This window comes from Paenibacillus sp. SRL342 (assembly GCF_984798905.1).
Genome location: NZ_OZ481790.1, coordinates 3,746,964 through 3,804,634, shown reverse-complemented (window position 1 = coordinate 3,804,634; position 57,671 = coordinate 3,746,964). Strand labels below are relative to the sequence as shown.

Annotated in this window: 39 protein-coding genes and 2 pseudogenes (2 of these 41 cut by a window edge); 11 read left to right on the top strand and 30 right to left on the bottom strand. The window is 44.8% G+C overall.

The features are described 5' to 3' along the window. From AC4E8D_RS16630 to AC4E8D_RS16615, 4 genes and pseudogenes are all read right to left on the bottom strand, one after another. Positions 1-680, bottom strand: partial view of an SDR family NAD(P)-dependent oxidoreductase gene (locus AC4E8D_RS16630; RefSeq protein ID WP_313771463.1) — the 5' portion only. Its footprint begins 94 nt before the window's first position; only the first 680 of its 774 coding nucleotides appear in the window; its start codon is at positions 678-680; the stop codon falls past the left edge of the window. Between the two features lie 530 nt (positions 681-1,210). Continuing rightward, a pseudogene (locus AC4E8D_RS16625) lies at positions 1,211-1,327 on the bottom strand (alpha/beta hydrolase); the annotation flags it as partial. Positions 1,328-1,966: 639 nt separating this feature from the next. Further along, positions 1,967-4,807: an alpha-L-rhamnosidase gene (locus AC4E8D_RS16620; protein ID WP_221821356.1), complete on the bottom strand. Its 2,841-nt coding sequence runs from the start codon at positions 4,805-4,807 to the stop codon at positions 1,967-1,969. Positions 4,808-4,859: 52 nt separating this feature from the next. Further along, entirely contained in the window at positions 4,860-6,506 is a 1,647-nt protein-coding gene (locus AC4E8D_RS16615) for a type 2 periplasmic-binding domain-containing protein (protein WP_221821355.1), read from the bottom strand. 192 nt (positions 6,507-6,698) lie between these two features. On the opposite strand from AC4E8D_RS16615, the gene AC4E8D_RS16610 reads away from it, so the two are divergent. Then, positions 6,699-8,381 (top strand): sensor histidine kinase, encoded by a 1,683-nt coding sequence (locus tag AC4E8D_RS16610; protein ID WP_047843168.1) that lies wholly within the window; start codon positions 6,699-6,701, stop codon positions 8,379-8,381. Between the two features lie 60 nt (positions 8,382-8,441). Next, entirely contained in the window at positions 8,442-9,092 is a 651-nt protein-coding gene (locus AC4E8D_RS16605) for a TetR/AcrR family transcriptional regulator (protein WP_313771462.1), read from the top strand. A gap of 190 nt (positions 9,093-9,282) precedes the next feature. On the opposite strand, the gene AC4E8D_RS16600 is transcribed toward AC4E8D_RS16605, so the two are convergent. Then, complete coding sequence (locus tag AC4E8D_RS16600; protein ID WP_221821750.1) at positions 9,283-11,565, bottom strand: beta-glucosidase; 2,283 nt, start codon at positions 11,563-11,565, stop codon at positions 9,283-9,285. A gap of 341 nt (positions 11,566-11,906) precedes the next feature. On the opposite strand from AC4E8D_RS16600, the gene AC4E8D_RS16595 reads away from it, so the two are divergent. Together AC4E8D_RS16595 and AC4E8D_RS16590 are read left to right on the top strand one after the other, a co-directional pair. Then, complete coding sequence (locus AC4E8D_RS16595; protein ID WP_047843166.1) at positions 11,907-13,508, top strand: response regulator transcription factor; 1,602 nt, start codon at positions 11,907-11,909, stop codon at positions 13,506-13,508. 323 nt (positions 13,509-13,831) lie between these two features. Continuing rightward, positions 13,832-14,215, top strand: coding sequence for a hypothetical protein (locus AC4E8D_RS16590; protein WP_047843165.1), 384 nt, complete (start codon positions 13,832-13,834; stop codon positions 14,213-14,215). Positions 14,216-14,285: 70 nt separating this feature from the next. On the opposite strand, the gene AC4E8D_RS16585 is transcribed toward AC4E8D_RS16590, so the two are convergent. From AC4E8D_RS16585 to AC4E8D_RS16565, 5 genes are all read right to left on the bottom strand, one after another. Continuing rightward, positions 14,286-16,025: an ABC-F family ATP-binding cassette domain-containing protein gene (locus tag AC4E8D_RS16585; RefSeq protein WP_449004719.1), complete on the bottom strand. Its 1,740-nt coding sequence runs from the start codon at positions 16,023-16,025 to the stop codon at positions 14,286-14,288. A gap of 143 nt (positions 16,026-16,168) precedes the next feature. Further along, positions 16,169-17,551, bottom strand: a complete 1,383-nt coding sequence (locus tag AC4E8D_RS16580) for an erythromycin esterase family protein (RefSeq protein WP_221821345.1) — start codon at positions 17,549-17,551, stop codon at positions 16,169-16,171. A 250-nt stretch (positions 17,552-17,801) separates the two neighbouring features. Then, positions 17,802-18,833 (bottom strand): alpha/beta fold hydrolase, encoded by a 1,032-nt coding sequence (locus tag AC4E8D_RS16575; protein ID WP_221821343.1) that lies wholly within the window; start codon positions 18,831-18,833, stop codon positions 17,802-17,804. A 180-nt stretch (positions 18,834-19,013) separates the two neighbouring features. Further along, complete coding sequence (locus AC4E8D_RS16570) at positions 19,014-19,658, bottom strand: response regulator transcription factor (protein ID WP_221821341.1); 645 nt, start codon at positions 19,656-19,658, stop codon at positions 19,014-19,016. Continuing rightward, the gene (locus AC4E8D_RS16565; RefSeq protein WP_221821339.1) at positions 19,645-20,817 is read right to left on the bottom strand and encodes a sensor histidine kinase; all 1,173 of its coding nucleotides are present in this window, start codon (positions 20,815-20,817) and stop codon (positions 19,645-19,647) included. Before AC4E8D_RS16565 ends, AC4E8D_RS16570 begins: the two co-directional genes overlap by 14 nt. A gap of 701 nt (positions 20,818-21,518) precedes the next feature. Between AC4E8D_RS16565 and AC4E8D_RS16560 the strand changes: the two genes are divergently transcribed. Next, positions 21,519-21,929: a VOC family protein gene (locus AC4E8D_RS16560; RefSeq protein ID WP_221821337.1), complete on the top strand. Its 411-nt coding sequence runs from the start codon at positions 21,519-21,521 to the stop codon at positions 21,927-21,929. Positions 21,930-22,277: 348 nt separating this feature from the next. After that, positions 22,278-24,041 (top strand): methyl-accepting chemotaxis protein, encoded by a 1,764-nt coding sequence (locus AC4E8D_RS16555; RefSeq protein WP_490204963.1) that lies wholly within the window; start codon positions 22,278-22,280, stop codon positions 24,039-24,041. 143 nt (positions 24,042-24,184) lie between these two features. Here the strand turns inward: AC4E8D_RS16555 and AC4E8D_RS16550 are convergent, their stop codons facing one another. The 3 genes from AC4E8D_RS16550 to AC4E8D_RS16540 form a co-directional block, all read right to left on the bottom strand. Then, positions 24,185-24,904, bottom strand: a complete 720-nt coding sequence (locus AC4E8D_RS16550; protein ID WP_221821333.1) for a CPBP family intramembrane glutamic endopeptidase — start codon at positions 24,902-24,904, stop codon at positions 24,185-24,187. A gap of 1 nt (position 24,905) precedes the next feature. After that, positions 24,906-25,454, bottom strand: coding sequence for a PadR family transcriptional regulator (locus AC4E8D_RS16545; protein ID WP_221821331.1), 549 nt, complete (start codon positions 25,452-25,454; stop codon positions 24,906-24,908). A 175-nt stretch (positions 25,455-25,629) separates the two neighbouring features. Beyond that, positions 25,630-26,031 (bottom strand): hypothetical protein, encoded by a 402-nt coding sequence (locus AC4E8D_RS16540; protein WP_221821329.1) that lies wholly within the window; start codon positions 26,029-26,031, stop codon positions 25,630-25,632. Between the two features lie 245 nt (positions 26,032-26,276). Between AC4E8D_RS16540 and AC4E8D_RS16535 the strand changes: the two genes are divergently transcribed. Next, complete coding sequence (locus AC4E8D_RS16535) at positions 26,277-28,037, top strand: methyl-accepting chemotaxis protein (RefSeq protein WP_221821327.1); 1,761 nt, start codon at positions 26,277-26,279, stop codon at positions 28,035-28,037. 125 nt (positions 28,038-28,162) lie between these two features. On the opposite strand, the gene AC4E8D_RS16530 is transcribed toward AC4E8D_RS16535, so the two are convergent. From AC4E8D_RS16530 to AC4E8D_RS16490, 9 genes are all read right to left on the bottom strand, one after another. Further along, complete coding sequence (locus tag AC4E8D_RS16530; RefSeq protein ID WP_336758054.1) at positions 28,163-29,050, bottom strand: aldo/keto reductase; 888 nt, start codon at positions 29,048-29,050, stop codon at positions 28,163-28,165. A 375-nt stretch (positions 29,051-29,425) separates the two neighbouring features. After that, the gene (locus tag AC4E8D_RS16525) at positions 29,426-31,093 is read right to left on the bottom strand and encodes a glycoside hydrolase family 13 protein (protein WP_490204962.1); all 1,668 of its coding nucleotides are present in this window, start codon (positions 31,091-31,093) and stop codon (positions 29,426-29,428) included. Between the two features lie 52 nt (positions 31,094-31,145). Beyond that, positions 31,146-32,774, bottom strand: a complete 1,629-nt coding sequence (locus AC4E8D_RS16520) for a glycoside hydrolase family 13 protein (protein ID WP_490204961.1) — start codon at positions 32,772-32,774, stop codon at positions 31,146-31,148. A gap of 22 nt (positions 32,775-32,796) precedes the next feature. Then, on the bottom strand, positions 32,797-33,690 hold the full coding sequence (locus tag AC4E8D_RS16515) for a carbohydrate ABC transporter permease (protein WP_490204960.1): 894 nt from the start codon (positions 33,688-33,690) through the stop codon (positions 32,797-32,799). Between the two features lie 13 nt (positions 33,691-33,703). Continuing rightward, entirely contained in the window at positions 33,704-34,618 is a 915-nt protein-coding gene (locus tag AC4E8D_RS16510) for an ABC transporter permease (RefSeq protein WP_490204959.1), read from the bottom strand. 61 nt (positions 34,619-34,679) lie between these two features. Further along, positions 34,680-36,416, bottom strand: a complete 1,737-nt coding sequence (locus AC4E8D_RS16505) for a type 2 periplasmic-binding domain-containing protein (RefSeq protein ID WP_490204958.1) — start codon at positions 36,414-36,416, stop codon at positions 34,680-34,682. 251 nt (positions 36,417-36,667) lie between these two features. Further along, the gene (locus AC4E8D_RS16500) at positions 36,668-38,074 is read right to left on the bottom strand and encodes a response regulator transcription factor (RefSeq protein WP_490204957.1); all 1,407 of its coding nucleotides are present in this window, start codon (positions 38,072-38,074) and stop codon (positions 36,668-36,670) included. Next, a complete protein-coding gene (locus tag AC4E8D_RS16495; protein ID WP_221821314.1) occupies positions 38,071-39,783 on the bottom strand; it encodes a sensor histidine kinase in 1,713 nt (570 codons plus the stop codon). The genes AC4E8D_RS16500 and AC4E8D_RS16495 overlap by 4 nt, the downstream gene beginning before the upstream one ends. 274 nt (positions 39,784-40,057) lie before the next feature. Then, positions 40,058-46,441 carry a rhamnogalacturonan lyase family protein gene (locus tag AC4E8D_RS16490; RefSeq protein ID WP_221821312.1) on the bottom strand — a complete coding sequence of 2,128 codons (6,384 nt, stop codon included), beginning with the start codon at positions 46,439-46,441 and terminating at the stop codon, positions 40,058-40,060. A 208-nt stretch (positions 46,442-46,649) separates the two neighbouring features. On the opposite strand from AC4E8D_RS16490, the gene AC4E8D_RS16485 reads away from it, so the two are divergent. Continuing rightward, entirely contained in the window at positions 46,650-47,522 is an 873-nt protein-coding gene (locus tag AC4E8D_RS16485) for an AraC family transcriptional regulator (RefSeq protein ID WP_221821310.1), read from the top strand. A 128-nt stretch (positions 47,523-47,650) separates the two neighbouring features. Here AC4E8D_RS16485 and AC4E8D_RS16480 read toward each other — a convergent pair whose 3' ends face one another. Then, the gene (locus AC4E8D_RS16480; RefSeq protein ID WP_074095227.1) at positions 47,651-48,388 is read right to left on the bottom strand and encodes an SDR family NAD(P)-dependent oxidoreductase; all 738 of its coding nucleotides are present in this window, start codon (positions 48,386-48,388) and stop codon (positions 47,651-47,653) included. Between the two features lie 176 nt (positions 48,389-48,564). On the opposite strand from AC4E8D_RS16480, the gene AC4E8D_RS16475 reads away from it, so the two are divergent. Beyond that, the gene (locus AC4E8D_RS16475) at positions 48,565-49,179 is read left to right on the top strand and encodes a TetR/AcrR family transcriptional regulator (protein WP_221821308.1); all 615 of its coding nucleotides are present in this window, start codon (positions 48,565-48,567) and stop codon (positions 49,177-49,179) included. Between the two features lie 46 nt (positions 49,180-49,225). Here AC4E8D_RS16475 and AC4E8D_RS16470 read toward each other — a convergent pair whose 3' ends face one another. Then, positions 49,226-49,675 carry a PucR family transcriptional regulator gene (locus AC4E8D_RS16470; RefSeq protein ID WP_339303933.1) on the bottom strand — a complete coding sequence of 150 codons (450 nt, stop codon included), beginning with the start codon at positions 49,673-49,675 and terminating at the stop codon, positions 49,226-49,228. A 99-nt stretch (positions 49,676-49,774) separates the two neighbouring features. Here AC4E8D_RS16470 and AC4E8D_RS16465 point away from each other — a divergent pair. Further along, a pseudogene (locus AC4E8D_RS16465) lies at positions 49,775-49,909 on the top strand (L-serine ammonia-lyase, iron-sulfur-dependent, subunit alpha); the annotation flags it as partial. A gap of 110 nt (positions 49,910-50,019) precedes the next feature. On the opposite strand, the gene AC4E8D_RS16460 reads toward AC4E8D_RS16465, so the two are convergent. Further along, positions 50,020-50,754, bottom strand: a complete 735-nt coding sequence (locus tag AC4E8D_RS16460; RefSeq protein ID WP_339303931.1) for a hypothetical protein — start codon at positions 50,752-50,754, stop codon at positions 50,020-50,022. 80 nt (positions 50,755-50,834) lie between these two features. Then, positions 50,835-51,134, bottom strand: coding sequence for an immunity 53 family protein (locus AC4E8D_RS16455; RefSeq protein ID WP_339296837.1), 300 nt, complete (start codon positions 51,132-51,134; stop codon positions 50,835-50,837). Positions 51,135-51,310: 176 nt separating this feature from the next. On the opposite strand from AC4E8D_RS16455, the gene AC4E8D_RS16450 reads away from it, so the two are divergent. Beyond that, a complete protein-coding gene (locus AC4E8D_RS16450; RefSeq protein WP_339303929.1) occupies positions 51,311-51,667 on the top strand; it encodes a DUF3221 domain-containing protein in 357 nt (118 codons plus the stop codon). A 270-nt stretch (positions 51,668-51,937) separates the two neighbouring features. Here AC4E8D_RS16450 and AC4E8D_RS16445 read toward each other — a convergent pair whose 3' ends face one another. From AC4E8D_RS16445 to AC4E8D_RS16430, 4 genes are all read right to left on the bottom strand, one after another. Continuing rightward, positions 51,938-53,554 carry a glycoside hydrolase family 43 protein gene (locus AC4E8D_RS16445; protein ID WP_490204956.1) on the bottom strand — a complete coding sequence of 539 codons (1,617 nt, stop codon included), beginning with the start codon at positions 53,552-53,554 and terminating at the stop codon, positions 51,938-51,940. A gap of 61 nt (positions 53,555-53,615) precedes the next feature. Further along, positions 53,616-55,592: a YjhG/YagF family D-xylonate dehydratase gene (locus AC4E8D_RS16440; protein WP_490204955.1), complete on the bottom strand. Its 1,977-nt coding sequence runs from the start codon at positions 55,590-55,592 to the stop codon at positions 53,616-53,618. A 16-nt stretch (positions 55,593-55,608) separates the two neighbouring features. Continuing rightward, positions 55,609-57,075, bottom strand: coding sequence for an alpha-ketoglutaric semialdehyde dehydrogenase GucD (gene gucD, locus AC4E8D_RS16435; protein ID WP_490204954.1), 1,467 nt, complete (start codon positions 57,073-57,075; stop codon positions 55,609-55,611). 21 nt (positions 57,076-57,096) lie between these two features. Continuing rightward, a protein-coding gene (locus AC4E8D_RS16430) for a fumarylacetoacetate hydrolase family protein (RefSeq protein WP_339303921.1) crosses the window boundary here: on the bottom strand, positions 57,097-57,671 show its 3' portion. The gene runs 301 nt beyond the window's last position; 575 of the gene's 876 nt are visible here — the last part of the coding sequence; its start codon lies off the right edge, out of view; the stop codon is at positions 57,097-57,099.

The following is a 57,671-nucleotide window of genomic DNA, read 5'->3' as shown; positions in this document are numbered from 1 at the left end:
TCTGGCTCCGCAAAACGCCCAATTCTCATATTTGGGAATTCTTCGGGCATATAATCGCTTTCTTGTAACATTTGCGGAACAGCTGCGGTCAGCGAAGTGGCTACACCCCCAGGGCAGATAGCATTTACCCGAATGCCCTTTCTGACGTACTCAATCGCTGCTGCTTTTGTCAATCCGGCAACACCGTGTTTACTCGCTGTATAAGCGGCCAGACTGTGCTCAGCTCGAAGCGCCGTGGTTGATGCTGTATTTATCACATGACCGTAACCTTGTTGAACCATCACGTTGAGAGCGTGCTTCATCCCCAGGAAGATCCCCTTCAAGTTGACGTCAATGATACGGGAGAAATCGTTCAGGGATGTTTCATGGAAAGGCTGGAACTTCTGAATGATTCCTGCATTGTTGAACGCGACATCGATTTTACCAAATGTTTCAATTGCTTTTTGAATATAGTTTTCTACATCCTCTTCCTTGGATACATCAGCTTGAACAAAGATGCCCTCGCCATCCTGCTCCTTCACAAGCGCAAGTGTCTCTTCCCCTGTTGTTACATTGTAATCCACCAGAACGAGCTTGGCTCCTCTCGATGCCATCAACACTGCACTAGCTCGGCCAATACCGCTACCAGCGCCTGTGATGGTAATCACTTTGCCTGCAAACGAATCGGAGTTGGTATTCACAGCTTTGCTCGCTTTAGGAGCCTCTGCAGATTCGAAGGTTACGTTAGCAAGATCCGCTTTCAGTGCGGACAAAATGTCTTCTGGCAGATCGACCTGTGGAACGGCTGCGAGTTGATCCAGCGTAAAATGGGAAGCCATTTTGAATGATGGCTCGTTAATGAATTCAGGTAGATGTTTGGTAAGCAATGTTGTTGCTTCATCATTATTCAATAGTTCCGAAATTTTAATGTTTTCATTGTAAGTTGTCATAGTTGTTTCCTCCAAATTTCATTTTGATAGTTTTACTATTATATTGATATAAATACTATCATTTTGTGTCTTTTTTTGCAATTCGTCATTTTAATAGATTAGGAACGAGCCCGAAAATGGCTAAAGGACTTATTCTGTTTATGCTGTGTTTCCTCCAGTGTTATGTCACCGAAATAGTCTTTAGCCCATCGTTAAGCTGCTTCTGCTCTTCCTCGGTTAACAGGTTCCACGCCTGGAACGGGCGCAGGAAAAATATCACTCATCTCCTCCAGAATACAAGGATAACCAAGAATCATTGCATTAGGCCGAGTGGAACCCATCGTCCCCAAAGCTGCAGCAAGATGGCCCCCTGCGGAGAAGCCGCATACCGCTACTTTTTGAGGATCCAGTCCGCACTGTTGGCCCGCTTGAGTGTCAACGCTTCCTCCGTATCATTCAATGGTTTTGGAAATACAGCATGCTGATTGAGTGAATTTCACAGGATAAAGACTTGATAACCTTCAGCCAAAAATGCCGTAGCAAACGGGTTCAGCTTCTCGATCAGAACAAGCTCTATATCCTCCACCTGGAAGCACAAGTACCGCTGGCCGCTTTTTGGTATTTGCCAGCTCGGGTGAAGAATCCAACAGGTAGAGTGGATTGACATGGCCAAAAGGATACTTCTATTGTAGATTTCAAGTGAGACGATCGACTATAACGCGATACAAAGATCGTGTAGCGTAATTCAAGCCCATTGCTAGTCAAAGACAAAGAAAAAACCGCGAAATCGCGGTTAAGTAGGGCTATCCTCTCGTATTATGATTATTGGCCTTCCGTGTGATATCAAATGCATCCGGGTCAGCGAACTGATTCTCATCCCGGTTGACTGAGGAACAAAGAGCATGTCGCCCTTACGGATGTGCTTGCCACCGAATTCGACATCCTCGGTAGCCCAGCGAATATTACTCACCTCAGCAGGCCATCGGTTTGAGATGATTTGCATTTAAAGAAACGTCATCGTGTTTCGTTTTCGTCGTATCTACGAGCAATGATTTATTCTATACGATTTGAATGGTCTCCAGCTTGAGATCGAGCTGGTCAAGTTCTTCCTCTGGCGTACTGAACGAAGGATAGGTGGATAGATCACGCAAGCTTGCTTCCCCCATCGGGCCAATTGTCCCCGGGTCCAGCGAAGCCAGCACCGGTGAAAGCTCGTGCAGCATACTCCGGCTATGCTCGTTACGAAGCAGTACATTCAGAGGTGTACGGGTGCTTAACGTTTGTTTGTATGGCACGGATGGTACATAAATAAAATCATACGTGCCACTCACCACTTCGATGATCACTTCATCTTCAACCTGAACGACAATCAGGCCTGTATCCGAAAGTGTAATTCCGTTCATCATCACCTGATCAACCACGGCGCGTGGCAGCTTGATCGTTGCTGTTGCATTAAATGGAACAGAGAAGCTTAAATACAGCTTACCTGCTTCATCAAACCTCCATTCACTGCAATAAGTTCCTGCAGCGGTGTCAATGCGACCTTTAGTCCACTGGATTCTGAAATCAGGCATCGGTGCCAGCAGTGCATGGCGGAAGCCAGGTCGATCCTCTACTGGATTGATCCCCGCCATATGACGATACATCCATTCAACAACGGCACCATAGGCATAGTGATTAAGCGAGTTCATACCATTTTCACTGATTGTACCATCTGGCAAAATGGAGTTCCAACGCTCCCAGATTGTTGTTGCTCCCATATTGACCGCATACAGCCAGCTTGGGTAATCATCATTGAGCAGAAGCGTATAGGCGATATCATTGCTTCCATATGCTGATAGAACCCGGTTCAAATACGGCGTACCTACAAAGCCAGTTCTCAAGTGGTTCTGATCCTTGCGTACACGCAAGCGAATAGCTTCTGCAATCCGTGCTTTATGTTGCTCAGGAACGAGATCCATATACAACGCTATAGCGTATGCGGTCTGTGTATCTACTGCCAGACGTCCATTCGCAGTAAAGTATTCCTTCACAATTGCAGCTCTAACCTCTTGCGCCAACTGGTCATAGGATGCGGCAAGATCATGATGTCCAAGTACTTTGGCAGCCTTGGCTACGATATCTGAAGAATAGGCATAGTAGGCTGAGGCAATAAAGTAATTATCTGTTCCCCCCATTGGAGAGTTCGGATCATCCCCATCTAGCGCAAGCCAGTCACCAAAGTGAAAACCTATCGCCCATAAACGTGTACTACCGGATTCGTCATCCGAACGCTTGATGTAATCTACCCATGTCTTCATGCTGTCAAACTGCTGCTCCAGAATGGATGGGTCCCCGGAATGCAGATACGTGTTCCACGGAATAATGGTTGCCGCATCTCCCCAGGCGCTGGACCCTCCGCCCTGCACACGTCCAACCGGAATGACCATCGGAACCATACCGTTCCGATCCTCTTGTTCCATCCACAGATCATATCCATACTTGTTAAAAAAGGCATACGTATCCATATTGTAATTTGCTGTACCGGAGAATACCTGTGCATCCCCTGTCCAGCCCATGCGCTCATCGCGCTGTGGACAATCGGTAGGGGTATCTAGGAAGTTTCCCTTTTGCCCCCAGAGTGCATTTTCGAACAAACGATTCACGCCAGCATGACTGGTTTCTAAATACCCGGTACGTTCCATATCCGAGTAAACCACACAGCCTGTGAAGTCATTCAGATCCAGTTCGCCTGCCCAGCCTTCAACCTTAACATATCGGAAACCGTAAAATGTGAAATACGGACGCACAATAGCTTCTTCACCGTTTGCTGTATAGATGTACTCCGCCTTAGCCGAGCGAAGGTTCTCCCGGTAGAAATTGCCTTTCTGCAACACTTCGCCATATTGCAAATGGATGACCGTTCCGCTTGGTGCCGTAGTACGGAATTGCAGCCAGCCTACCATATTCTGGCCCATATCAATGACCGTTTCTCCCGCAGGCGTGGTCAAAATTTCGATCGGCTTCAAGGTTTCCTTGATCACGACCGGAAGACTTTTTCTTGCTTGTAAAAGCTCATACCCCATTTCACTTTCCCGAACTGGATAAATCTCAGTCACGTCCAGCGTGGCATCATAGATTTCTCCGTCATAGATGTTACCATCCACCACATTCGAGCGGGTGGCATGCCAGGACAGATCTGAAGGGACAACAACTTCTGTTCCATCCGTATACGTAATCACCAGCTCGGACAGCAATGCAAAATGATCACCATACAAATTGGCAGTGGTATCTCCTTCAAAACCAAACCGTCCCTTATACCAGCCATTCCCCAAACGGACATCTATCGCGTTGGACCCTTCTTGCAGCAGGTCGGTAATATCGTAAGTTTGATACTGAAGCCATTTGTGATAGGCATTATAATGAGGGGCCAAGTACTCATCCCCAGCCTTGACTCCGTTTAGTTCCAATTCGTATACTCCCAAACCACAGATGTACGCCCGTGCTTTGGCGATGGGACCTTTGACTTCGAACGTTTTCTGGAGGACTGGATGAATCGTCGGTTCCAGTTCAGGTGTAATCCACTTTGCTGTCCATGGTTCATCCTGCTTAGCCGTTTCAAACCAGGCCGTTTCACTGGTCGCCTTTTCCCCAAGCTCATTCCATAATCGAACTCTCCAGAAGTAACGCGTCCGTGCAGCCAGTTCCAGATCCGGAGAATACGCGAGCGAATCAATATCCTCTGTTATTCCACTATCAAATACAAGTTCTGTAAAAGATTCATCCAGTGCAATTTCTACCTGTGCGGCGATCTGCGTTGTCGCTGTCGTATCCGTAACGGTATAAGAAAAGGTTGGCTTGGTTACCGCAAAACCGAGCGGATTAGTGATGTGATTTGTTTTCATATGAGTAATGTTCATCGATGAAACCTCCCCTTGTCGATTACCTTTCGGAACGTTTAACCATCCTGCTTTAAGGCCGAGTCTGCGCCAATTGGTACCATTCATTCACTTCTTCCGTGATTTTTCTTCCGCCTGAATCCATCCATTTTTTCACGAACTCATCAAAAATGGTGAGTGGCTCCTCTCCATAAATAATGGAGTTGAAGGTGTCCAGTTCCATTTTTTGCAAATAAGTGTTTCGAGCTTGCATTGTTTTTGTCGGGGGCCCCTGAAACAGATTGACTCGATCAATCTGCCGCTGCCTGGTCTCTACAACATTTGCCTTCATAATGGGATACTGCTTCTCATCCTTAGGGTCAATTCCCATACTGAACAAAATGGCGCGATCATGAGAGCTGAGCCCTTCTCGCTTGCCCATTTTCAGAAGAGCTGCTCTGAATCGGGAAGGGTAACTCGCATATTGTCCCATGAGGGTATATTTGAACGTTATCACTTTCCCCCCGGGAATATCGCGGCTGTCACTATCCACCGAACCATCCGGGTTCAGTACATAATCATATCCATTCTGATAGGCACTCAGATACAACGGATTATTCGTCACCGTAGCCTCATACAGATAGTTCTGATACTTAAAAAAAGCCTGCAAGGCTTCTTCAGAAATGTTTGCGCTGATCATTAAAGCCCCGCTGTAAGAGTTTCCTTTGAATCTCGCTGTGGTTCCGTCCATTCCTGCAGGAATCGGATAAGGCACAAACTCAGCCTTCGGATCCTTTTCATTAAGTTGTTGCAGCGGATAATCTCCAAACCAGCGTGGACCAGCTACCATGCCAACTTTGCCATCAAAGATATTTTTATTGACCTGATTGAAGTCCTGCAGAGCTATGTTATTGCTCACATATCCTTTTTTCTTCCAGTCTTGCAGTTTTGCCAGTGCGGTTTTGATCTGAGGCTGGATACTTCCGTACACGAGATTGCCCTGTACATTCTTGCTCCATATACTTGGAATCGCTCCATACGCACCAAATACCCAGGATATGTCTCCGATAGGCGAGGCCAGATACTGGTCCTTGATTGCAAAATCAATACCGTAGGTATTCTGTACGCCATCACCGTCTGGATCATCATAGGTAAAGGCCTTCATTACACTTTCCAGTTCGTCAAGATTGCTTGGTGCCTTCAGGTTCAGATAATCTAGCCAATCCTTGCGAATCCAAAGTACGGACTGCGAGGCTTGCTCCGTAATGATCGGAATCGCCATCCGTTTCCCGTCAATCTCAAAAGGCTTCCATGCTTCTGGCACTTCAGCCATAGCCGCTTTCCAAGTGGATGATGCATATCGATCAAAGGCTTGTCCAGCGTCCAACAGTTTGCCTGAGATCATAAATCCATTGACTGTGTCCATGACATTGGATGAGAACACGTCAGGTAACGTATTGTCAGCAGAGAGCATTAATCGAAGCTTCATATCATAGTCATCGACAGGAGCACTCCATTGGGTCCGAATATCCACGCCAAGCGTTTCTCTGGCCCAACGGATATGTACATTATCGGTAGCAGTTTCGCCATTTTTGTAGATGGTGGTTGGATCATTCATTTTGACTGTTGTTACGATCACACCTGTTTTTACAGGCATAGGCTCTTGTGCTTTACCACTGCATGCGGCGGTAAACAGAATCAAACAAGCAACAGAAAGAAACAGGTATATTTTGCTACTCATGTGCGAAATGCACTCCTTCATCTAATTCATCTTCATCATATCGTGCCAGTTATACAGTCGAAATAACGCTTTTTCAACATTAGATAATTCATTCTTAACCTTCATCTATATTACATTCCAAATCACTTGTATTTCATCCAATGCCAGCCTACAATAAGGTGAATTTACATCGTTGGCAGGAGGCGTTAAGGGTTGAAAAAGAAATACAGGACCTTTATGAACATAGTGGCCATCACGCTGATTATGCTTGTCGCCGTCCTGGTCATGTATACCTTCTCGGTTCAATCCAGTCTGGATACCGTTCAAAAGGATATTGAAACCAACAATCTCAATCGAGTGCAGTTTGTCGTTAACTCACTCGATCAGAGCATAAATCGGCTGAATATGTTATCCATCTCCATGGAAACGGACAATTCTATTGCACTGCTGCGATCCATTGACGTGATGAGTTCCTTTGAGCAGGTACAGTTGATTCAAAATGTTGCTGTGAGAGTCAATTTGCAAAGTTTGTCCGAGGGATGGAATAACAAAATATCGGTCTACTCGGTTCTGTTGAATCAATGGATCATTTCTTCGGAGTTAGATATGAAGACTCCCTCTGTAGATTCACTGAAATCAGGCTGGAACTATGATGCAGCTACAGCTAAATATTATAAATACAAGGTCAGTCCACAGATCATTATTCGGTTGGAGTTCCCGCGCAGCAATCTGGAGGATATAGTTGAGAACTCACATCAGAGCGAGAATGAGACGTTATTCTATAAACCGGACGAGCAATTGATTACTCGCAAAGAGGCTAATTCCATTACCCCTCTCATCATGAAGGAGCTAACCGGTCATCTACAACCATCCTCCGGTACAGAAACCGTTTCGGTTAACGGAGCCCAGTACATTGTCAATTATGTGTACTCTCATCAGCTCGGTTGGTATTTAATTGATTTTATGCCTCTTGATAAAGCGTTACAGCCTATACGAATGACCCAATTCTGGTTTTACTCTGCCTGTGTCATGCTGTTTATGGCGGGGGTCACGATTATTGTTGTTCTTTTCCGCAAGGTACAGATCCCCATACTTGCTCTGTTAAAAGGTGTTCGTCTTTTGAAGCATGGCGACTTCTCTTATCGTATTCAGCGGCAGAGCGGTAATGAATTTGATTACTTATATGGTCAATTCAACGACATGGCCGGACAGATTGAGGATTTGATTGAAAAGGTATACAAGGAAAAAATCGTAGCTCGTGAAGCGGTGCTGAAACAGCTACAAGCCCAGATTAATCCTCACTTTTTATATAATTGTCTCTTTTTCATTAATAATATGACAAGATTGGGCAATGAGGAAGCGGTTACTGCCATGACCCAGAACTTGGCTGAATATTTCAGGTACACCACACGCCTTGACGAGCCGATGACCTGTTTGGAAAAAGAGTTGGGTATCGTTCGCAATTACCTTGAGATACAGAGCTTACGCATGGACCGTCTCTCTTATCAGATTGAGCTACCGGACGAGCTAAGATCTGTCCCGATTCCCAAACTACTCATTCAGCCTTTGGTGGAAAACAGCATCATCCATGGCATAGAAGCCAAGTGGGATTCCGGTTCCATTCATATCACCGTTGAGCGCACGGAACACGGGCTCTGTATTGTGGTTGACGACGACGGGAAAGGCATGACGGAGGAAGAAATTAATGCACTTAAGGCCAGAATATCCGAGCCGCCTGTGGACACGATGGGATGTGCACTCTGGAATATTGCGGAGCGTCTGCGCATTCAGGACGCTACCCATTCGGGTATCCAGTTTGAACAGAGTCCCCTTGGAGGCATGCGTGTCCGATTAAACTGGTCGCTCGCCAATTGGCAGAATGAATCCTTACGTTGACAGAAAAGAGTCTAGTTTGATAGCATAGTTTGAGTTCATTCCAACAAGGAGGTTTTTACAATAGAACCCCGTCAAAGGCTTCAACAAGAGCGCAGTGACCTCAAAACAAGAAGACGAGCAGCTATAATTGAAGCAGCTAAAATTGCTTTTTTGAATAAAGGCTTCGAGCAAGCGACCATGCAGGATATTGCGGACGAGGCAATACTGGGGGTGGCAACAATCTTCCGCTACTTTCCGCGGAAAGAGCAGCTTATTGTTGCCGTAGCATCAGATATTGTTCAGTCCGAGGTTCTGGTATTCTCCGATATTATCAGAGGTGAAGGCACCTGCTACGACAAGCTTGGCCGCCTTTTCGACTCGCTAGTTTTTTTCCAGCAGGTAGAAAGCCAGCAAAGCTCCAAATTAATAGAAGCGTTTGAGTGTTACGTCGCAATGTCCAAGTCCCCGTTGGAGGATATCGAGATGTATCATTCTAACTATCAACAGATTATTATGCTTTGTGCAGAGCTGGCTGAGCTTGGTCAAAAGGATGGATCTGTTCGTAACGATGCCAATGTGGTTGAAACGATTAACACGATGATTAATGTCTTTGGCAACTTCTCCAAAAAAACAGCGATGCTCAATGGCATTGAAGCCTTCCAAACAAAAGTGGACGAAGCCGAGCAATTTAATATCCTCAAGAACATATTTTTGGATCATCTCAAGTCCTGAATAGCGGTTCCGATTTTAAGATATAACTGATAGCTGTGCTATGAGGACCGCTGTGAGATCAGATGGAGCAGCCCTCTCGATGATGTGTACATCCTGAATACATCTTATAACATCCTTAGATGGAAAACGCCTATAAGTCATGACTTATAGGCGTTTTTGAGCGTTTTATAGTTGAAGCAGAAGTTTGATTTTACTGACGAACAGCCGCATTTAATCCAGCAAGCAACTGGGAAAGAGTTTCCTCCGTGAAAGCCCCTCCCGTAAACGGAATCAACGAACGAAGCGGCATGTATTTCATGGTTGCCTGAATCATTTCGGAGGATATCGCATCGGATTGTGCCTCTTCCGTTCCCTCTGGAACCAGTCCCTGTAATTGACTCATGACAGCCATCGTTTTTGGATTGGCGAGCAGCTCACCCAGCGTTGTATTACGGTCAAAGGTAGGTACTGGCCCGGTTGTTGTGGACTCCACGTTGACCGTCTGTTGCAGGAGAATGGAACGAGAGGATGAGCCAATCAAAATATCATAGGAACCGCTCTCTACATGCCAGTCCTTCAAATCAACATTATAATAGGCAAAGCTGCGTTTATCCAGTGTGAAGGAAACGCTGCCCTCAGCGTCCGGCTCCAGTCCGATTTTGGCAAATCCCTTCAATTCCTTGTCCGGACGACTTACTACGGTTTGCTGATCCCGCACATACAATTGCACAACCTCTTGACCGTAACGAGTGCCTGTGTTTCGAATCGTAACAGTTACCGTAACCCGATCCGTATCCTTGAACTGTGTATCGTTCAGATTCAGACCGGTATATTCAAACTGTGTATAGCTCAATCCGTAACCAAACGGGAACAACGGTTCAATACCCTTACGATCATAGTAACGATAACCAACATATATGCCTTCACGGTATTCCACACGATCTCCGTCCCCGGGGAAAAACAGAGCCGAAGGGTTATGATGCACCGATTGCGGGAACGTTTCCGCCAGCTTACCGCTTGGGTTGGTTTCTCCGAACAACAGATCCGCCATGGCTCCTCCAGTTGCCTGACCGCCCAGATACGCCTCCAGTACTGCCTTCACATCATCAAGCCATGGCATCACAATTGGTGATCCATTGCTTAATACGACAACAAGGTTAGGCTGCTCTGAGGCAACGGCTTTGATTAGCGCCGATTGGTTAGCGGGGATGTCCATGTGAGACCGGTCATATCCTTCCGATTCATAGCGGTCAGGCAGACCAATGAACAGCACAGCGACTTCCGCTGCCTTGGCCGCCTCGACGGCTTCCTCCATCAATAGCGGGTCACTTTCATCTGAAGCAAGCTTGTAGCCCTCAGCATAAGTCACCGATGCATCCGCTTCAGCAAGTAAAACTATCTGTTCATAAGGGTTATCCAGTTGAGTAGGATGGATATGCGAACTGCCGCCGCCCTGATATCTGACCTTCTGAGCTAGCTCTCCGATAACGGCAATGCGGCTATTCTTGCTCAGCGGAAGAATATCGTCCTCGTTTTTCAACAAAACCATTGTTTCTCCTGCTACCTCTCTGGCAATCTGATGATGCTGCTCAGAATCAAAGGTTGCTTCTGGACGTTTATGCTCTGCCGTCTTGAAAATAACAGCTAACAACCTCTCCACGGATTGATCAAGCTTTTCTTCGGATAACTCGCCGCCATTCACCGCCTCCACAATTTTACGTGGTCCTTCTCCGTTGGAAGAAGGCATTTCCAGTCCAAGTCCCGCGGCGATGCTGGCTGCGATCTCATTCACTGCGGACCAGTCTGTCACAACAAAGCCCTCATGTCCCCATTCTTCCTTCAGAATGGTATTCAGCAAATATTCATTCTCCGACGCATACGTTCCATTCACTCTATTGTAAGAAGACATTACTGTCCATGGCTGCGCTTGCTTGACCGCCTTCTCAAACCCGGTAAGATAGATTTCTCTTAACGTCCGCTCGTCGACCACCGCATCGGTAGTCATTCGGCGATGCTCCTGATTGTTCACTGCAAAATGCTTAAGTGAGGTTCCCACACCCTGGCTTTGCACACCTGAAATATGAGATGCTGCCAGTTCACCCGTCAGGTAAGGGTCCTCTGAGAAATATTCGAAGTTGCGCCCGCATAACGGGGAACGCTTGATGTTCGCCCCTGGGCCGAGCAGAATGGCGACATCCTCCGCTTGCGCCTCTTTACCAATTGTTTCTCCGACAAGTTGAACGAGATCCCGGTTCCAGGAGCTGGCCAACCCAACCGCCGATGGAAAACAAGTGGAGGGAACACTTCCATTCAGTCCCAAATGGTCGGCATCACCTGCTTGCTTGCGTAATCCATGAGGACCATCAGTCATCATAATGGATGGAATATCCAAACGTTCTATAGCATGCGTTGTCCAAAAGCTGCTACCTGAGCATAGTGTTGCCTTTTCGTTTAAAGTTAACTGTTTCACGATTTGCTTGATATCACGATTCATCATCCAGACACTCCTTCATCTATCGGCAGGTATCCTTGACATGCAAAACGGTTATGTAAGGTCCCGCATAATATTGTTTTAGTTCTCTTTTTAATAATACTGTCTCGTTGAATGACATGAAATAGCGCTTTCTTAATGTGATATAACGCAATCTGAATACAAAGAAAGCTTTCATGCCTCGCAAGCCATTTGCAGCGGTAATCCGCATAGGTATTTCTGAACATCTGTATCGTTTTCTTAAGATTTGAGGTGAGCCAAGGCGGCATCCATTGAAATGATAGTTCGGCCATCATACAATACAATAAGTGTTGTAACAGCTTGTCTATAGAGGGGGAATTAGCTTGTACGGTTTATTAATAGTGGATGACGAGAAATCGGTTGTTGATAGTCTCGCGCTGACAATTCCCTGGGAAGATTATGGCATCCAGGAAGTGCATAGAGCTTACTCGGCTGCGGAGGCTCTCGATATCGCTTCCAAATACGCTGTTGATATCATGATTACCGATATTCGTATGCCCGAGATGGATGGTTTGGAGCTTATTTTGGAGATTCGGCGATTCTCCAGTAAAATTAGATGTATTATTTTGTCTGGTCACGATGAGTTTGAATATGCCCAAAAAGCAATTCAGTATCAGGCTGCTAATTATCTGCTGAAGCCGATAAATACCGATGAGCTCATCCAAGCTGTAACAAAGGCTATCGCCAATATTGAGCACGAATGGGAACGCATCAGTTCATTTCAGCAAATTCAGCATGCTCTTCACGCCAATATGCCCTTGTTGCGCAATCAGCTGCTCAAGGAACTTCTTCAGAACAAAGCCATGAGCCATCAGATTTTGGCCGGGCGTCTCAGCATGCTGGAGATTCCCTTTGCGTCCTCTGACCCCTTTATTATGATGGTCATTCGGATGGAGGAAGAATTTTCCGGTTATGATCTTCGGTCATTATCCTTGCTCGAATATGCTGTAACCAATATAGCCGAAGAAGTGTTTCAGCATCCGTTCAAGCTGTGGCATTGCATTACAGAGCAGGGATATCTGGTATTTCTGATCAAAAACAGTGATCTACATGCACTCGATTCAGTCGACTCCCACGCGGTCAGACTGCAAAACAATGTGCAAAAATTTTTAAAGGGAGCCATCTCCATTTGTCTGAGTAAAGAGCAATTCTTCCCTGACCACCTCTCCGATCTATATTTAGCCTCCGTGTCAGCCATCAATCGGAATGTGGGCAGCAACAAAAGCTATTTTATTACGCTGGACAAAAAGGATGCGGATTCCCATGAACAGCAAAACCTCATTAATTTGTATGAGCCACCCTTGCTCCCTAACTTGCTGGAATCAGGTAATTGGGATGAGGCCATAAGCAAAATTTCCAGAATTCTTTTCTTGAACGAAGTTGGCAAAGAACTGTCCCACGATCAATTGTTTACAGTACTACTCTACCTGTCTTCCACATTCTCGATTTCACTAAAATCGCAGGACACGACGGTTGAGGAAATGCTTGGGGAGGAGTTCGAATTTTTGCTTCGGAAAAAAAGCCAGTTATCCGGCCAACGCATATATAGCTGGGCAGAGAAAATGATTAATCAGCGACGCAAGCAGGCCTCCAATCAGCTGATGAATGCGCACGAACAAATTACGTCTAAAGTGAGAACATACATTCAGGAGCATTTGGCAGAAGGTATCTCCCTTCAGGTCATTGCCGATTATATCGGCCTGCACCCCGTTTACCTGTCCAAGGTGTACAAAACGGTCACTGGAGAAACGATTGGTGATTATTTGTACAGCTTACGTATGAACAGAGCATCTTACCTGTTATTGAACTCAGACCTCAAAATTGCAGATGTCAGCAAGGCGCTTGGCTTTTTGGCTCCGCCGCATTTTATAAAAATATTCAAAAAGCATTATGGTTGCACACCACAGGACTTTCGCACTCGTTAACGAAATGAATGGAAAAAAAAGGTCTTGGCCTATCGCTCATTTTAAAAGGAGAATGCACCGGGATTGCTCCCAGTGCATTTTTGCAGTTCGTATAAATCTATTATGGCTTCACCGTAGTTTTGTCCAATTTTCCCAAAACATGAAAGAAACTCACTACTCCACATGGCCAAGGATAAACGGTCGCAGCTTGAGCTTGTCTTTATTTTGAATATCCGCCTGACAAGGTCATGACCAAATTAGCAGCCTTTTATAGGCTTTCACCCATTCCCCTGCTCAACTGCCTACATACAATACATTAGACTAATGAACAGGAGTGATGTGATATGACATTTTTACCTCCTTTTGGACCTGGTGGAGGATTTGGCGGACCTGGGGGTCCCGGAGGACCAGGAGGACCCGGCGGATTTCCTGGTCCGCCATCGTTCCCCGGGGGTGGAGGCGGCGGACCACAAGGCGTGCAGGCACCTACCGGACCGCCACCATCATTCATTCCACAGCAACCCGCTTCGTTATATGCGGTAGATCCAAGAGCCATATCCGGCTGTTTGTTTCGCTACACATATATTTGGCCGGATCGTGGTCCCGGCTTCTGGATGTACCCGGTATTTGTCGGTAGAAATTCGGTGGCTGGCTTCCGCTGGAATGGCTTCTTCTGGCTATACACCGGCATTGATCTGCAGCGAATCAGCTCGTTTAGCTGTTTCTAGAAGTAAATCCCCCTGTATGCGGATTAATCCACATACAGGGGGATTTAGATTTATGGAATATTCACCTTGTCTAAAGCAACTTAATCAGCTTTTCTAGCTCATCAACCAAACTTTTTGCAAGTTCAAAATTAGTATCTTTTAAAGCCAATTCAATTTTCATTTCAACAGACTTTTTCTTTTGTTCATTTTCTAGATAGTTTTCATCAAAATGACTCGCATAAATCATCTGTCTGAATTCTTCTATACTCATTTTACTAATCGTTCTGTCCTCAATAATTAAAACATAATCCATACCATTTACAACCGAATAAAAATCATGAGAAATCATGATAATCGCACCTTTGTAGTCTTCAATGGCTTTCTCCAATGCGATTTGTGTATAGATATCCAAATGGCTTGTTGGTTCATCCAGGAGCAATACGTTGGCTTGACTGGCAGAAACTTTAGCCAATTGAAGCATGTTTTTTTCACCGCCAGACAATGATTCAATCTTTTGATCAAGGATTTCTCCATCAAAGCCATAGTTTGGAAGATACGATCTAATTTCATCATACGTTTGAAACCCGGAATCTATGAATTCATTTAGGATGGTATTCGAATCCTTTAACATTTCGCCTTGAACCTGAGATAAATAGGCCACTTTAACATCGGTATCTATTTCAATGGAATCCTGATTATTTTTAAAGATTTCTCGGAGTAAAGTCGTTTTCCCGGTACCGTTAGGACCGATCAGGGCTACTTTATCTGTCGATTTGATCTCAAAGTTCACATTTTCCAAAAGCAACTCGTCAAAGGAAACGCTATAGTTATTGACGTTAACTACAACGGTGTCTTCCATTTCCTTATCGATCCCAAAACGGATATTTGGCTGTTTGATATCGACAAAGGGTTCTTTTATTCGACGTGCTTCCAATCTCTCTTGAAACTTGACTCTGGCTTTTAACGCTCTGCCTCTCGAGGCTTCCGAATTATATGTGGCGATCTCTCTAAGATTGTCGATGATGTGATCGTATCTCTCAATTTCTTCAGCTTCTGCAACCGCGATTTCTTGCAGTTCGATCTTAGACTGAAGCAGTGAGAAGTTATAATCGATATATCGCCCGTCAAACTCCTGGAGCTCTGTGTTTTCTAGGTGTATGATTTTGTTGAAACAATGATTCAACAGATACCGGTTGTGTGTAACGACCAGCAGCATTCCCTTGTGGGAGTTAATCAATTTTTTAAGCGCGTTCAGGTTTTCAAAGTCTAGAAATACATCGGGTTCGTCCATAATCATGAAGTCTGGACGATTCAGCATTTCCTTCATCACTTGAATAAGTTTGAATTCCCCGCCACTTATGGCGGATATACTAAGATCTTTGAGCTTCATGAGGTTGGCAAGGTTTAACTGTTTATTGATGTTTTTTTCGAAATTGTCCCCATCCATCGCTTCGAAGGCATCCAAAGCCAATTGAAGCTTTTCCATCAGGGAATCCATATCCGATGTGGTGGCCATCTCCGCATAAATCGCTGTAATTTCATCTTGTATCTTGATGAATTCTTCTGCGATATATTCAAAAACGGTCATTTCTTTTGTTTTGTCTACTTGCAAAAACTGACTCACATACCCGATTCTGCAATCAGGGTCTATCTCTAACCTGCCCTCGAACAAATATCGTTCCGGATCCATCAGGATATCGATCAGTGTACTCTTTCCACTTCCGCTTGTTCCGATAAAAGCACAATGTTGTGCCTCTTCAAACGTAAATGAAATGTTTTTATATAGTTCCTTTTGTGGAAATGAGAAGGATAAGTTTTCAACTTTTATCATAGTGTTACCTTTCTTTACAACTAAATTGGTGGCTAGTATTGAATATATTGTCGAACACAGACTTTTAGAGTAACACTGTTTACCACCAAGTACAATCGATTTTTAGCCCTTACCCTCACTTCGAAATTTGAGTACGCTCTTTCCTAGTGATTAGAGGGATGGATTTTATGAATAAGTAATATTCCATCATACTGATCGCGAGGTATCATCTTTTCATCTAAAACTCCCCATGCTTTGGCAATTCGAGGTGTGTACATCCATTCCGTTGTTGGACTTAACTCCTTGTCCTTCATGTTGATGAACCGGGCTGGACCCATTTCAATTCCTGCAATATCTTCAAGACTTCCTTTTTTGTGAGGCAGGACTTGCTCTTCCTCTCCATTGTTTTTATATGCGCTTCCCTCATATGCATACAAACCTATAACATAACCAGCTTGCTTGAGTGAGTATGGAAGCATCTCACCCATGGTTGGATATGGATTATTATCATAATCGTATCCGTTATGCTCTGTGATCATTGTGGAATTATTCTTACGTATATGATAATTGTGTCCCCATAAAATAATTTTCTCCTCAGGATAGACTGTTTCTGCAAGCCATTCTACATTATCAGCCATCACGCGATCTCGTTCATAACTTCCCAATTTCAAATGCTTCTCAGGGTCTACTCCTGCTAGCAGATTTACAATATGAGGATGGTAGTTATCCAACATGTCTAACCTATTTTGTAAGACGCGATCTACCAGAGATATCAGATTGAGTTGCTCTTTCTGATTCCTGCTTAATTCAGCTTTGTTGTCTCTTACAAACTTTTGGAGAGTAATATATTTTTCTTTTATTTTCTTCTTTTGAATATTAAAATCGTCTACTTTGTTAACCATGTTAAGCTTTAAATACCAGCGTTCCGTTTGCGCAAATGCTGTTGCTTTATTCTTGTCGACCTTAGCAAACCACGCCTCAACGAATTGAATAAAAGACTCCGACGTGCCTTGTGAATCAAATCCAGTTAATATAAGAGGATGATCCGTGTAGCTTTGTTGTGCAATGTATTCAAATAAAGGTAAGTTCTCTTCAACCTGCCACACGCCATAGACGGAGCTCTTCATCAATTCCTCTGGCGTTGTATTATGTATTTGAGCATATGCAGTAGTAGTATCGGCTAGATTGGATTCAAATGCAATGACATCATATCCTAGTTCTTCATGCAAAAATTTTACGAGTCTTACTTTCATTGAATTGTATTCTGATGTTCCATGCGATGCTTCTCCCAAGCTAACGATTCGTTTATCCGCTAAAATAGACTTTAGAAACATCAAATCAGAGTACTGATCATTTTTTTCTGCGTTAACGGATGTAATCGTATTTGCATTTGAGCGAACGCTCTCTTTCCAAATTAATTCTGAAGATATTGTATTCTTCTTGTCTACTAAAGTTGATCCAGACATATATGCCACCGGACCAATGGACATCACACTGAAACTGCACACCACTGTAGACAATAACACTTTTCTAACCAACTGATTCATTAGGCTGACACTCCTCTGTTTTTATGTATATCAGCCTAACATCTGGAGTTTAAAACCAATGCACGTTGCGTTTAAGATTTGTTTAAAAATGTATCAAATATTATGGGCTTTAGCTCTATAATGCTCTGTAAATGTATACAAAAAAATCGTCAGCATTTCTGCAACGATTCCTAATGTCAGTCTCTATTTGAAAACAGCAGCGGATTACTTTTTATTTACGCACACTTCTCTTTTTAATTTCTAACAAATGTTATGGAGTGAACGTATCTGTCATCCAATTGAAGAATCTTTCCTTTTCTTCATAGTGTGGGTAGTGAGCCGATTCTTTATAAGAAATAAATTCTTTCTTGTTAGCTTTAATTCCGTCAAAAAACTGTTTGGCAGCATGGGACGAAGTCATAAAGTCATAATCTCCCATTACAAAATAAAATGGCAGATCCAGCTTCTTAATTAAGGAAGGCAATGGACGACTCATCACTTCACCAATTAGAATTCCTTGTGAATAAGTCATTCCTTTATGATAACGTATGACATCGAGCATGTTGTATTCACTGCTGAACGCCATTCCAAGAAAACTGTCATCAGGGTTATCCATCAATCTCGCGGCACCTTTGTATCGTGTAACAATGTCTCTCGGTGTAAATGTCTGCCCTTGATTAATGGCTTCAGAAACCTGATTAAGTCTTGCTATGTCATCATCATTACCTGCAAGCTGAGCTTGTTTCATTACATAATTCCAACCGTCTATCTCACTCTGCTTGGTATCTCCTACCTGACCAATTCCGATGTAGGCTTCATATTTCTCCGGTGCTTTATGGGCAGCCAAAGAACCAATGTAAGTACCGAAGGAATGGCCGATCAGGATCACCTTTTCCTTGCCAAGCCGTTCAGATATATAATCCGTGATGGTCAGTATATCATCAACCAGCAAGTCCGTTGATAAATTGGAGTAATCCTCAAAAAAATGATAAGACTTTCCGCTTGCTCTTTGATCATAGTTCACAATGGTAAATCTGGATTCCAATACATCCTGATATTGCTTTGCGTGCGGAATTTCAGACGCGCTCGGCCCACCGTGTACATACAGAATAACCGGATTCTCTACATTTTGACCGCGGATCATGATTTCATGACCTGTTCCATTGATCTCTACTTGTTCCAGTACACTAATACTATTTTCCCCTTTTATTTTCGGAGTCCATGTTGGAAAGTAAAGAACCACCATTGAAAGTATTAAAACAGCAATACCGATCCCAAAAAATATTTTTTTCATTTTTTTCATTCGAATTACCCCTCTCTGCGCTTCAATCTTCCGAAATGATTGTTCCGCTTGTTATAAATTTAGACTTTAAAAGTCATATAGACATAGTGCGATTTAGTCATGAATTGACCTATGACATAAAAAATCGGCAACTCCAATGAGTTGCCGATTTTTTATGAACATCAGTAATATTCTACCTGTTTATTCTTCCATCATTCCTGAATCTTTGGCTTTGCGAGTTGCCTCCCTCCTTCCTTTCACATCCAATTTGGAATAGATGGAAGAAATATAGTTTTTAACGGTCCCTTCACTAAGAAACAAAGCCTCAGCAATATCTTGATTGCGCAAGCCAGATGCCAACTTGTGAAGTACTTCAATTTCACGTGCGCTCAATCCGTACTCGTTGCTCTTTGGAGCAGCAGACGGGGGGATATTTTTTATCAATTTGGCAGCCACTTCCTGAGAAATCAATGTACCTCCTGTATGAACCACACGTATTCCTGCAGCCAGCTCCTTGGGACGGATCGCTTTGAGTAGATAGCCCTCTGCTCCATGACTTAATGCCGTCAAAACATAATCCACTTCCTTATAAGAGGTCAGCATAATGATCTTAATCGCCGGAATCTGCTGCTTAATTCGTGACGTTGCAGCAACGCCATCCATGACGGGCATATTAATATCCATTAGCACGATATCAGGCTGAAATTGTTTACTGCCTTCAATGGCTTCTTCCCCATTTTTGGCTAATCCGACAATCTCAAAATCTTCTTCAAGAGACAGGACAATATGCAGACTTTCCAGAATAAGCTCTTGATCGTCGACAATTAATATTCTAATCTTCTGCATGTAACATCACTCCATTTAATGGAATTTCGCATCTCACCTCGGTGAACGACGTGGCTCCAGATGAGGATGAGAGGGTAAGCTTACCTCCAATTTCCTGAATCCGTTGCTTCATCGTGGTCAAGCCAAAGCCGTATTCCAATTTGTCCAATGGCTTACCATTATTTCGAATAACAATATGTAAGGCTTCCTCAACAAAGGAAAGCTCCAAATTCAGCTTAGACGCTTTTCCGTGTTTTAGCGCATTCGTAAACGATTCCTGAATCATGCGAAGAATAGCTTGTCGCGCTTTAAGAAGCATTGCATGTTCTGTCATAGGCAGATCCAATGTAACATTCGTTCCAGTGTGCTCGGCAAAGCTATCAGCAAGTACGCTAATCTGCTTAAAGAGGCTAGTATCGTCTTCTCCCATTTCGTGAACAACATCTCTCATTTCGTCGAGATTCCTCTCGGCTAACGCTCTCAAGCGAATAAGTCTATCTTTCACCTCAGCAGGCTTATGATCCAATAGAGCAATGGCCGCATCCAGACTCATGATCAGGGAAATAAAGGAATGCCCAAGTGTATCATGGAGTTCCTTGGACATACGACTTCGTTCTTCCATTAACGTTAATTTCTCGACCTGAGCGGCATAATGGCTCAACAACCTGTTCTGATGTTCAACTTCAACCGCCAAGGCATTTTTCTGACGATAAGCATTAGCTATGAAGCTTACCCATATACCAATAAAGCAAAATAACAAGTTGTCGAACCCCATACTCATGCTCAGGTTCAAGGTGTATCCTTGATTGAACAGGAAGACGAATGGTATCAAAAAAACAGAAGGGATAATCCAAAATGTCTTTCTGGTCAATAAGTAGCCCATGGTTAGGCTGGGAAGCAAGTAATCAGGCGAGGAGATGAATTCAGAATGGATAGTCATATTCACATAATATGAGCCGCCAAGAACGACCTCGGTAATACAAAACCACAGATTGTTCAACCGCAGTTGTGGAAACCAAAATAAGATCGGGACAAGGAAGGCCGCCAAAAGCCAGATGATCTCCAATTGAACGTGAGCCGAGTCTCCGGGTACAGTTAGAATTAGAATGGCAAGCAACAAGTAATGATAAAAACGAAGCGAGAATATACTCCAGTCCATGAAAGCAATGATTTTTTTCATTCTAGCTCCTAGATAACGAGAATCATTGAACGATGACTGCTCTGACTCCACGAAAATATTTTTCCACTCCCTACTCATCAAGTTTTATCACTACCTAAGAGTAAATCTTAGATTATTTCGCAAGAAAAATACAGTTCTTTTCCAAGTGGTCATAATTCTTTACGGCTTATCCATCTTGGGCATATGATCCATGAGAGTGTATATACTACAACACTAAATGCAGCTACTATTCCGTATACTAAAAGAGATTTTCTTCTATGTTCATATAGTAGTCTAGCAATGTTCTTAACCCTGCAATGGCAAGGGCAGTGACTACATAAGAAAGGATTATTCCGGCTTACTTTTTTCTCCATCAAGTAAAAAAGAACAAGGAATGTTCACACTAGCTGGCAGAAATGCAAAAATAAGAAAAAAGTATACATTCACATATACAGTAGATAACTCAAAGCTCGATAATATCATTGAAGTAATAATACAAATTACAGTAGCAACCAACTGTGAGATCCCTTCCGGCGTTATCGTTTCTCGTTAGTTCAATCCGATCACTCTTATTCTATGGTTTCTTCATAAAATACTACTGACATACCGTTGTCAGTAGTGTTTTTATATAGTTGGAGTAAGCAATTGTAAAGGAGTAGAAGTAAATGCGAAGTGTTTTTGATCCAAAATGTATTACTTATATATAGGAAGGATGATATCTCGTGAATTTTGCTTCTGTGCGCATCATTACTGATGATGTGGATCGTCTTGTCGGGTTTTATGAGAAAATTACGGGTGTCTCAGCAGAACGCCCTGCACCTGTCTTTGCCGAACTTGTTATGCCATCGTGCACTCTAGCGATCGGCCACTCCCAGACGGTGCAACTATTTGGCGCTGGTTCAGCTGTCGCGGCCAACAATCGTACAATCATTATTGAGTTCCATGTCCACGATGTCGATGCGGAATACGAGCGCTTGAAGCCGTTTGTCGATGAGTGGGTAAAGACACCTACCACAATGCCTTGGGGGAATCGTGCTTTGCTGTTTCGCGATCCTGACGGTAATCTGGTTAATCTCTTCACACCGGTGACCGAGGAAGCAATCCAACGTTTCAGTGGTAGGCATGCTTTCTAACGATCTCAATAAATGCTTCTACTTGAATGTTCTGATTATATCGACCGTTTCTGTAATCAACATCCGTGAGTATATTTGTATATTTAACAGAATGTCTAAGAGAAAAATTAAGGTTCCACTGGCATAAAGCTGGTGGAGCTTTTTTGGTTAATGACAACGTTTCTTGATGCAAAGTAACTTCTACATTCGGTTTGAGTGCACTGGTACCACAAATGATCACATTCTCCTGCGTATATGTATATACAAGTTTAGTGTTGGTCTTCATTTTCCTCTTCAATATTACGATAAATAGTATGGGGTTATATGAATAACCATATTTACTTTATTACATCCAAGGGGGAACCGTACGTGAGACAGACTCGCAAAAAAAAGATGGATTTAAGGTTCAAATTGTATTTGATTATTCTGGTTCCGCTACTGGCCATGGGCGGTCTAATTATGTGGGCCACTATCGACTCCAGTGAAAATGCATCATTAATGACCATGCAGCATAACAATCAGCAGCTGGCTGTGAATACCGCCTCTCAACTTGGTCAGGAATCGGAATTAATTAAGACATTATCTTCTACTGTTTCAGAGGAGAGCAAGGAATATAAAAGTCTTAGGGACGAACTCGTTAAAGTTAGGCTTCAATCGGGAGCCTTGTATGTTTATATGTATAACAAAACTTCGGACGGGTGGATCTACACCGTGGATGGAGCGGATTGGAATGATACAGAGTATAGTCCTTACGGCACTGCAATGGAATTCAATCCCCAGATTCAGGAACGCTTATTACGCGGTGAAGTTGTCACAACAGGCATTGTAGATGATCCAACCTGGGGACAGCTATTGTCCTCCTTTACACCAATCAAGGATTCGCAAGGTACTGTCATTGGCTATCTGGGCGTTGATATTTCTGCTGGAGCAGTGAATCAAGTCTCCGCTACATCTGTGAATAATGCTTATCAGACCATAATCCCGATTTTTGTGGTTGTACTGATTCTTTCTTTGGTCATGATGTTATTCGTAGTAAGAGGCATTCTCAGACAAGTACGCGATATTAAGTCAAGCCTCGAACAGGTTGCTGATGGGAATCTCAAAGTCGTATCCACACATATGACCAATGATCAACTCGGTGACATCAGTGATTTGATTAACATCATGGTTGCCCAATTGACGAACATTCTGATGGGAATACAGCAAGGATCAAATACGTTACAGCATTCATCCAAAGATATTTCGGAAACCGCTCAGACGAACCAGCGTCAGAGCGAAGAACTTTCCAGAGCGATTGAGGAGATTGCCATGGGTTCAATGAAACAGGCTGAAGAGACAGAACACTCCGTCCAGCACTCAGAGAATCTCGGCAAAATAATGGATGAAGTAGGTTCATATGTGAAACAGTTTACTTATACTTCAGAGCAGCTATCTTCTGTCCAAGTACAAGTTACACGTGAACATGAGGTTCTGCTTGAGAAGGGCCGAGAGAATGCCAAGCGTGTTGAGCATCAACAGGATATTTCCAGGTCTCTGACGACTCAATCCGAACTCGCTTCCTCTATAAGCGGTCAAATTCACAACATTTTAAAACAAACTCAAATACTATCCCTGAATGCTTCAATTGAAGCAGCCCGAGCTGGAGAAGCAGGTAAAGGCTTTGCAGTCGTTGCTGGTGAAATGGGACAGCTCGCTCAACAATCCGAACGTTCGATCCAGGAGATTGATGAGATCCTGGGTTCATTTGTTCAAGAAATACATCGGATGGGCAGTCATTTTGATGCGAATATGGTAGCAGTTAGGGAACAGGAGAAACAGATCGCTGATTGCCTCCAGGCATTTAGACAGGTTAGCCGCTTATCGACCGAAGTGCATGAGTTGGCTCAGAGTTTGGACAGCCGGACAATGGATATGCACTCTATTCGTCAGGAGTTGGAACAGAACCTCAGTTATATTGCTTCCGCAACCGAGGAAACTTCAGCCATGGCCGAAGAAGTCACGGCTAGTGCTGTGGAACAGCAACGGTCGGCGAGCGAACTGTCGAACATCTCCGGGGAACTCGCTGGTCTTGCAGGGGACCTCAAATCATATTCCGATCAATTTCAGATCGAAGTCCGTAAATCAGGTCCATAATAAAAAGACGGGTGTAACCAAAGTTATTAACGACAAAATGACAATGGTAATTTATGAGAAACACCTATAGAGGAATAGCCAATGGATTAAGTTAACCGCCTTTTAATGGGCGGTTAACTTTTGGTATGAGCTCCCAAGCCCAGCTACTTCATAAATAAGGCACTAAAAATAAGAACATCCTGCAAGAAATGAATCGTCAGCGCCCAGAAGAATCCTTTCGTTTCTAACATCGATTTGGCTAAAAACCATCCGATAAACGCTGCCATAATTACACCTGCTATCCCGCCTGGATGTCCAAAATAATGAACGGCGCCAAAGATTGCAGCGGCCAGTCCTTGAGCTACATACGAAGACAAACCATATTTACCTACAACGGCAACAAATGAAAACCGAAAGATGATTTCTTCAGAAAAAGCATTCATTAGTGCAAACACAAGGATGAGGACAACACCGGGATACAGCTCCAGTCTTACGCTTTCGCCGTGCACCACTTGGAAGTAGATAACGACAGATGTTACCAACGTAATGATGACCGCAAAATTTAGACCTAAGTGTTTCCATGTCTCTTTTTCTTTCGGCTTAATGCCGATCCACGGTTCGGGCCGAATTTTTCCATCTCGCTTTTTCAGATTTAAATACCTAAGTCCCCCCTTACCTGCCAACACGTATACAATGCCAATCACAATAACAGCTAATAACAACACCGTAATTTGATAACTAATCTCCAGGTTGTATACATCGCTGTCGAAGACCTTTAATGGGAGAAGCGGACTACTTCTAAACCATAACAGGAGAGGTGCGCAGGCAACCACCACGATCGTGATCAATAGGATGGGAATGAGGGTGGATCGTTTTTTATTCATTTTATTCTCCCTTGTTTGGATGACTTAAGGTTTCCAGCGCATGCTGACACCATTCCGTAGTCATCCGAAGATATCTCTCCCCATAGTCCAGGGTTAACAACCAGAGCTGGGCTTGCTTGCTTTTCCCTTTAGGAACACTCGCTTTAATTCCTGCCAACATCGTGATGAGCTGTTCGTTAGCTGTTAATTCCTCTTCAAGAAAAGTGATGAGTTGCGGGATATGACGTTCATCGGAGACAAAAAGCTTCATCAGCAGTTCGTTTCTCATTACGGGTTCTTCAGGTGGCAGAGCCAGCCAGGAATCAAGTTGGTCACATCCTTGCTCTGTAATGCCGTAGACAATTTTACGTCTCCCCGTCTTCGCTTCTTCTATCACCGAAACTGAGCCTTCTAACTGCAATTGTTTGATACTCTTATGAATATGTCCATACGATTCGTTCCAAAAAAGGCCGATGCTCTCCTTCGAAAACTTAACAAGCTCATATGCGCTCATGGGCTTCACACGAAGCAAGCCGAGAATCGCAAAGTGGGTGGTATTGATTCTTTTCATATGCCCTCCCATTCAAAATATATCTTTGAGATATATACAATTAGCATATTACTCCATTAGGATGAAGATTACAATTCATTTTTAGATATCTTTCATTCTGTTCTACAATACAAAAAGGAGTGATTACCGTAAGGTAACACCCCTTCCTATCTATAATAATGCAACATGCCTCAAATCATTTTTGAGTGCTGCTTAAACCTTTTAATTCCATGCCTCTTGTAAAAAACACAATTCCAATTGCAGCAAAGGTTACGTAATTACTTATCTTGGCTATTACTTCTTCATCATCCTCATAATTGATCCAGAACAAAAGAACGAATGGTGATACTATCATTAACACTTTCATAGCTAACATAAATACATAATGAATTCTTTGCTTACGCAAATTGCCTTCTTGTGAGGTTATTCTAAGGCTAACCTTAGAAGAGTCATAGATCGTTATTAATAGTGCGATGATGCTTGAATATGCCGTTATTTTCAAACCAATCTCAATCCATGGAACAAATGCTGCAACGGCGATACCCAGATAAATCCCAGCAGCTAAGTAAAAAAGGTTAATCTTAATCTTTCTGTGCAAAATCCCTCGCTCCTATCATATCACCTGTATATTTTACCATCATTATACAACAAAAAGTATTTGTTTACCTTTGTTTTATGAAACATCGCAGACAAAAGGTCGAGTTCGTTTACAGAGATTTTCATCGCTCAAAGACTTCATTTTAGCTCCTCTTTTTTCGATATATTAGGTACAGATTTAATTTAAATTTTAACTATCAGGTTCTGAGTTAGATCTGTACATTGACATACTTAGGGGGAACTGAAGTGAAAACAAAGATAGGATCCATTCTAAAAATGAGAACGTTAAGGGCTAAGTTAGTTTCTTTGTGCTTGGTTATACTTATCGTGCCCACAATCGTAATAGGGTTCAGTTCTTATACCGTTTCAAAAAATGAAATGAATGAATCCGGTAAGGCCGCACTTGAAAATAGTGTCCGAATGGTCATTGGTATGATTAATCTCCTCAACGAGCAGGTAGAGAATGGAAGTTTAACATTGGAGCAAGCGCAGGAAAAGCTCCGCGTAGAACTGCTCGGTGAAAAGAATGCAGATAATAAGCGGCCTGTAAAAAGTGAATATACTGTAGGGGAAACAGGATATCCATGGGCTGTTGGCAAAGATGCACATTCCGTAATGAATCCTTCAAATGAAGGTCAGGATTTGACAGATGTCGTTACAGAAGATGGCGTATATTTGGGAAAAGAGCTCGTTAATGTTGGAACAGCCGGAGGCGGATTTGTCACCTACAAGTGGGCTCTACCGGATACAGGTGAGGTAGAAACGAAAGTTTCATATGTTGAAATGGACCCGCATTGGGGATGGATCATCGGTTCGGGTGCCTACTTAAGTGAGTTTAACAGTGGTGCCACACAAGTATTGTATCTTGTTCTTATAATTATGGCTGTGGCGGTTGTTCTTGGTTCCATTATCGTTAGCATCATCTCAGGACGCCTAACGAAGCCGATCCTTATGGTCGCTAAGCGATTGAAATCCGTTGCGGACGGTGACCTAACCGTTGAAGAAGTTAAGATGAAGTCCAAAGATGAGATCGGTGAGCTTTCACAGGACTTTAATCATATGATTAAAAACATGAGAACGCTTATTAGTCAAGTCGATCTCTCTACCAAGCAGGTAGCCTCATCTTCCAAAGAGTTGACTCTTGGTGCGGAGCACACCAGTCAGGCAACTGAGAATATCACCATTTCCATCCAAGAATCTGCAGCCGGTGCACAAGAGCAACAAATGATGCTTCAACGGGCAACCAACTCACTCGAGGAAATATCGATCGGGATCCAGCGAATTTCGGAAAGCTCATCAACCATTGCCGATTCTTCTGTTGATGCGATGGAACTCGCGAACATAGGTGGTACAGCCGTAGAGCATACGGCGAAGCAAATGAATCTGATCAACAAGTCGGTTAATGAAACGGATGTAGTTATGAGAATGCTAGATGAACGTAGCCAGCAGATCGGTACGATGCTCATTGCAATTACGGATATTGCGAAGCAGACGAATCTTCTTGCTTTGAACGCTTCGATTGAGGCAGCCCGTGCAGGCGAAGAAGGACGCGGTTTCTCCGTAGTAGCTGCTGAAGTGAGAAAACTTGCTGAACAATCGAACCAGTCATCCGGGCAGATTTCTACGTTGATTCAAGATATGCGTACAGATATCGAACAATCGCTCAAAACGTTGAATCGAGTTAAACAGGACGTTGACTCCGGCATACAGATTGCTAATGAGACGGAACAACAGTTTAACAAAATCGTAGAGTCTACCAACTTTATCGCCCAACAAACGGAGGAACTTGCCAGCGTTACACAGCAGATCACGGCAAGCGTCCAAGAAATCACAGCGGGCCAGGAGCAAGTCTCCAATCTAGCACTTCAAGCTGCAGACAACTCCCAAAATATAGCTGCTTCTTCAGAAGAACAACTGGCTTCCATGGAGCAAATCACGAGTTTATCCACAACCTTGCAGGAAATGTCTCAAAAGTTAGAGCGTTTGACGATTCAATTTAAATATTAATTATGATTCTTCCAGGTCAAAAAAAGCAGCCGACCCCTTATACTTTGGTCGGCTGCTTTCTCCTTTTTAACTCACTTTAATCCACGATTATATTGCCCTCAGCAAGCTACACCAATCAAGCTCGCTTATAATTCCAGATCTGCAGCCCGGGCGTTCGCTTCAACCTGCTCCGGACTTTTGCATCCTGGAATGACGCAGCTAACGGCTGGATGCTTCAGACACCAGGCAAGGGCCCACGAGGCCATGTCGACCCCTTCAGGGACTTCATTCTTCTGGATTTCACTTACCAGCTGCAGTTTCTCATCGATCTCTTGACGCTCGCGTCCCTTTCTGACATTGTCATTGAACACGGCGCCCGGCTTGTACTTACCGCTCAGATAGCCGCTGGCCAGTGGGACTCTTGCAAGCACACCAAGGTCCTGCTCCTGACATGACGGGAATACCCTCTCCTCGGGCTTCTGGTCCAGACGGTTATATACGACCTGTATTGCCTTCGCGTTTAACTCACTAGCCTTGCTCGTCTGATGCAGATTATCGTTGCTGCCAATGGAGATACCAAGATTTCGAATTTTACCGGCCTGTACCTGCTTGTCCAGCATGGTCCACAGCTCGTCGTTATCAAACGCCTCATCTGATCCGGAATGGAACTGATACAAATCGATATAATCTGTTCTTAGGGCTTTCAGGGATTCTTCCAGTTGTACACGGATCTGATCCACACTCCAGGCATTGGTCCAGTGATCATGCCATTGATGACCAAACTTCGATGCGATCACCCAATCCTCACGCCGGTCACGGGACATAAAATCGCCGATAAAGTTTTCCGACATATGGTGAGGTCCGTAACATTCCGCTGTATCAATCAAATTAATACCAAGCTCTTTGGCACGGTAAAGAATATCATCGACTTCCTTCTGAGTATAGTCTTTACCCCAGTCCCCGCCAAACTGCCAGGTGCCCACACCTACGACGGATACATCCAGCTCGGTTTTGCCCAATCTTCTGTACTTCATGCTACTCACCTCGAGGTTTAATATGTTGGTCAATTGACCGAATGGAAAAATAAGTATTCAATTTACGATAACGCTTTCATAATAAAGGATAATTAACAAATTATCAATCTGAGGTATGCTCGTCGGTATACGCAAGAAGAACCCTCTCAAATTTAAAGGTTGACTTAATGTATCCCCTTTAAAGAAAAATGACTTGGCTTCACTCGTTTCACGCTCTCCGCTGGCTGAAGGCATAACAAATAAAGCCCCTTAGAAATTCATTGGATAAGCGGCACTGATTCCAATACCTTTTCTAAGGGGTCCACTTGCTTGATGTCAGAAATTAGAGAGTGAATTCTCTGTTTGCTTCATTGGATACCTGTAGGAACATCAGATTTATACTTTATCGCTTAATCCAACAATAGTTTCAAACGGTCGCAACACCAGCGGCAGCAAGCCATTCTCATAGTTGGTAAGCCAGATCTCTGAGAAGTTGAGGCCAAGCTCATCTTCCTCAAGCTCCACCATGTGTTCAGTAAGATTGATTACTACCAGCACCTGTTGGTCTGCCAGTGTACGTGTATATGCATATACACTCGGATGATCCGGCATATGAAGCTCATAAATACCATAAGTCAACGTATCGTGCTCTTTTCGCAGCTGAATCATTAGTTTATAAAATTGAAGAATGGAACGTTGTTCCTGGAGTTGTTTCTCTACGTTAATATGGATGTAATTGTCATTCACTTTCAGCCATGGCGTACCACTGGTAAACCCTGCCTCTTTGGCCGAGGACCATTGCATCGGCGTTCTGGAGTTATCACGACTCGAAGCCCAGATGATGTTCATGATCTCCTCATGCGACATCCCCTCTTCACGTTTGATCTGATATAAATTCTGGTCGGCGATATCGTTATAGTCCTCTATGGAAGGGAAAGACACATTTGTCATGCCTATCTCTTGCCCCTGGTAGATGAATGGGGTGCCTTGCATGAAAAAGTACATGGCTCCAAGTGCTGTGGCACTTTCATACCAATACTCTTTATCATTTCCCCAAGATGAAACTTTGCGAGGTTGATCATGATTTTCAATAAACAAAGCATTCCAACCGACGCCTTCCAGTGATTTTTGCCACTTGGTCAAGACGTTTTTCAGTTTGGGAACATCCAGTTGCCTGTCTGTGCTGTTTTTCCAAAGGTCCAGATGTTCGAATTGAAAGACCATATTAAATTTCCCTCTGACTTCACAGATCCAATCCAGCAGATCTTCTTGGTCCTCTACCTTTACTCCATTTGCTTCCCCAACAGTCACGACGTCATATCTGGATAATGTGTTCTCTTTCATTTCTTGCAGATAATTCTGGATTCCCTTCACATTCATATGCTTTTCAAAAGAGGAGATGTACTTGACGCCTTCTCTTATTGGCATGTCCAAGAGACCCTCTTCTTTGTGAATATGGCTGATTGCATCCACACGAAAACCATCAATCCCTTTATCCAGCCACCAATTCATCATTTCATATATGGATTTCCGAACCTCCTGATTTGCCCAATTCAAGTCTGGTTGTTTTTTGGAGAATAGATGGAGATAGTACTGTCCGGAGACTTCATCATATTCCCAAACAGAACCGCCAAAGATGCTCTCCCAGTTATTTGGTTCATCTCCATTCTTCCCATCTCTCCAGATGTACCAATCCCGTTTGGGGTTATCCAGCGAAGCTCTGGATTCAATAAACCACGGGTGTTCGTCACTTGTATGATTAATCACCAAGTCCATAATGAGTTTCATGCCGCGGTGATGCACTTCATTCAGTAATTGATCAAAGTCCGCCATCGTGCCGAATTCATCCATAATGGAACAGTAATTGCTGATGTCATACCCATTATCGTCGTTAGGTGACTTATACATCGGACAGATCCATATCAGATCAATACCGAGATCTTGAATATAATCCAGTTTTGAGATGATCCCCTTAATGTCACCAACCCCATCTCCGTTGGAATCCATAAAACTTCTCGGATAGATTTGATAAGCTACTGCCTCTTTCCACCATACTCTTTTCATTGAATACAATCCTTCTTTCTTGAGAACTGAACATTATATAACGTATTATGCTTTAATTATGAATAACGTACATTCTTGCTTCATATGGACGTAATTCGCTCTCCGAGAGTTCACCTGTATAGTTAGCTATCAAAAGCTGATGGGTCCCTGTCAATTGCTCCTGAAGCGGGAGTTCAGTCGTATATCCCTGGAAATTGCATAACACAAGAATTGTAGTACCATTCAGCGTTCGGGTGTATGCAAACACGTCTGGGTTCTCTGGAAAGATCAGCTTATAATCACCATATACGATGACTTCATGATCTTTTCGTAATTGAATTAACTTCCGGTAATAATGGAATATGGATTCAGGGTCATTCAAACTTTCCTCTGCATGGATATACGTATAATTTGGATTTACCTTAATCCAAGGTTCCCCTCGTGTAAAACCAGCGTTATCGGAAGTATCCCATTGCATAGGTGTGCGTGCATTATCACGTCCCTTGGCGTAGATCGACTCCATCACGCTTTGTTCAGGATAACCTTTCCCCATTCTTTCCTTATAAAAGTTGAGCAATTCAATATCCCGATAATCCTCGATCGAATATTGAACATTCGTCATCCCCAGCTCTTCACCTTGATATATGTAAGGCGTACCTTGCATGCCATGAAGAAGGGTCGCCAACATTTTAGCCGATTCAACTCTGAATTCTCCATCATTTCCCCAACGTGACACGATACGTGGCAAATCGTGGTTGTTCCAGAATAGACTGTTCCAGGCATCACCCTTAAGCTCCGTTTGCCACTTGGACAGCACTTTTTTTAATGCCATCACATCCAAAGGTTTAAGATCCCACTTTCCTTTGCCATCTTGTTCATCCAAACTGATGTGTTCAAATTGAAAGACCATTGAAAACTCACTGCCGTCTGGATTGCTGTACAGTTTGGCGATTTCCGGAGTGGCGCCCCATGTTTCTCCAACCGTAAGCAGGTCTTCTGCTTTTTGAAACGTCTCCTTGCTCAGTTCCCTGATGTATTTATGCAGATTAGGTCCGTTTCCCGTAATCTTCAAATCCGGTTCTTTACCGATTAAGTCGATTACATCAAGTCGAAAACCACCCACACCCTTTTCGATCCACCAATTGATCATGTTGTATATTTCCTGCCGGACTTTGGGGTTTTCCCAGTTGAGATCTGGCTGTTTTACGGAAAATAGATGCAAATAATATTGCCCGATCTCAGGCACCCATTCCCAGGCTGAACCACCGAAGGTGGACCCCAAGTCGTTCGGAGGTGTTCCTTCCACGCCATCTCTCCAGACGTAGTAGTCATGGTACGGATTGTCTTTACCTTTTTTGGCTTCTTGGAACCAGGGGTGTTCATCCGAGGTATGGTTCAACACCAAGTCCATAATGATCCGAATGTCACGTTTCTTGGCTTCAAGAATTAACGTTTCCATATCTTCCAAAGACCCAAACATCGGATCGATGTCCTGATAATCTGAAATATCATATCCGTAATCATCTTGAGGGGACTTGCAGACAGGTGATAACCAGATCGCACCAATGCCGAGTTGCTGCAAATAATCCAATCGGGACACAATGCCCTCCAAGTCTCCGATTCCATCACCGTTTCGATCTTGAAAGCTGCGTGGGTATATTTGATATACAACGGTTTCTTTCCACCATTTTTTATTTTCCATGTTCCATTCAACCTTTCTAATGTTATTCTTTGACCGATCCTACAACAATGCCAGTCACAAAGTATTTTTGCAGCAAGGGATAAATCAGTAATAGCGGGATAACAGCAACTACGATTTTGGCTGCGTTCAGGTTTTTGTTCGAAATTTCAGTCAGGTTGCTGAGTTCGCTGGAATTCGTGCCGGCTTGAAGCAAATCGGCAATATTCACATTAAGGGACTGAATATAGGTCATTAGCGGGTAATTGCTGACTTTGGTCATATAGATCAAACCACTGAAGAAGTCATTCCATGTACCCACGATACTGAATAAGGCAACTGTCGCCAGCGCAGGAATGGACACAGGGACATACACTTTGAACAAGACCTGAAGCGGATTCGCCCCATCGATGAATGCTGCCTCTTCAAGCGCTTTAGGTACAGCGGAGAAGAAATTCATCACGAGGATGACACTGAATATGGGGACAGCGCCTGGCAGAACGAGTGCCCATATCGTATTCAGCATGTCCAGGTTTTTGATCAGCAGGTAACTCGGAATCATGCCTCCGCTGAACAACATGGCAAAAATCATGATATTCATATAAATGTTTCTGCCTTTAAAATCTCTTTTTGATTTGGATAGCGGATAAGCCATCAAAATAATCAAAATCATGTTAAGCACAAGGGTGAGCGCGACACGCAAAACAGATATGCCAAAGGAACGCCAGAACTGTGCATCATCAATAATTTTGGTATAAGCCGCTGTTGTAAAATTGACCGGAACGAGACCTACAGCATTCGCGGATACCGCCTCGCTGCTGCTGAATGAAATGGCGACGATATTCCATAACGGAAGAAGGCAGACCAATGCCAGCATGATGACGATGGCATAGATGACAAACCGGCCAATTCGATCTTTGAAGTTTGAAGAATAGGACACAGGTTTGGCCTCCTTAGAATATTTTTCGATCCGTATATTTTTTGGCCAACTGGTTGGCAGACAAGAGCAACACAATGCCGATTACGGACTTGAACAAACCAACAGCTGTACCGAAGCTATACTGTCGTCCAACGAGACCGATCCGATAAACATAGGTATCCAGAATGTCGCCTGACTCGTAGACAACCGGGTTATACAGATTATAGACTTGGTCGAAACCGGCGCTCAAAATGTTGGTCAGACTCATTACGCCCATGAGCAGAATAATAGGTAGCATGCCTGGCAATGTAATATGCCACACTTTTCTCCACCAACTGGCTCCATCCATTCCTGCCGCTTCATACAGACCGGGATCAATCGATGTGATCGCAGCCAGATAAACGATGGAACTGTAACCAAACTCTTTCCATACGTCTGTACCGATAATCAGTGGCTGGAACCAGGTGTTGCTGCCAAGGAAATTAATATTTTCAAGGCCAAAGAACGCCAATATTTGATTCACAATGCCATCCAGACTGAACATGTTGACAACAACGGATGCCAGTACAACCCAGGATAGAAAGTGTGGCAGATAAACAATCGTCTGCACGGATTTTTTAACGTATTTGATACGAATTTCATTTAATAAAACGGAAAAAATGATGGCCATCATCGTTCCAAGAAGAATCTTGCCAATCGCAATCACCAACGTATTGCTGACGACCTGCGCGATATCCGGCAGCTTGAACATATACATAAAATGCTTCAAGCCTACAAATTCAGAGCCGAACATGCCCTTGGCCGGTATATAGTCCTGAAACGCTGTAATGATACCGACCATTGGAACATAGCTGAATACAAGCAAAAACAAAATGCCCGGAATCATCATCATATGGTACATGGCACCTGGGCCGAGCCGCCCTCGCGCTTTCAAATTCCCCTGTTTCATGGATGAACCCCTTTCGTTGAAGAAAGGCTGCGTATCGCAGCCCTTCCACTGTTCATGGATATTATTGTTTCGATGCGATCTCGTCTTCAATTTCCTGAATGACTTGATCACCACCCTGTTTTTTCCAGTTGCTCACGAATGTATCGAAGTAATCGAGCGGTTCTGAACCCGTTATGATTTTGATAAACGATTCCTGTTCCAACTTCGTCAGATTGGCCCACGTCTGTTTCATGCTTGGTGTAGTGCCAGAGAAAGCAGGTGTCATCCATACAAATTTGCTTTCTTGTGTCAGTTTGTCGATTAGTCCCACTCCGTTGATCCGCGAATGATATTTTGACCAAGCAGTCACATCATCCGTATCCATGTCACTCAAATAGGTTTTGATGCTTCCAATGTTGTTCTTCGATTCGGTTGTTCGAACCTCATCCAGGGGAATTTCTCCTTTGATTCCGCGAACCACATCAGAGTAATCATCCAGCAGCGATGTAGCCGAATTGACTTCGATATTAAAAGGTCTCGTGGAACCGTCTACCCCAGTCTCCTGATACTTGGCAGCTTCCGGCATGGTTGTTGCAACATCTTTATCATTGGCCAGTTTATCGTAGAACAGGTTTACAATCTTAACGGCCAGTTCAGGGTGTTCATATCCTTTTCTCACCACGATAAACTGATTGGATGGGTTGGCATGCGCCACGTTGACCTTGCCGTTTGCATCCTCTAACGTATAAGCTGAGAATTTCGCATTTTTATCCATCTGCTTCGCACTAATCAGTCCCCAGTCAGGGATATGCCACGGTCCAAAGGCGATGCCGCTTTGCCCATTGGCGTAGAGTGCAGTAATATCATCAAACGTGCGGGTTCCAAATTGCGGGTCCATGATGCCATTCTTGAACCAATCCGCCATGGTACCCAGCATTTTCTTTGTTTCTTCTGTTGTGGAACCGTACACGATTTTGCCGTCTTCACCATTCATCCAATATTGCGGGTAGGCTCCCTCGGTTGAGGCCACACCCAGCATCGTATAAGCAGAGCCATTATAATCTGTTGTATTCATCGTGTTCACAAATGGAATGCCTACCGGGTTTCCGGATTGGCCAGGATCTCTTTTCAGGAATTCCAGCGCTGTTTGCTCCACTTCATTCAGTGAAATGGCGCCATCTCCGTCTGCATCAAGTTGAATCCCCAGCAGATCCAACCAATCTTGACGGACCCAAACCATCGTTGGTGCGGAATCCAGGGAAGTCGCCGGAAGGCCCATCAAACGTCCATCGATTGTTGCATTGTCTAATGCCCGTCCATCATAGGAATCGTACATCTGCTTGATGTTATCTGTGGCATATTGATCGTAAATGGACGTCAGATCCTCAATCAGGTCATTATCCACCAATTCTTTCAGTTCGTCTTTGGAATCGACGCGCATCATGTCAGGCAATTCCCCGGATGCGATGGCGAGTGAAACTTGACGGCTATAATCTTCGCCATTGGCTTCAAATTGATCTGTAATCTTGGCGTTAAACGTGTCTTTGACCAGCCGGGTATACGCATTATTCTCATAGGTATCTCCAGCCGGCAGTTTTGGGTTGGCTGTGGTTACTCGTCCCATGGTTACGGTGATTTCGTCTTTATAGGCACTGAACGGATCTCCCGGCGTCACCTCATATTTGCCTGCTTCCTCTGCAGTAGGAGGATTGGAAGAGTCTCCACATGCCGCTAGGGCTGCAACCATCAAGGCAGACATGGACAGCACAGCGAGACGCTTCGTCAACCGGTTGCTTTTCATAGACCATTTTGTTCTCATCTAGTTCGATTCCCCTTTATTCTGATGTTCAATATATTTGTTTGCGCTTTCATTATAAAATGAAGTGGAGGCTAATCGAGATAGGGATAACACGTCCGTTTGGATAGAGAAATGGTTACAGTTTTCAGTCTGTATTAATAAGTATGGTTAACTTGTGATCATTTACCCTACCTACTGACCAACATTTGTCTATCTACCCCTATTCTCGATCAAAAACAAAAGCCGGCAGCTCCTAAACAGGAAACTGTCGGCTATTTATTTCCTCTACCTAGCTGCCGATATTCGCTTGGCAGAAGACCTGTCAGTTCGCGGAAAATCCGGCTGAAATATTTTTCATCCGTATAACCCACTCGCTCCGCAATCCAGAAAATCGTATTATTCGTATTGAGCAAGTACTCTTTGGATTTCTCTACCCGGATGAATCGGGAGTACTCATTAAAGGTTTTCCCCATTAGATCTTTGAAACATTGACTGAAATAACTTCGGCTGATGTTGAGTTGTTGGGAGAGACCTGAAGCTGTATAGGCCTGCTCCAAATCATGCTGCATGATCATCACCGCTTTTTTCACGGCATCGATGATTTCCTGTGAATACGAAGTCTGTTCATCTGCCTTTCGAATGCTTGCAGCAATCTGTTTGATCCATTCTTCAACCTCGTACCAAGACTCGAAAGAATGGATCATCGAGATTCTTCCAAGCGTAGTTTGGGCAAAAATACGGTTCCACTCCATTACGATCGAGTACAGCAATCCCATCAACTGACCTTTATGTAATCGTAAGGATATAAACTGGTCAATAAGTTGATTGTAGTAACTGTCATGGTGGGTCCATGGTGTCTGGAACCAACTTTGCTTAATCCGATCAAGGTCCTCATCCTGCGGTTCTTTTGAACCTGTGTCTTCCTCATTCATCGAAACGGCAATGACTTGGTTATTGGGGTTGTACGCATAGAATAAAGTCGTCTCTGTATAATTCCTAATCCAGTTTTTGATTTGCGACCATGTTCGCTCTTGTATATCAGACAAAACCAACAACGTACTATGGTGAACTTGATGCAGGCATTCCTTCAATTGCTGAATTAGTTGATCTTCTAGGGACGGGGGTGCAGCCCACATGCAGCTATTACGCTCAACCTCCCACCTTATCTCGTCTTCATGCGCAGTTAGCTCCATTGGCCACTTATGTTCTGATTTACGATCCTGTGAAACAAGTGCATACACATTTCGATAATGGAAATTGACTTCATTCTGCGAAGGCATCTTCCTTATCGTGCTTGTCAACCCGTTAATTCGGGTGTGTATCCGTTGCAGAACATGTTCGAATTGCTCTTTCTCCAGCTGCACTTTGGCTATATAATCGATGGCTCCGAGTCGTAGCGCTTCCTGGATATAATCGAAATCCTGATGTAGTGTTAACACAACGATATGAAGTTCGGGATAGAGCTGCCTCGCAGCTCGCATCAGTTCAATCCCTGACATGACGGGCATCGCAAGATCCGTTAGCATCAGATCGACCGGTTGGGTTTTTAGGAAATCCAGCGCTTTCGCCCCGTTGCTGGCCTCTCCTACAACCTCCATGTTGAACTCGTTCCATGGCATCGCAGAGCTAATGCCTTTGCGTACCAACTTATCATCATCTACAATCAATACCTTAATCATGCCGAGATATCTTCTCCTTTAATAGGCAATACGAGCAGTATGTTTGTCCCTGTTCCCAATTCACTCTCAATCACCAGTTGTGCTTGGTCCCCGTACTGTGCTTTCAACATGCGGTGAACGTAATTGAGTCCGATGCCCATCCCTACTTTTTGTTGTTCAGCTTCACGATTGTTCAGCAGATTATGAATGGTTTCCTCCGTCATACCTGCGCCATTATCTTGTATCATAATGTTCAACGTTGAAGTGCATGTCACTTCAATCTGAATAAAACCTTCGTCACTTAATCCATGATATAACGAATTTTCAACCAGCGGTTGCAGAATAAAACGGGGCACAGGAATCTGAAGCACTTGTTCATCTGCAGTAATACGGACGTCAAATTCAAAGTCATAGCGAATTTGCTGCAAAATCAGATACTGTCTTAACGCATCGATCTCCTCTTCCATGGTGGATACTTGCCCTAATTTGCCTAGATTGTAATAGAGCAGCTTGTTCAATGACTGCACCAGCTTGTCGATCTCCCCTTGTCCGTTCATGACCGCCAGCCAGTGCACCGTATCCAGCGTATTCATCAGAAAGTGCGGATTAATCTGATAAAGCAGTTTTTCCACTTCCAGGTCTGCACGTATCTTCTCTTTCTGCTGAACTTCCTTGAAGAGGTCACCAATCTGATGCTGCATATTCGAAAATTCACCCAACAGAAAATCAAATTCGGGAATCTGAGTGCGAGCTCGGCTCCCTTTTGTTTGTGGATTCTTGGACATTCCATTGATCTCCGAATGGAACAGACCGAGAGGTTTGTAGACCATCTTCCACAGGAGCCAAGCAAGAAAAACGGTAAAGCCGAGGAAAAATAAAGCGACCAGCAAAATTTGAAGCAACCACTGGTTTTTCTCCTGTTGATATTGAGACTGTGAAATGACCGATACGACACTCCAGTTCTGTGAGGAATCCTCTTTGAACCAGTGATACCCGCGGGATATTCCGTCCTTGGCAGGATCGGCCGTTAAGCTGGTGAAATTCTCCCCTACCTTCATGGCTTCCGGTATTTCGCTGTACACAATGTTGCCTTCACCATCCAGGATGAGATGAGATAATGCGCCGTTGTATTGATTGTAGCCCAAGATATCTTGAGTGAGGCGAAAGCCTGATTCTACGTAAATGAACACGTCGTTCCTCTCGGATAGTTGCACTTTGCGCATAGCAGACAGAACGAGTTGATCATCAAATCGGTTCATACTCATATGGGGGCCATAGTACTTAATGCCATAGGTTTGGAAGAGCACAGGCAGAGACTCAGGAGAGAAACGATCCTTAATCGGAAAGTTGCCGAACTGCGTAGTACCTTCTTTTTGAAAGTAATACAGGGTCAATCCGATATTAGGATTGGTGAAGGTGACAACACTTAACTCGTTCTTTAATTCGTCCCTAGCTTCAATCAGTTCGAAGATATCGGAGGACGGATTCAAGAATTCATCCATTCTTTTGCCTAAAGTACCCCTGTAAGATAATTGTTGCGTCACATGATTCAGATTGGTGATGGAATTCTCCAATGAGGATGTCGCCTGCTGTAAATTGCTACGGATACCATCATCGATCTTATTTGCGAAAATGGAGTCGATCGTATAATAAGAAATCGCAAATATACTGATAAAGGGGATAAACGCACTGAGAAAGAACAGTAAAAAGATTCTTTTTTTAAGTGTCATGGGGACCTATTCTCCTTCTGAAAATGAAACAGCAAGCCTCCTGCGTATGGAAGCTTGCTCTGAATATACATTCAAGCGGACACGCTGTCAGTATCCTGTCCAAGTCCAATTTCCTTTCATCATTATAGATTGATATTCAAATAAGTCAAACGCTTTCATACTGTGGGTATATAAAAAGTGCTACTCCTCAAAATGATGAGGAATAGCACTTTTATATGCGGATCTTACTTCAGTTGTAATCACTTCTTGTTCATGGAATGCTCAACATTTCAGTCTACTCTCGTACCGTCACATTTAATTTGTGTGATCTGGTTTCCCCTGAGGAATTGCGAAGTACCGCTTCATACTCGTAGATTCCAGGTGCCCTTCCAGAGATTGCGGTAACTGCAGACTGTGCACTAGGCGTATTGGATTGAAGCGATTGTGTGTCGATCAATACACCATTTTCGTAAAGTTCGTATTCGGTTGCGTTTATTCCCCACCATAGATTCATCGTGACATTAAAGTTGCCGTCACCGTCCCAGTTGTCATTCGACAGAACCGCTTGCCCTGGGGAAGCATCTGTGACGATGACTGTCAGTGGAACACTCATGGTTGAACCCAGTGCATTGATCAATTCTCCAGTATAGATATAGGTGCCATTTTTCTGTCCAGTAATATCCACTTGAACAGACTGGGCGGATGGGGATTGATCGACCAGAGAAATATCCTTAATCAATTCACCATTCTCATACAGCTTGAACTGATTGCCGTTATTCCCCCACCACAGATTCATCGTGATTGTATAGTCTCCGTCTTTGAGCCCCGTATCGTAACCATTATTATCAGATAACACCGGAGTGCCAGGGGCACCGTTTGCAAGTGGCGTTGTCTGATGGAGCCATTCCTCCCACTTAATCAGAACACTTGCCTGCTCATCCGTAAATACGGTGCCTCTAGCTGCTTGAACGTCATTACCGTAGGATGCAAGCAATTGACGCGCTTTTGCTCCTTCATGATCGTTTGCTGCCTGTTTGGCCTGCTGTAACGTGTTTGTGAGTTGATTAGCAAGAACACCAGCACTAGGATCGATCGATTCATCAGCAAAGGCGTTGGTCAGATTAATCAGGCTGTCGAATGTAGCAATAACGCCAAAACGATATTCTACCGTCTGTTCCCAGCCAGCCAAATCGGAGACCGTTGCCGTAACCTGGTTCAGACCGGGTTCCAATGTATACGCATAAGTGTCGAGAAGCACACCCTCCGGTGCTTCCACACCGGATACCGAATCGGAAGCTGTATATCCAATTTCCACATGCTGATCAATGGTGTACTCGGTTTGACCATGAATTTCAATGGTTGGAGGTACGAGATCAATGGATATGGACAAAGACTGTTCACTCTCTTTGTTACCGTCAACATCGACACTCCAGTAGGTGATGGTATGTGTACCTTCTTCAGTTAGGGTCAACTGTGTGCCACTCACCGTTTCACCACCATTGATTTGATAATAGGTCCCTTCGATTTCGGAATCTTCATCGCTTGCTGTAAAGGTTACTTGTGCCGGAGAAGTATACCAGCCGTTCTGCAATTCTCCTTCCACAGTTGCCGTAGTATGCGGCGCTTCCTGCTCCGGAGTTTCCCCTTCCAACGTAACCAAATCTGATAGCGGAATATTCAATTCCTTCACAAGGCGTGCCACGAGTTCAGATACCTTGATTGCACCGTTCATTTGCAAATGTGTATTGTCCTCGGTTGAGCCTACCCACATGAATATCGATTTGGTTCCTTCTGTGCCAAGCTCCTGGAAATGCTCCCAACTGGCTTGGTTCAGATCAATGATGAGCGTCTCCGTTTCCTGCGCCGTTTCTTTCATCGCCTGTACGTATTCCGGGAAGCTTTTGTTCAGCACTTCTCCGGTAAAGTCACGGCGGTTCACTGGCGTGACCAGAACTGGAATCGCCCCTCTCTGCAGAGCACCGTTAATGTATTCTTTCAGATATACCTTAAACTGCTCTGGTGTAAGATAACGCTCTGGACGGGACGGCGTGGAATCATTATGAGACCACTGCATGAACAGATAATCGCCTTCTTGAATGTCGAGTAAAATATCGTTGAGATATCCACCGACAAGGAAGGTTTTGCTGCTCAAACCTCCAACTGCCCGGTTATCAATACTGACTTCATTCGGATCAAAATATCCACCCAACGTTTCTCCCCAGCCCGCTTGCGGACGATAGTTTTCCGCGTAATTGGCTACAGTGGAATCGCTGGCCAAATAAATAACAGGTTTATCGCTTGCACTGTGATCTGGCAGACGCTCCAGCTTCAACGCATTGATCTTTGGTGCATTTCCGGTGAAGTTGAAGTTAAAGACCCCATCGATCAGGGCAATGTCATACGTGATTTCTTTGAATTCGCCCTTGGCAATGCTTGTAAGCGGCAGCTTTGTCATCTGCTCTGCAACGACATTTGCGCTGGTCAATTCCCCTGCATCCCCGATGGTCATTGTTACCCGGTAATTCGCCGGCTCCATTTCCACCAGGAAAGAGGTACCGTTTACTCGTGTGAAATCCTCTTTGAGAGAGTCTCCGGTTTCCCGGTTCTCATCTTTGGTCAGCGCTGTATCGGCAAAACCGTACCCGTTGCCTTCAATGTAAGCTCTTTTCGCACCTACCTTGATGTATCCATCGGCTGCGCTGCCAGAACCAAAGTCAAATTTGTAATCGCTTATCTCTTCGCTCGGTTCACTTGTTAATGACTCCTTCGCAACAGTTAACATGTTAAACGCATGGTCAACTTGAGCCTGCGTGGCTTCCGTATTGAATATAGCTTCCGCAGCTGCCAAAGCCCGGTTCACTACGGCCTTCGATGCATCTGTATAATCCGACAGATTCAGTGCTTTGATCTCATCGTACAGGGCGATTAAGGCTGTCTGATCGCCGCCCTCCGAAGTGAGCTGAGTGCCTTCAATTCGCACGTTGTCGATCTGGGTAGTCCAGTTCAACGTGCCTCCACCACCTTTTCTCGTTCCCAGGAATCGCATGGATCTGACGTTGTCCGCATATGCGCTGGAACTCAGCGAGATATCAGCAATCGTTTGTGTAACTGTCGGATCGGCCAGATTCGTTAATGTCAGATCCAGTGTTTTCTCGGCAAAATTAACGGTTGCATCCACATTGACCCACTGGTTCTTGGTAATATCTGTAGCCGTTCCCCCTTCTGGTATGGCTGTATCCCCTGTGCCATAGTCCGGATTATATGCACCGACAAAATAATGAATTTTGGTGCTTCCGGTTTTGGTATACAGCGTGAACAGGGCATTTTCGTTAGAATCCTGAATCGTGAGATGACCTTCTGATGGATAGGCACTCACATTACCGGATTGCCAGTCAAAGTTCACGTTCACCTGATCGCCGTTTACGGCATCAAACAGACGGAATACTTTGGCCCGATTGCCTGAACCTGACCCCGCGACGGACAGGACCTTATTTCCGGACTGTTCAACAACGGTCCCCGTCATGGTTCCTCCAATACCCGTGGCATTGACCATCGCATACTGGTAACCGGCAGCGTCGCCTTCAAAATCCTCCTCATATAGTTGGATTTCCGGCTCTGGCTCGGGTTCGGAAATATCCGGGTCGATGACCAGCGGCGAAATGTTCAGCTCCATGTCTTTGACCGCACCAGCAACGAGTCCGGCAATTTTCTGTGCACCATAGCTGCTGAAATGCGTATTATCGTTGATCCCATTCGGGTATTTCGGATATTCACCCGGATTAGCATAGAGGAACACTTTCTCCGTAGCTGTATTACCAATTTTGTCGTAGTACGCAATACTCAACTTGCTGAGATCAATCAGCGGCACGTCCTGCTCCTCCGCCACTTCTTTGGCAGCCTGAACGTATGCCGGGAAGCTGACGTTGAATTCTTGAGTCACCGTGTTGAAATCTCTGCGTCCAACCGGAGTGAGCAATACCGGTGTAGCGCCGCGCTGTTTGGCACCGTTTACATAACGAGCTAAGTAGATCTTATAATCCTCAGGGGATGCATACCGGTCCGGTATTCCTGCACTCGCGTCGTTATGACCAAAGGAAATGAAGAAGAAGTCTCCCGGCTTAATTCGCTGCAGGATGGTATCCAGACGACCATCTACCATAAACGATTTGCTGCTTCGACCGCCGATCGCATCGTTCACGACGACTGCCCCATTGGAGAAATACCGTCCGAACTGCTGGCCCCATCCTTCTTGAGGAGCCTGCGCTTCACTGTACGATTGCATGGTTGAATCACCAGCCATATAGATCGTTGTTGCCGCACCAGCCGCTTTCTCTGGATACTTCTCGATGATGACATCTTGAATGTCTATGGCTGTCCCTGTGAAGAGAAGATCGAGCTGTCCATCCACTAATGCAACATCATAGGAATACTCCAGCGGTGCTCCTGCTGTCACATTGGTTACGGCGAGCTTCTGAACGAATTCAGATTTGACTCCAACGTTCGAGTCATTTGCATCATTGCCCAATCGCAGCGTCACCTTATAGTTCGCATTTGGCAGGTCAACGGCAAATGTCGTGCCTGTCGCGACCGAAACCTGGTTTGCCCCTACCGTAACACCATTTGTATCCTTGAAGCCGTATCCCGGATCTTGTGCGTAGAGCGTATCCTGTATGTTCGTACTTCCCGACGCAGTCTCTGTACCGAAATTAAAGCGGTAGACCGGCTCCAGCATTTCAGCTTCACGAGTCAGCGCCAGATCGGCTTTAGGGAATGCTGTAGCTTCCGCTCCAAGATAAAAGCCGGTATGAGGCGGCTGGTTGTAGGATACATTTTGCCAGGCTACGCCAAGTCGATACACAGGGTCCTGCATCAGCGTAGGGATGCGGTAGTCTGAAGGAATGGTCGTCGTGTAGAGACGATACTCCGAACTATCTTCGCTCCGCAGCAGAAGCTCCTCACGCCAGTCGCCCAGAATGTCCGCCTGGAGTGCCGGATTGCCTTTGGTATGGTTGTTCGTTAATGTACCGGTTGCCCGGAAGATTTCATTCAGCTTTTTGTTTTGGTAATCCCACTTGTAGATGAGCGGAATTCCTTTGGCTGTGCTATTATCCCACTCATGGTCCAACAGCTCCCGCTGAAGATCTCCATCCCACCAGATGGCGAAATTGGCGGTTTTGGGCCCTTCGTCCACAGTGTAGATAGCCTCTCCGGCTGCTGAATAGGTATTGGTTACAGGTACACTTTGCCCATTGGTAACGGTCGTGGCCCATGATTCGTAACCCGGATAGTTCGGATCAATGTCCGCCGACATCCCGCGGCCGGTGTCAAAACCTGTTTTCTCACCCCAGAGGATTTCACCTGTTGCCGCATCGCGCATCTCCAGCCCGTATGCCGCATCGGAATGCTCGTGCACACTTACGACCTGATAGCCCTCCCGGTTCGGATCGAGCTGGCCGGCGTGCATGGCGTCACCGTGCCCGAGTCCGGTGCTGTACATCAAGCTGCCGTCATCGTCAATGGCCAAGGCGCCAAACATAATTTCGTCCTTGCCGTCCTTGTCAACATCCAGCACACTTAGATTGTGGTTGCCCTGTGATTGATATTGTGATCCTGCTTCATTCGTGTCGAACGTCCAGCGCTTGACGAGTTCCCCGCCAACATAATCATAAGCAACAAGCACTGTGCGGGTATAATAACCCCGGCTCATCACGACACTTGGCTTCGTACCGTCCAGATAAGCGATGCCGCCAAGGAAACGGTCTACACGGTTGCCATAGCCGTCACCCCAATCACTGACGTTGCCTCTTGGCGGATCATAATTCACGGTGGATAGAGCCGCGCCAGTCTCACCGTTAAACAGCGTGAGATATTCTGGACCTGAAAGTATGTATCCGCCGTCGTTGCGATAATCCTTCGTGCCGTCACCAATGACCGTGCCTTGGCCGTCCTTTGTGCCGTCCGCCGTCTTGACAACAACCTCAGCCTTTCCATTGCCATCGAGGTCATACACCATTAACTGCGTATAATGCGCTCCGGCGCGGATGTTGACTCCCAGGTCAATCCTCCACAGCTTTGTGCCATCCAGCTTGATGGCATCGATATAGACATTCCCCGTATAACCGGCCTGCGAATTGTCCTTGGAATTGCTTGGACTCCACAGGAAGACAATTTCATACTCGCCATCCCCGTCCAAGTCAGCTACGGAAGCATCTCCAGCATAATAGGAGTACGTTCCGCCATCCTTAGTCCGACCATCGGCCGGTTTATCGAGCGGAATAGGCAGATAATCGTTATGCCAGACTGATACAACCTCTGGTTGCATTTGCTCTTTGCCTGCAATAACGGTGGAGATCTGATATTGCGAGCTGTCGAAACCAGTGGTGTCCACGTAGTTTGTCACATCGCTTATGGGTGATGTGTTCACTTTGGTTCCATTTTTATATATATTGAAAGCGATATCATCTGGATCGTTGTTTAAATACCTCCAGCTAATAAAAACGCCGTTGTCTACAAGAACCGCAACCAACCCCCGGTTAAGATACTCTCCTTGGCGACCCGGCAGGCTGCTTGATGACTCTGCATGTATCGGCGCCGGAGGAACAGCCAGTGAAATAACCATAAGGAGTGCTAAAAAAGAGACCAACATCGATTTCTGGATGGAAACAGTTCTTCGGATCATTCGATTAACTCCCCCTTATCTAAAAATTCATTTTTAGAATCATCAGTTCGACCCTGCCCAGATTGTTGTCATTTGAACACAATTTATAGCCACCTCCTTTATATGTTACCGCTTACATTTATCTTACAGGTCTAAAAAAAGACAGACAATCTAAAAAATGTGACGTATTATATAAGATAATTGACTTTTTTAGGAAGGAGATGAAACGATGGTTCATACGGTTTCTTATGCTTTTCGTAATGACGATACATCAATCATGACACTGGACTCTATTGGATGGCAGATCGTTTCTAGCGAGGAATATCGTTGTCCAAGTGATGGTAGACCGGACCCGGGGCACGTCGTTTTTCAATACACGCTTAATGGCCAGGGTTATCTGGATATTGAAAATCAAACGATTCCTTTACCAAAGGGACATGCCCTACTTGTTAAAATCTCCGGAGAACATTGCTATTACTATAAACAAGAAAACAACGAACCATGGGAATTTATATGGATCAACATTCGCGGGGATGAAGCTAACCGAATCTGGGATATGATGCATGATAATGAGGGGCATGTCATTCGACGAAACGCGGACTCTCCCTTGATTCAAGAGTTATGGCAAATTATCCATTTGATTCATCAAGAGAAAGTTACGGACAAGTATCGCTTGTCCATGCAAGTCTATCGGTGGTTGCTTATCCTGGTACAGACGAGTCGGGATGCGGAGAAGGATATCGGTGCCCTATCCATAACAACGATCGAGAAATGTAAAAAGTTCATCCGAGAGAATTATGCATCTCCATTAACGTTGGATCTTCTAGCCAGCCATTGCGATATCAATAAACACTACTTGTGCAGATTGTTTCAGAAATCGGAGAAAACATCACCGCTAGCCTATCTGAAAGACAGACGCATTGAGGTTGCAGTTCGACTACTCCGTACAACGGAACTTCCGATTTCCCAAATTGGTCAACAATGCGGTTTTGAGAGTCCCAGCTATTTCGGCAAAGTTTTCCGGCAATATATGTCCATGTCGCCCAAAGAATACCGCTTGAATAAGTTAGAGTTTCCTTATGAGGCCATCTATTATGAGTAGCTAAACTTGCTGTTTGCTAGTTGTCCTTGGCTTGGGAACAGCTCTTATACCAATATAATAAAAAAAGCCGCTAGAATAGCGACTTTTAATGGAACTATGTTCTTTGTGTGCTTCGATGATTGCTGCACTTATTGAGCGGTGTATCCTCCGTCTATGATCAGACTATTTCCTGTCATATATGAAGAATCGTCACTAGCTAGGAACAGAACGGCTTTCGCCATCTCTTCTGCTTGACCCAGACGTTTCATTGGTGTTGCCGCAGAAAGTGCTTGTTTGCTCTCTTCCGGGATAATCGGTGTATCGATGAAGCCAGGGCAAAGGGAGTTCACCCGAATATTCTGCTCAGCATACTCCAGCGCGAGCGAACGCGTCAGGTTCACAACGCCACCTTTAGCTGCATTGTAGGCTGCTGAACCAGGTGAACCAACCCATCCATACATGGAAGCCGTGTTGACGATTGTACCTCCACCAATTTTGAGCATTTCGCGAATCGATTCACGTGCAACCAAGAATACGCCGTCCAGATCAACATTGACCGTATTGCGCCATTCGGCATAATCAAGCTCATGTGTCGGATGAACACGCCCGATTCCCGCATTGTTGAACACGATATCCACTTGACCAAATGTTTCTACGGTTTGTTTGAAAATCTCAGATACCTCTTCTTCACTTGTTATGTTTGCTTTAATAAAGAGAGCCTCTGCTTTAAGCGCTTTCAGTTCCTGCTCAAACGCCTTGCCTTTTTCTTCATTCAGATCCACCAAGACCACTTTAGCTCCTTCGGAAACGAATAAGCGAGCTGTCGCTGCACCAATCCCGGATGCTCCTCCTGTGATGACTGCAACTTTATCTTGAAGTTTGCCCATGAATAAATCCCCCAGTATAATATTTTGAATAGCGCCTATATAAATAGTGCTATATGATGTTTACAAAACTAATTCTATGCTTAAAATTGTAACAATCCAATCATTAAGATGTGACCAAGTGTCTACCTCGTAGACACTTTATAAAACTATGTCTATATTTATAGGAGTTTTTTTGAATGAATAATGAACTTACTGTGACATCTCAACATCGTAATCGAACCAAGGAGCACCTAAAAACCGCTCTGATTCAGCTCATTAAGAAAAAAGGGTTCCATGGTGTTTCTGTCAAAGACATCGTTGATCAGGCGGGTTATAATCGCAGCACGTTTTATTTACACTACCAGGATAAATATATTCTCGCCGAAGAGTTGTTGACTATGACACTCGAAGGATTGAGGGGCGCAGTAGGCAAACCCTATTGGCACGGTCAAAAGGTTTCAACCAACAAGCTGGATGCCGAATCTTTTCAAATCGTGGATTATATCTACGAGCACCGTGAGTTCTTCGAACTGATTCAATACGATGATACGTTACCCGGTCTACATACAGGCTTTCCACAAACCATACTCAAAATCTATCAGGAGCAATTTGTCTTTGAGACGATCAACAACTCCCCAGTTAATATGGATTATTTCAAATACTATACCGCCTACGGTTTTTTTGGACTGTTGAACAATTGGATATTAAGTGGATATCGTGAATCACGCGAGGCATTTATCAAAAACGTAATTGAACTCACCAAAACGCATATTCACTCTTTTCATTATGTGGGTGACAAGTTGGAATCATGATCTCAAGTAAGTTGATTTGAACATCACGATGAACGATATGTCTGCCTTAGATAACAGGCCTGTAGCGATGGAGCAGATGCTCCTGATTACTCAGGGACATGCCCAGAATCTCTTCGATTTTATGAATACGCTGATACAAAGCATTGATATGAATATGAAGTGCTGCCGCAGCTTGGACTGCATAACCTCCACACGCCATATACGTCATCAGTGTTTCTTCTAACCCACCGGTCTGCCCTTTGCAGGCCGAAGTGAATACTTCTGCCATAAACGCATTCAAATCCTCAGCCGGTTGCCGGATAAACAACCGGTTAACACCGATATCCGTATATCGGATCGTCCCCTGTTCTCTTCTTGTCTTCTGGTATGCAAGTGCCTTGTCCGCTTCCTGGTATCCCGTCCACTCCTCAAACTCCAGCAGTCCCACCACGATGGAGGTTGAAGGAACGATTCCGATCTCCCCAGACTTCTGCCAATAATCCTCTGTAAAATCCACAAAGGCATGGTTACTCTTGCCTTGACCATTAACGCGTCGATCGCAGGGTCATACCTCCACAACACACCTAAGCACTCATAAGGGCTAACCGTAAGCAGCCGTTCGGATGAGGTAGTGCAGGTCATGCTGGAGGTTGGATCAGCCATGCCTGAATCTCTTCGCGAAACAGCAGCCGGCGGCCTCGCCCAGACACCAACAGGACGCAAAATCACAAGGAATTTACAGCATAAATAAAAACGGGCCTGTCATTTATACGAGAGGAATGCAACCACAAGATAAAAGCATGCCTAATAATAAAAGAGACCATGACACCAGCTGGACAATGTTTTCTAGCGGCCAAATAATTAATATTTCAGGGTTGCAGAGTGCTTTTTAATGCCTGTTTTATTAAATAAAGCAACTTCAAAATCAGATACCCATATAATTTCACCTAGATGTTTAGCATAGGCAAATTCATCTGGTTGTTCTGATATGATCTTCTCTAAAAGTATTTGCGTACCATCTCGTTGTAAAATAGTTAGGAATATATCCATGCTATCTACATTATGATGGCAAATGACTTTAGCATAGTACTTCTTATTAGGGCTCTTCACATCCTTTTTCCAAGTCCATTCATTTACATAATCTAACTCCTCAATTTGCAAAGCTATCTCCCTAAATGGATCAACCTCCCAATTATTACGTAGAGCAAGTTTCTCTATGCCTTCCATTAGCAGGCGAAGCGTAGTCTTTTTTTTCTCCAGCTCATTTTTTGCGCTAAAGTCATTCAAACTAAATTGGATCGGTACCGAGCACACACCAGAATCGTTAACAATCCGTTCATCCGAAATGTTTTCTACACATTCTATTAGGACTTTCCAACAATCTTTCGTTTTGTATTTCCCCAACAGACGTTCATACATCGCTGTAATACAGCGAGTTTCCAAGCTAAAAGAGCGTCTTTGCCATTTCCAATTCAATGCATAATCTAATTTTGTTGCTTCGTTGCGATCGCAATTTTGCTCTTTCATTATAGATTCAATATTTTCATCATCTACAATATACGGTAAATCTAAATTGAATTCTTTTAAATACATCATCTGATCCTCTCCATGGTTTATAAATAAAAAATCTAAAAGGCATTTAGCCAATCAAGGCCTCATCCTCAGTCAGTTCATCATTAATTTCTATCCAAACTCGAAGCCCAATTTTTGAAGCAATTAAGCATCTCTTCTAAATTTTTTGCTCCCCCTGCACTCTGAAACACTCCATCTCTCACGATACAGTAGAACCAATCTTGTTCATTTCTCTCTTTTTCAATCGAATCAAATGGCACATCTTCTAAATATGTATCCGTCAAATCGATTTCGACAGACCAACCAGGATTATCCACCGTATCAATTCGCACACCGTATGAATGCTCCCAATCGCCGTCACAATTTTCATAATACCAGCTTTGAATCCATTTTAGGCTATCCATCGTCGTGACCTCTTTTTTTGTTTTTTCGACTCTAGGAACTTATTATTTAAAAGAATCCTCAAGCCATGTTTCATACTTTTCTCGTATGAATTACCTTTTAGTAATAATTTGCTTTTTTTATGTAGGGTATACTTTAAAGCAAGGGGAAAACTTTATTTCAAATCAAGGAGGTTATTATGAAAAAAATAATATTGTTTATCTTCATTAGTATGACTATACTTGCGGGCTGTTCTAACAAGGATGAGAAAGAGAATTATCCAGTTTTCGAGGGCACTGTAGTATTTAAAACAGATGAAAATGACAAGTACAAATTTCTTGTACTACAAAATATAAGTAAGGAAGATCTGGAGAATGGAAATCTTGAGGATTTTATAGAACTAGCACAAGACCAGGAAGCTTCGTATTATTTGGTCAATAGAGAAACATATGAAACAATTGAAGTAGGGCAAAGAGTAAGAATCACTGCTGGCTTAGACCAACTAGAACCCTCGCCACCCATTAGAACGGTTGTGAGTATTGAAAAAATAGGCTGAGATCTTTCTATTGCCAAACGATAAAAAGTCCTTATCGTTTCAAGTGAACGTAAGGACTTTTTATCATTTTGGGTTCAAAAGTTCGGAGTTAAATTTCGCGCGGTTAAATCCGACGGGCCTCTATTTCCATCATTGTCCCAACCATATCAACTGATTTATGGAAGATGTGCCTTTATAAAATTAAAATCCGCTGATGATTTTTAATTTCACATGGATAAATATGTGATTTGGTCCTCTTTGGATTGTCCCCTGCTCCTTCCAAAAAGACCGTCACATGTTTTCCAATATACCAACTGCATGCTTTGTTTCTTTATACATAAAGTAATCAAAATCGGCATGTTTTCGGGTTCCGCCAAGATCCTGCACACAAAGACCGATATAGGTTCCCGTAAACCGGATATACTCCGGAGATTCATCGGACAGATGTGTGATATCAATCCACCCGCCTGCTGTATTCCAGGATGAATCACTATTTAACGCATAATAAAAGCGGGCGCGATCTTGATCTACCACAGTCTTTAAACGGAGCGTGCTCACCGACTCTAGCGGAATATCCTCAAGCAGTTCGTCGTATACCCCGTATTTGGACTGAATAATCCCCAGGCAGAGCCCTCTCTCTTCATGATAAGTTACACGTAAGTAGAGATAGTCCTGGGTATCGTAGTACAAAATCAATCCGGCCATTTGCTGGGGATGGTCCGACGCAAATTCCAGACATGTCTCGGCTTCACACTCCAAGGCCTGAAGTCTCCGTGCGATCATGCTTTGCCTGTGCGTTGAACTCATCGACTCCATGCCGTGCAAGCGCAAGTAACCAGGGCGTTCCGTCAAGCTGAGCCAAGTCGAATCGGGTGGAATGCGAAGTGTATTCCAATCCTGCCGAAGCTCAAATTGATCAAAGTGATCCATTTCAGTAATCGGTTCAAATGGATGTGACGGGATCTTCGGTGCAGACACCTGAACCTCCGGATATCGGTCACCGCTCGCAAGTCTCAGCCAGCCGTCCTCACTCCACGTACACGGCTGAAGTGCGGTCTCACGTCCAAGAATGCAATATTTGTGATGAACGGGTCGTCCGACCAGATGAGCCATGTACCATTCGCCGGTATGCGTTTCGACTAGACTACCGTGGCCTGCCTTTTGCAGTGCTAAATCCGGTCTGCCGTATGAAGTGAGGATCGGATTGGCAGGATCGACCTCATAAGGACCTTGTAACGTACGGGAACGTGCTGAGGTAACCGCATGCTCATAACCGGTTCCACCTTCAGCCGTAATGAGATAATAATAGTCGTTGTGTTTATACAGGTGGGGTGCTTCGGTCAGGCCTAATTCTGTTCCCTTAAATATGTTCATGGCCGGTCCAATCAGCTTATGTTCCTGGACGGAATATTCCTGAAGAACGATGCCTGCAAACCGGTTTTTGCCCTTACGGTGATCCCATATCATATTGACCAGCCATGTGCGTCCATCTTCATCATGAAACAGGGAAGGATCAAAACCACTGCTGTTCAGATACACCGGATCGGACCAAGGGCCCTCGATATCCGTTGCTGTCACAAGGTAATTGTGGGTATCTTTAAAAGCGCCTACCCGGCTTTTGACATCGGTGTATATCAGGTAAAACACACCGTTGTTGTAACTAAGACAGGGTGCCCATACGCCTCCGGAATTAATGTTGCCCTCCATGTTCAACTGCGTTACACGAGTCAGCGGAGAAGCAATTGGCCGCCAATGAACCAGATCCCGGGAATGGTGAATCCGTACACCAGGGAACCATTCAAAGGTGGAAGTAGCGATATAATAATCCTCCCCTGCTCGGCATATGGACGGATCGGGATGGAAACCGGGAAGGATGGGATTGGTGATCATTTTCTGGATCTTATTCATGGAAGAAACCTCCGGTATGAAAGTAATGATCTGTACAACACAGATACACAAAAGATGGATATCAGTACCAGCCCAACGCTTTTTTGCCGGCTTCCAGGGCGGTCACGATCCGATCGACATCATATACATTCCCTCTCCAAGTCCCACCGCTGACCGATTGCAATGCAGCCCAGAGCTTTGTATCATCCGGCAAAGCTTCATCAGGCCTCATATCCGGATGGAAGGACCTTTGTGCCAGGATGAGAGCACCTTCTTCCGGCGAAAACTCCAGCTCTCCTTCTCCGACAAAGTTAATGCTGCCCTCCAGCGTGTTACGATCAACCGCAATGTCAATCAGATCTCCGTTCCGCAGCTTGCCAATCGGTCCGCCTGCCAGCGCTTCGGGCCCAACATGACCAATACACGCTCCGGTGGAAACACCGGAGAACCGGGCATCCGTAATCAGTGACACGTATTTGCCAAAAGGCAAATGTTTAAGCGCAGATGTAAGCTGGTACGTCTCCTCCATCCCGGTTCCCGATGGACCTCGCCCAAGAAGCACAACAACGTCGCCAGCCAGAATACCTCCGGTCTTAATCGCATGGATTGCCTCACGTTCGGTGGTAAACACCTTTGCTCTGCCACAATGACGGTATACACCATGCTCATCCAGTACAGCAGGATCAATAGAGGTGGACTTGATGACAGAACCTTCCGGAGCGATATTCCCGGTTGGAAATGTTACGGTCGAAGAGATTCCAAGCCGCTGAGTGTGTTCTACACTCATGATGACACTGTCCGGATCAATGCCGTCCTGCTCTTTTAACTGCTTCCGCATGAGATGACGGCGTTCCGACGATTCCCACCAGTCCAGTACCTGACCCAATGAAGTACCTGTAACCGTTGGTACAGACTCATCCAACAGACCAAGCTGTCTGAGGTGGAGCATGACCTCCGGTACACCTCCGGCCTGAAAGACACGTATGGTCGGATAAAAGATCGGTCCGTTTGGCAGGGCACTAACCAGCCTTGGAACATTTTTGTTGACCTGTATCCAGTCCTGTACCGTGGGTACGGTTAAACCGGCGGCATGGGCAATCGCCGGTATGTGAAGAAGCAGATTGGTCGATCCACCAAACGCGGCATGAACAGTCATCGCATTGCGAATGGATGCATCGGTGACAATGTCTGCCATTCTCATGCCCTGTGACTCCATATGGATGAGTGCACGTGACGATTGGCGCGCCATTTCAAACCAGATGGGCTGCCCGGAAGGTGCAAGCGCGGCATGTGGCACTGTCATACCCAGTGCCTCTGCTACAACCTGGGCCGTAGCCGCGGTACCTAGAAACTGACAGCCTCCTCCCGGTGTAGCACAAGCTCGACATCCTAAATCCGAAGCCATTTCCAGAGAAAGTTCCCCGTTGACGTACCGTGCACCGATGGTCTGAATTTTACCGGCATCCTCTCCATCGGTAGGCGGAAGTGTGACGCCACCGGGAACGATTACACCAGGCAATTGCGGCATGCCGGCAAGTGCGAGCATCATCGCTGGAAGACCTTTGTCACAAGTGGCGACACCAAGAACACCTTTACGCGTTGGCAGCGAGCGAATCAATCTGCGAAATACCATAGCGGCATCGTTCCGGTACGGAAGCGAGTCAAACATGCCGGTTGTCCCCTGTGATCTGCCGTCACACGGATCGCTGACATATCCAGCAAACGGGATTCCTCCCCGGCTTGAGAGTTCCTCTGCGGCAGCCTTCATCAGTAGGCCGACCTCCCAGTGGCCGGTATGGTAACCGAGTGCTGCCGGGCTGCCGTCTTCATTGCGTATGCCACCTTGTGTACTCAAGATCAGAAATTGTTTTCCGTTCAAATCCCCGGGCTTCCAGCCCATTCCAACATTCTGGGACATGCCAAACAAGTCGCCGCTTGGAGCATTCCGCAGCAAATCATCCGTTAGAGGCAGACGTCCTGCAGCCCCTGGAGCATGGGCTATGATATCGAAGCAGTTGGATGCGGTCTCTCCCATAATCGACGTAATCTGTTCGTACATGATAGCCTCCCACAGTTTATGACTTCACAAAGACCGTTTTGATGGCCGTGAAAAACTCGATAGCCGCTTGCCCCTGTTCTCTGGAGTGTGAACTCGACATCTTCATTCCGCCAAACGGAGCCTGCAGCTCTACGCCGGCCGTTTCTGCATTAATTCTGACGAGTCCTGCATCCATGTCCCGGATGAAAGACAACATGGCTCCGACGTTCTGTGTATAGATGGAAGCACTCAAGCCATAATCGCTATCATTAGCCGCTTCGATGGCTTCCTCCAGGGAATCTACCGCAATCAAGGCCAGAACCGGGCCAAAGATTTCTTCCCGGGCGATGGACATATGGGATTCGACCCCTTCAAATACGGTAGGCTGCACATAGAATCCCTCTTCCAGTCCCGGACCGTCCCCTCTTTTTCCGCCAGCGAGCAGAACAGCACCTTCATCCTGGCCTTTTTGAATGTAACTCAGCACGGTATTGAGCTGTCCTTCGCTTGCACATGGACCCATCCAGCTTCCAGAAGACATGCCGTCACCCAGTCGAATTTCCTGGATTTGCGAGAGCAGCTTTTCTTTGAAGGCATCGTATACTTTTCGTTCAATAATGACCTTGCTGGTGGCCGTACATTTTTGTCCGGTCGATTTCAACCCTCCGCTGATTGTGGCTTCCACAGCCAAATCCAGGTCAGCGTCAGCCGCGATAATAATCGGGTTTTTCCCACCCATTTCAAGTTGATACTTGGCTCCACGTGCCAGTGCTGCGCCGCCGACCCGTTTGCCCACTTCATTGGAACCTGTGAACGTTATTCCGCCCACATCCGGATGCTCAGCAAGTGCAGATCCGATCACTGAGCCTCTGCCACATACCAGATTAAGAACACCTGCCGGAATGCCCGCCTCTTCAAAACACTCCATTACTTTAGCTGCAGTGACCGCAGTTTCCTGAGCAGGCTTCAACACAACCGTATTGCCGTAAATTAAGGCCGGAGCCGTTTTCCAAATCGGAATGGCTACTGGGAAATTCCAAGGAGCAATAACCCCTACAACGCCAAGGGGTACGCGGGTCGTAAACATCAGCGCTTCGCTATCCGTTGATGGAATGACATCACCGGTTTTTCGCATGCCTTCTCCAGCGTAATACCTTAAGATCGCGACACCGCGCAGTGTCTCTCCTTTGGCTTCGGGGAGTGTCTTGCCCATTTCCCTGGTCATCGCCTCTGCAACTTCATCGGCCCGGCGTTCCAGCACATTGGCTGCCTGAAATAGATAGTTTCCGCGTTCCGCGCCCGATAACCTCCGCCAATCTTTTGCTGCTTCCTTCGCGGCTGCAACAGCCCGGTTCAGATCCTCTACGCCTGAGGTGGGTACGTAGCCAACTACCTCCTTCCGATTCGCCGGGTTGATGCTCGGTTCGGTTTCACCGGATATCGCCTTCACCCATTCTCCGTTAATGTAATTGCTGTATGTCTGCTCTACCTGAAATGTGGTCATCGCATTCATCCTCCTTGTACATTAGTTTGAAATGACTGGATTAATAAGTGTCCCGATATCGCTAATGGATATTTCAATGCGGTCCCCGGGTGCAAGTGTAAAATCATTGGGTGGCACGATGCTTGTGCCTGTCAATAACACCGTACCGTCAAACAAATCGTTATCTCTGGCCAGAAAGGAGACCAGTTCATCGAGTTTTCGGTTTAACTCACTTGTGCTTGCCTCGCTTTTGACAACTATTTCACCTTCGCGATATATTTCGCAGACGATGCTGAACGCATACGGATTCTGCACCGTTTCCGCCAGACGAATGGATGGACCTATCGAGCAGGAATTGCGCCACATTTTTGCTTGCGGCAGATACAGCGGGTTTTCCCCTTCAATATCGCGGCAGCTCATGTCATTGCCAACGATGTATCCCACAATGCTGCCATCTGCGGCAAGCACCAACCCCAGCTCAGGCTCCGGGATCTGCCAATTGGAATCGCTGCGAAGTGTGACAGCCTCATTGGGCCCGACGGTGCGGGCTGCTGTAGATTTAAAAAAGATCTCCGGTCTTTCGGCATCATAAACTTTATCGTAAAAGGTTTTTGCAT

Excerpts from the sequence above, each read along its gene's own strand:
- AC4E8D_RS16580 (WP_221821345.1), bottom strand. The coding sequence starts at position 17,551 with ATGAATCAGTTGGTTAGAAAAGTGTTATTGTCTACAGTGGTGTGCAGT.
- AC4E8D_RS16495 (WP_221821314.1), bottom strand. The coding sequence starts at position 39,783 with ATGACACTTAAAAAAAGAATCTTTTTACTGTTCTTTCTCAGTGCGTTT.
- AC4E8D_RS16450 (WP_339303929.1), top strand. The coding sequence starts at position 51,311 with ATGAAAAAAATAATATTGTTTATCTTCATTAGTATGACTATACTTGCG.
- AC4E8D_RS16565 (WP_221821339.1), bottom strand. The coding sequence starts at position 20,817 with ATGAAAAAAATCATTGCTTTCATGGACTGGAGTATATTCTCGCTTCGT.
- AC4E8D_RS16500 (WP_490204957.1), bottom strand. The coding sequence starts at position 38,074 with ATGATTAAGGTATTGATTGTAGATGATGATAAGTTGGTACGCAAAGGC.
- AC4E8D_RS16460 (WP_339303931.1), bottom strand. The coding sequence starts at position 50,754 with ATGATGTATTTAAAAGAATTCAATTTAGATTTACCGTATATTGTAGAT.
- AC4E8D_RS16575 (WP_221821343.1), bottom strand. The coding sequence starts at position 18,833 with ATGAAAAAAATGAAAAAAATATTTTTTGGGATCGGTATTGCTGTTTTA.
- AC4E8D_RS16570 (WP_221821341.1), bottom strand. The coding sequence starts at position 19,658 with ATGCAGAAGATTAGAATATTAATTGTCGACGATCAAGAGCTTATTCTG.
- AC4E8D_RS16525 (WP_490204962.1), bottom strand. The coding sequence starts at position 31,093 with ATGAAAAGAGTATGGTGGAAAGAGGCAGTAGCTTATCAAATCTATCCG.
- AC4E8D_RS16530 (WP_336758054.1), bottom strand. The coding sequence starts at position 29,050 with ATGAAGTACAGAAGATTGGGCAAAACCGAGCTGGATGTATCCGTCGTA.
- AC4E8D_RS16510 (WP_490204959.1), bottom strand. The coding sequence starts at position 34,618 with ATGAAACAGGGGAATTTGAAAGCGCGAGGGCGGCTCGGCCCAGGTGCC.
- gucD (WP_490204954.1), bottom strand. The coding sequence starts at position 57,075 with ATGACCACATTTCAGGTAGAGCAGACATACAGCAATTACATTAACGGA.
- AC4E8D_RS16590 (WP_047843165.1), top strand. The coding sequence starts at position 13,832 with ATGACATTTTTACCTCCTTTTGGACCTGGTGGAGGATTTGGCGGACCT.
- AC4E8D_RS16490 (WP_221821312.1), bottom strand. The coding sequence starts at position 46,441 with ATGATCCGAAGAACTGTTTCCATCCAGAAATCGATGTTGGTCTCTTTT.
- AC4E8D_RS16615 (WP_221821355.1), bottom strand. The coding sequence starts at position 6,506 with ATGAGTAGCAAAATATACCTGTTTCTTTCTGTTGCTTGTTTGATTCTG.
- AC4E8D_RS16550 (WP_221821333.1), bottom strand. The coding sequence starts at position 24,904 with ATGAATAAAAAACGATCCACCCTCATTCCCATCCTATTGATCACGATC.
- AC4E8D_RS16475 (WP_221821308.1), top strand. The coding sequence starts at position 48,565 with ATGAATAATGAACTTACTGTGACATCTCAACATCGTAATCGAACCAAG.
- AC4E8D_RS16620 (WP_221821356.1), bottom strand. The coding sequence starts at position 4,807 with ATGAACATTACTCATATGAAAACAAATCACATCACTAATCCGCTCGGT.
- AC4E8D_RS16600 (WP_221821750.1), bottom strand. The coding sequence starts at position 11,565 with ATGAATCGTGATATCAAGCAAATCGTGAAACAGTTAACTTTAAACGAA.
- AC4E8D_RS16485 (WP_221821310.1), top strand. The coding sequence starts at position 46,650 with ATGGTTCATACGGTTTCTTATGCTTTTCGTAATGACGATACATCAATC.
- AC4E8D_RS16520 (WP_490204961.1), bottom strand. The coding sequence starts at position 32,774 with ATGGAAAATAAAAAATGGTGGAAAGAAACCGTTGTATATCAAATATAC.
- AC4E8D_RS16455 (WP_339296837.1), bottom strand. The coding sequence starts at position 51,134 with ATGGATAGCCTAAAATGGATTCAAAGCTGGTATTATGAAAATTGTGAC.
- AC4E8D_RS16445 (WP_490204956.1), bottom strand. The coding sequence starts at position 53,554 with ATGAATAAGATCCAGAAAATGATCACCAATCCCATCCTTCCCGGTTTC.
- AC4E8D_RS16480 (WP_074095227.1), bottom strand. The coding sequence starts at position 48,388 with ATGGGCAAACTTCAAGATAAAGTTGCAGTCATCACAGGAGGAGCATCC.
- AC4E8D_RS16505 (WP_490204958.1), bottom strand. The coding sequence starts at position 36,416 with ATGAGAACAAAATGGTCTATGAAAAGCAACCGGTTGACGAAGCGTCTC.
- AC4E8D_RS16585 (WP_449004719.1), bottom strand. The coding sequence starts at position 16,025 with ATGATAAAAGTTGAAAACTTATCCTTCTCATTTCCACAAAAGGAACTA.
- AC4E8D_RS16545 (WP_221821331.1), bottom strand. The coding sequence starts at position 25,454 with ATGAAAAGAATCAATACCACCCACTTTGCGATTCTCGGCTTGCTTCGT.
- AC4E8D_RS16440 (WP_490204955.1), bottom strand. The coding sequence starts at position 55,592 with ATGTACGAACAGATTACGTCGATTATGGGAGAGACCGCATCCAACTGC.